Origin of the sequence: Paenibacillus sp. p3-SID867 (genome assembly GCF_025142895.1) — a bacterium.
Lineage (GTDB): Bacteria > Bacillota > Bacilli > Paenibacillales > Paenibacillaceae > Paenibacillus_AQ.
This window is the reverse complement of sequence record NZ_JAMBDM010000007.1, coordinates 115,344-173,014: the sequence shown is the minus strand read 5'-3', so window position 1 is coordinate 173,014 and position 57,671 is coordinate 115,344. Positions and strand designations below refer to the sequence as shown.

At 49.7% G+C, this 57,671-nt stretch carries 37 protein-coding genes and 1 pseudogene (2 of these 38 cut by a window edge); 31 read left to right on the top strand and 7 right to left on the bottom strand.

All coding sequences use genetic code 11. From position 1 onward, the window contains the following. The 21 genes from M4D81_RS16005 to M4D81_RS15905 all read left to right on the top strand — a co-directional run. Window positions 1-994, top strand: the 3' portion of a protein-coding gene (locus tag M4D81_RS16005; protein WP_260067260.1) for a glycoside hydrolase family 130 protein. 23 nt of this gene lie to the left of the window's left edge; 994 of the gene's 1,017 nt are visible here — the last part of the coding sequence; its start codon lies off the left edge, out of view; the stop codon is at window positions 992-994. Between the two features lie 296 nt (window positions 995-1,290). Then, window positions 1,291-2,586 (top strand): extracellular solute-binding protein, encoded by a 1,296-nt coding sequence (locus M4D81_RS16000; protein ID WP_260067259.1) that lies wholly within the window; start codon window positions 1,291-1,293, stop codon window positions 2,584-2,586. Window positions 2,587-2,680: 94 nt separating this feature from the next. Further along, entirely contained in the window at window positions 2,681-3,553 is an 873-nt protein-coding gene (locus M4D81_RS15995) for a carbohydrate ABC transporter permease (protein WP_260067258.1), read from the top strand. A gap of 16 nt (window positions 3,554-3,569) precedes the next feature. Beyond that, entirely contained in the window at window positions 3,570-4,400 is an 831-nt protein-coding gene (locus M4D81_RS15990; RefSeq protein ID WP_009592052.1) for a carbohydrate ABC transporter permease, read from the top strand. 47 nt (window positions 4,401-4,447) lie between these two features. Next, a complete protein-coding gene (locus M4D81_RS15985) occupies window positions 4,448-6,247 on the top strand; it encodes a cache domain-containing sensor histidine kinase (RefSeq protein WP_260067257.1) in 1,800 nt (599 codons plus the stop codon). Continuing rightward, on the top strand, window positions 6,231-7,811 hold the full coding sequence (locus tag M4D81_RS15980) for a response regulator transcription factor (protein WP_260067256.1): 1,581 nt from the start codon (window positions 6,231-6,233) through the stop codon (window positions 7,809-7,811). The genes M4D81_RS15985 and M4D81_RS15980 overlap by 17 nt, the downstream gene beginning before the upstream one ends. 33 nt (window positions 7,812-7,844) lie before the next feature. Continuing rightward, entirely contained in the window at window positions 7,845-10,169 is a 2,325-nt protein-coding gene (locus M4D81_RS15975) for a glycoside hydrolase family 3 N-terminal domain-containing protein (RefSeq protein ID WP_260067255.1), read from the top strand. A gap of 194 nt (window positions 10,170-10,363) precedes the next feature. Continuing rightward, on the top strand, window positions 10,364-10,924 hold the full coding sequence (locus tag M4D81_RS15970) for a TetR/AcrR family transcriptional regulator (protein ID WP_260067254.1): 561 nt from the start codon (window positions 10,364-10,366) through the stop codon (window positions 10,922-10,924). A 38-nt stretch (window positions 10,925-10,962) separates the two neighbouring features. Further along, window positions 10,963-11,358, top strand: coding sequence for a YvaD family protein (locus M4D81_RS15965; RefSeq protein WP_113061732.1), 396 nt, complete (start codon window positions 10,963-10,965; stop codon window positions 11,356-11,358). Between the two features lie 349 nt (window positions 11,359-11,707). Further along, window positions 11,708-12,700 carry a phage baseplate protein gene (locus M4D81_RS15960; RefSeq protein WP_071220955.1) on the top strand — a complete coding sequence of 331 codons (993 nt, stop codon included), beginning with the start codon at window positions 11,708-11,710 and terminating at the stop codon, window positions 12,698-12,700. Window positions 12,701-12,783: 83 nt separating this feature from the next. Beyond that, window positions 12,784-13,602, top strand: coding sequence for an endonuclease/exonuclease/phosphatase family protein (locus M4D81_RS15955; protein WP_260067253.1), 819 nt, complete (start codon window positions 12,784-12,786; stop codon window positions 13,600-13,602). 209 nt (window positions 13,603-13,811) lie between these two features. Further along, window positions 13,812-15,224, top strand: coding sequence for an ABC transporter substrate-binding protein (locus M4D81_RS15950; RefSeq protein WP_260067252.1), 1,413 nt, complete (start codon window positions 13,812-13,814; stop codon window positions 15,222-15,224). Window positions 15,225-15,283: 59 nt separating this feature from the next. Continuing rightward, window positions 15,284-17,047 (top strand): sensor histidine kinase, encoded by a 1,764-nt coding sequence (locus tag M4D81_RS15945; RefSeq protein ID WP_260067251.1) that lies wholly within the window; start codon window positions 15,284-15,286, stop codon window positions 17,045-17,047. Between the two features lie 9 nt (window positions 17,048-17,056). Then, complete coding sequence (locus tag M4D81_RS15940) at window positions 17,057-18,685, top strand: response regulator (protein WP_260067250.1); 1,629 nt, start codon at window positions 17,057-17,059, stop codon at window positions 18,683-18,685. A gap of 13 nt (window positions 18,686-18,698) precedes the next feature. Next, a complete protein-coding gene (locus M4D81_RS15935; RefSeq protein ID WP_260067249.1) occupies window positions 18,699-20,951 on the top strand; it encodes a glycosyl hydrolase family 95 catalytic domain-containing protein in 2,253 nt (750 codons plus the stop codon). 405 nt (window positions 20,952-21,356) lie between these two features. Then, window positions 21,357-23,687 carry a helix-turn-helix domain-containing protein gene (locus M4D81_RS15930; protein WP_260067248.1) on the top strand — a complete coding sequence of 777 codons (2,331 nt, stop codon included), beginning with the start codon at window positions 21,357-21,359 and terminating at the stop codon, window positions 23,685-23,687. A 152-nt stretch (window positions 23,688-23,839) separates the two neighbouring features. Then, window positions 23,840-25,507 carry an extracellular solute-binding protein gene (locus M4D81_RS15925; RefSeq protein ID WP_260067247.1) on the top strand — a complete coding sequence of 556 codons (1,668 nt, stop codon included), beginning with the start codon at window positions 23,840-23,842 and terminating at the stop codon, window positions 25,505-25,507. An 85-nt stretch (window positions 25,508-25,592) separates the two neighbouring features. Beyond that, window positions 25,593-26,561: an ABC transporter permease gene (locus M4D81_RS15920; protein ID WP_260067246.1), complete on the top strand. Its 969-nt coding sequence runs from the start codon at window positions 25,593-25,595 to the stop codon at window positions 26,559-26,561. 12 nt (window positions 26,562-26,573) lie between these two features. After that, window positions 26,574-27,464, top strand: coding sequence for a carbohydrate ABC transporter permease (locus M4D81_RS15915; RefSeq protein ID WP_260067245.1), 891 nt, complete (start codon window positions 26,574-26,576; stop codon window positions 27,462-27,464). Between the two features lie 12 nt (window positions 27,465-27,476). Beyond that, the gene (locus tag M4D81_RS15910) at window positions 27,477-28,604 is read left to right on the top strand and encodes a glycoside hydrolase family 88 protein (protein WP_311200663.1); all 1,128 of its coding nucleotides are present in this window, start codon (window positions 27,477-27,479) and stop codon (window positions 28,602-28,604) included. A 187-nt stretch (window positions 28,605-28,791) separates the two neighbouring features. Next, complete coding sequence (locus tag M4D81_RS15905) at window positions 28,792-31,026, top strand: chondroitinase-B domain-containing protein (protein ID WP_260067244.1); 2,235 nt, start codon at window positions 28,792-28,794, stop codon at window positions 31,024-31,026. A 30-nt stretch (window positions 31,027-31,056) separates the two neighbouring features. On the opposite strand, the gene M4D81_RS15900 is transcribed toward M4D81_RS15905, so the two are convergent. From M4D81_RS15900 to M4D81_RS15885, 4 genes are read right to left on the bottom strand one after another with little or no spacing between them, the layout of a single operon-like run. Further along, window positions 31,057-32,295 carry a Ger(x)C family spore germination protein gene (locus M4D81_RS15900; protein ID WP_260067243.1) on the bottom strand — a complete coding sequence of 413 codons (1,239 nt, stop codon included), beginning with the start codon at window positions 32,293-32,295 and terminating at the stop codon, window positions 31,057-31,059. A gap of 33 nt (window positions 32,296-32,328) precedes the next feature. Then, complete coding sequence (locus M4D81_RS15895) at window positions 32,329-32,538, bottom strand: CLC_0170 family protein (RefSeq protein ID WP_260067242.1); 210 nt, start codon at window positions 32,536-32,538, stop codon at window positions 32,329-32,331. Beyond that, on the bottom strand, window positions 32,535-33,629 hold the full coding sequence (locus M4D81_RS15890; RefSeq protein WP_260067241.1) for a GerAB/ArcD/ProY family transporter: 1,095 nt from the start codon (window positions 33,627-33,629) through the stop codon (window positions 32,535-32,537). The genes M4D81_RS15895 and M4D81_RS15890 overlap by 4 nt, the downstream gene beginning before the upstream one ends. Before the next feature lie 2 nt (window positions 33,630-33,631). Beyond that, window positions 33,632-35,266, bottom strand: a complete 1,635-nt coding sequence (locus M4D81_RS15885; RefSeq protein ID WP_260067240.1) for a spore germination protein — start codon at window positions 35,264-35,266, stop codon at window positions 33,632-33,634. 227 nt (window positions 35,267-35,493) lie between these two features. Here M4D81_RS15885 and M4D81_RS15880 point away from each other — a divergent pair, with 227 nt between their 5' ends. The 6 genes and pseudogenes from M4D81_RS15880 to M4D81_RS15855 all read left to right on the top strand — a co-directional run bounded on the left by M4D81_RS15880 (window position 35,494) and on the right by M4D81_RS15855 (window position 44,550). Next, on the top strand, window positions 35,494-36,159 hold the full coding sequence (locus tag M4D81_RS15880) for a GntR family transcriptional regulator (protein WP_260067239.1): 666 nt from the start codon (window positions 35,494-35,496) through the stop codon (window positions 36,157-36,159). Window positions 36,160-36,178: 19 nt separating this feature from the next. After that, window positions 36,179-37,870: pseudogene (ilvD, locus tag M4D81_RS15875) on the top strand (dihydroxy-acid dehydratase). 335 nt (window positions 37,871-38,205) lie between these two features. Next, window positions 38,206-40,524, top strand: coding sequence for an AraC family transcriptional regulator (locus M4D81_RS15870; RefSeq protein ID WP_260067238.1), 2,319 nt, complete (start codon window positions 38,206-38,208; stop codon window positions 40,522-40,524). A 573-nt stretch (window positions 40,525-41,097) separates the two neighbouring features. Next, window positions 41,098-42,069 (top strand): ABC transporter permease, encoded by a 972-nt coding sequence (locus tag M4D81_RS15865; protein ID WP_194542445.1) that lies wholly within the window; start codon window positions 41,098-41,100, stop codon window positions 42,067-42,069. Window positions 42,070-42,115: 46 nt separating this feature from the next. Continuing rightward, window positions 42,116-42,988, top strand: coding sequence for a carbohydrate ABC transporter permease (locus M4D81_RS15860; RefSeq protein ID WP_260067237.1), 873 nt, complete (start codon window positions 42,116-42,118; stop codon window positions 42,986-42,988). A 68-nt stretch (window positions 42,989-43,056) separates the two neighbouring features. Then, complete coding sequence (locus M4D81_RS15855; RefSeq protein WP_260067236.1) at window positions 43,057-44,550, top strand: extracellular solute-binding protein; 1,494 nt, start codon at window positions 43,057-43,059, stop codon at window positions 44,548-44,550. Between the two features lie 191 nt (window positions 44,551-44,741). On the opposite strand, the gene M4D81_RS15850 is transcribed toward M4D81_RS15855, so the two are convergent. Both M4D81_RS15850 and M4D81_RS15845 read right to left on the bottom strand, forming a co-directional pair. Continuing rightward, window positions 44,742-46,175, bottom strand: coding sequence for a serine hydrolase domain-containing protein (locus M4D81_RS15850; RefSeq protein ID WP_260067235.1), 1,434 nt, complete (start codon window positions 46,173-46,175; stop codon window positions 44,742-44,744). Next, on the bottom strand, window positions 46,175-47,101 hold the full coding sequence (locus M4D81_RS15845) for a pectinesterase family protein (protein ID WP_260067234.1): 927 nt from the start codon (window positions 47,099-47,101) through the stop codon (window positions 46,175-46,177). The genes M4D81_RS15850 and M4D81_RS15845 overlap by 1 nt, the downstream gene beginning before the upstream one ends. Window positions 47,102-47,387: 286 nt before the next feature. Between M4D81_RS15845 and M4D81_RS15840 the strand changes: the two genes are divergently transcribed. Then, a complete protein-coding gene (locus M4D81_RS15840) occupies window positions 47,388-48,500 on the top strand; it encodes a glycoside hydrolase family 88/105 protein (RefSeq protein WP_260067233.1) in 1,113 nt (370 codons plus the stop codon). Between the two features lie 16 nt (window positions 48,501-48,516). After that, the gene (locus tag M4D81_RS15835; protein ID WP_260067232.1) at window positions 48,517-50,103 is read left to right on the top strand and encodes a glycoside hydrolase family 43 protein; all 1,587 of its coding nucleotides are present in this window, start codon (window positions 48,517-48,519) and stop codon (window positions 50,101-50,103) included. Between the two features lie 57 nt (window positions 50,104-50,160). On the opposite strand, the gene M4D81_RS15830 is transcribed toward M4D81_RS15835, so the two are convergent. Beyond that, the gene (locus M4D81_RS15830) at window positions 50,161-51,003 is read right to left on the bottom strand and encodes a helix-turn-helix transcriptional regulator (protein WP_260067231.1); all 843 of its coding nucleotides are present in this window, start codon (window positions 51,001-51,003) and stop codon (window positions 50,161-50,163) included. A 238-nt stretch (window positions 51,004-51,241) separates the two neighbouring features. Here M4D81_RS15830 and M4D81_RS15825 point away from each other — a divergent pair, with 238 nt between their 5' ends. Together M4D81_RS15825 and M4D81_RS15820 are read left to right on the top strand one after the other, a co-directional pair. Continuing rightward, complete coding sequence (locus M4D81_RS15825) at window positions 51,242-52,813, top strand: glycoside hydrolase family 28 protein (protein WP_260067230.1); 1,572 nt, start codon at window positions 51,242-51,244, stop codon at window positions 52,811-52,813. A gap of 88 nt (window positions 52,814-52,901) precedes the next feature. Beyond that, window positions 52,902-57,671, top strand: partial view of a pectinesterase family protein gene (locus M4D81_RS15820; protein WP_260067229.1) — the 5' portion only. It continues 861 nt past the right edge of the window; 4,770 of the gene's 5,631 nt are visible here — the first part of the coding sequence; the start codon lies at window positions 52,902-52,904; its stop codon lies beyond the right edge, outside the window.

Below are 57,671 nucleotides of genomic sequence, written 5' to 3'. Positions count from 1 at the left end.
GAATCCGATCGTAGTGCCTGGACTTTACGATTGGAGAAAGGTGACGGTATTCAATCCGGCCGTCATTATCGATAACGGAAAATTCTATATGATAGAACGGACGGCAGGCTCCCTGACTCCCTGCAAAAACTACCTGGGTCTCCTGGAGAGTGCGGACGGCGTGCATTTCACTCATGTGCTGGACGAGCCCGTCGTAACGCCGGATCAGCTGGGATTCCCCTACGGCAGTATCCAGGACCCGCGGATCGTCAAGATCGACGATACCTTTTATTTGAACTATGCCTTACGGCCATGTGCCATGAACTATTACCCGACGGGAGCCGGCATCCCTGAACGTTCGATTCCCGAGTATCCGGACGGTTGGGGCGAAGAGGAAGGCCACTGGCTGACGCGTTCCGGGATATTGACTTCCAAGGATCTCATTCAATGGGAGTACCTGTGCGATACAACGCCGCTGGATATCAATGATCGCGACAACATTCTGTTTCCAGAGAAAATCAACGGCAAGTATGTGCTGCTTCGCAGACCGGAAGAATACGTCGGGGAGGAATACGGAACCGAAAAAGCAGCCATGTGGATCAGCTACTCCGAAGACTTGGTGCATTGGGAAGAGCCCAAGCTGCTGGCAAAGGCCGAGAACAACGATTGGGAGTTTAAAAAAATCGGCGGCTCCACGCCTCCGGTGCGGACAGACAAAGGATGGCTGGTGCTCTATCATGGCGTGGACCAAGATACGGTGTATCGTGTAGGGGCCTTGCTGCTGGATTTGGAAAATCCGGAAAAAATCATCGCCAGAACCCGCCGCTTCATTATGGAGCCGGAGACGTATTATGAGAAGTTCGGCTATCAGATTCCGAATGTCGTATTCCCGACAGGCAATGTGGTCAAGGACGGGCTCCTCTATATCTATTATGGTGTGACGGATACGGCGATTGCGCTCGCTACGGTTCCTCTGGATGAGTTGGTAGATTATATTTTGGACGAACCGCAATAACGAGAGGAGTGAGGGCGTGGCAGAGTAGTTGGTTTCTCTGTCGCGCTTCCTCTAGAACCTAATTTGTAAGCGATACCATTCATTTGAAAATTTGTGAAGTTTATGTTACTAAAATTAACGTTAAAAATGAAAATATGCTTTTTATAAGTTATCGCTATTTAAAATGACTTAAAAAAATTAGATGAAATCGTTTTTTTTATGGATATTGGGATCGAGAACCCGATTGTATAATTAATATATCTTATATTGTTAAATATAAGAACATGATATGTAATATATAGAGAGGGGTATATCACATGAAAACGCCTAAGAAGCTTAGAACGCTGCTGCTCACCGGAACAGCCGCGCTGCTGCTCATGTCAACCGTAGCCTGCGGGTCTGGAGAGAAAGACGCTGCCGAGCCGGAAAAGGTTACCTTGAACATCATGCATCCATGGACCTCGCCGAACGTGGATAACGAGGTGTATAAGGAACGGATCGCCGAGTTTGAAAAACAGCATCCCAACATCATCATCAAGCAGGACGGGGTAGCGGCAACCGAGTATAAAACGAAGCTGCGCACGCTGGCTGCCGCCAACAACCTGTCGGATATCAATGTCGTATGGCCTGGTGCCGATCTGGCTCCTTTGGTAGCCGGGGATCTGCTGATGCCGCTGGATGGCCTGATGGACAACTGGAAGGATATATTGCCGGAGGACGCATTGGCCGGGTTCAACCAGAACGACAGTCAATTTGCCGTGCCGACCAAACAAACCTTCGTGGATATTATTTACTACAACAAGGAAATGTTCGCCGGAGTCGGTTATGACCAATTTCCGGCTACCTACGACGAATTCATTGATGCGGTGAAAAAGCTGAAGGAAGCCGGCATTACGCCGATCTCCCTGGGCAACAAAGAGAAATGGCCTCTTCAATCGTCCTTCTTGTCGATTATCGGTGACCGCTATGTAGGCAGTGATTTCTTGCAGAAAATTCTGAATAAGGAAGCCAAATTTACCGATCCCGAATATGTGAAAGCGATTGCCGTCATTGACGAACTCGCCAAGCTGGGGGCATTCAATACCGATGCGAACAACATGGATTCCGTGCAAGGCCAGGACTACTTCATACAAGGTAAAGCAGCGATGCATATCTCTTCTTCCACCGTTGACGGAAGAATCCGGATCAACAACGAGGAAGGGGATAAATTTGGCATTGCGCTATTCCCAAGCGTTCCGGGCGGCTCCGGCGATCCGGTGAAAAGCGCGGGCGTCGTTCAGTACGGCATTTCCATCAAAAAAGGATTGAGCGATGAAAAGAAGGCGGCTGCCGAGGAATTCATTAAATTTTTTGTCAATGAGGACCTGTACAAAGATCTGATCAGTAAAGGCGTTGTCGTACCGGCCAACGTTGAAATTCCTGAAGATGCGAGCCCGTATCTCAAGGAAATGCTGGAGTTGACCAACAAGGGAACGGCGCCGGTATTCGACAGCGTGATTCCGACCCAAGTTACTGATGTCATGCAGAACGGATTGCAGGCTCTGACGATTGGCAGAGGAACGCCGGAGGAGCTCGCTCAAGAGGTTCAGGAAGCGTTCGACAACATGAAGTAAGGGCGCACTTCCCTAAGTCAAGATCATGATGGTACAAAGAAAAACCCGGTAGCGGGTTTTTCTTATTAAAGACAGAAAGAAAGGAGTTACGCCAATGCATACGCTTAAGCATACAAAATGGGCTATTTTCTTGGGCTTGGCGCCAGCACTCATTATATATATATGCATTGCCATCTTTCCCATTGGTTTATCGGTTTATTATTCCTTGATGAACTGGGATGGGATCACACCTATGCGGTTTATCGGGCTGGACAATTTTGTTGATATTTTCAAGGACGATATTTTTTGGCTGTCCGTTAAAAACAACGTCATCATTATGTTTACAGGGATCGCGGGACAGATCCCGCTTGGTCTCCTGCTGGCCTTGCTGCTGAATCGAGGGCTTAATGGCTCCAGTTTCTTCCGGACGATCGGCTTCCTGCCCGTGGTCATCTCATCGGTCATGGTGTCCCTGATCTGGGGCATGGTGTACAACACGGAATACGGGATGCTGAACAATCTGCTTGGTGTATTGGGACTCGAGAGCTGGCAGCAGAATTGGCTAGGCGATCCGTTTTGGTCCATGATCTCGATCAGCATCGCTTATATATGGCAAAACTGCGGACTGTATATGATTATTCTATTGGCAGCTTTGCAGAACATCCCCGATGAAGTCAATGAGGCGGCAGCCCTTGACGGGGCGACCGGATTAAGCCGGATCATGCGCATTACCATTCCGATGATCCGGGGGACATTGCTCGTCTCCGTTGTCTACAGCATCAGCAATTCGTTCCGTGTGTTTGATCTGATCCAGATCATGACCGGCGGAGGACCGGCCCATGCGACAGAGGTTATGACCGTCTATATGTATAACAACTCATTTATGAATATGAGGTTCGGCTACGGCAGCGCGGTATCCGTATTGATTCTTCTGTTTAGCCTTATCGTTATTACAATTGTGAATCGAATTGCTAGAGAAAAAGAATAGAAGGGAGAGGGAGGAGATGTACAGACAAACGAAATGGTTCCATTTATCGGCATACACATTTTTGGGGATATTCGCTATTATTAATATAATCCCTTTCTTTTGGATGATCGTAGATTCTTTCAAAACCGAACAGGAATATGCGGCGAACCCGTTCTCCATACCAACCGAACTGCAATTCTCCAATTACGCAAAAGCGTGGGAAGTTGCGAATATGGATACCTACTTTCTCAACAGTATCATCGTAACCGTGGTATCGTTGGTCGTGACGGTCCTTCTCGGATCGCTTGCGGCGTACTTCTTGGCAAGGTTCAATTTTAAGCTGCGCGGAGCGACTTACGCGATATTTTTGCTGGGCATGGTCGTTCCGATCCACGCGACCTTGATTCCGATCTTTCTGATCATGCGGAACCTGCATTTGCTGGATACGCATTTATCGTTGATTCTACCTTACACGGCCTTCCATTTGTCATTGACGATCTTTATTCTGGAAGGCTTCATGAGAGGATTTCCGAAGGATCTCGAAGAATCAGGCGTCATGGACGGCGCGGGCGTATTCAAAATTTTCTGGTCGATCATTTTACCGATCACGCGTCCTGCCATTTCAACTGTCGTGATTCTGAACTTTATCTATAATTGGAACGAGTATTTGTTTGCGCTCGTCTTGATCAGTTCATCGTCGCTGAAAACATTGCCGCTCGGACTCGCCAACTTTGTCGGCATCGAGACGGCTAGTCTGACGCTGCAAATGGCGGCACTGACGATCGCGCTTATACCGATCATCATTTTCTACCTGCTGCTGCAAAAACAACTGGTTAACGGCATGACGGCAGGAGCAGTTAAAGGTTAAACAGGTTTCAATTCTACATCATGAGGACATCGAAAGAGGGAATGGACATGCGCAGCAGTTTTGGCTGGATCGGGAATTATGGTCTGAAACAGAAAGCACTGGTCATTTTCCTCTTTTTTGTCATTTTGCCTACGCTTGGGGTCGGCGTCCTTGCCCAAGACAAGCTGAACGAAGTGCTGCGGGGCCAATTTATCCAATCAAGCCAGCGCAGTCTGGAGATTGTAACGAGTCAACTGGAAGAGCAAACGACCATGATTGAGGATATTGCCGATTATTTGATACTGAGCAATGACATGCGTCAATATTTGCGGCTGGATCCACCGCCGGAGAGTGAGAGAGCGGAGCGGTTGAAGCAAAATCTCGAAGGTTTCCTGACGTTTCAGTTAATGTCCAAAAATTATATCAAATCGATATCCATCACCGGCTTTAATGGAAACTCCATCCAGATGGGCGAGCCGATTCACGGCAACGAAGAATCATGGAACCGGCTCGCGGACGAGCACAAAGGCGGGATCGTGTGGAGCAGTGCCTATCCTTCAACCAGCGGTTGGTATGGAGAAGTAAGCCTCGTGTCCTTGTTCCGTGTACTGAACTCCTACGACGAGATCACGCTGCCGCTTGCCCGGCTCGTGATACGTATGGATGAAGCCAGTATATTCAAACAGCTTCAACGGGGGTTAACGCGGGACGAAGGGATGGTATTCATCGTGGATTCCGATGGACGGCCTGTTCTGCCCTCCAAAGACAGGTTTCCCTTGAATATCGGCGATGAGGCAGCGTTTAAGGATATTGTAACCGCAGGGTCGATGGGCACTTCTACTTACCGTCACGACGGTGATGAATATTTGACCTTTCATCAACGGATGGAAAATACCGACTGGAATATCGTTTCCATGGTGCCCAAGGCTGCGCTGGATCAGGATCTACGCGGCGTAACCATATTGATGCAGGTCATTCTCGGTGGGATTCTCCTGTTGGGTTTATCGGCCTTGATCGGCTTCCACTATACGATTATCAGACCGATCCTGCGCTTGAAGATTGAGACCAATCGGGTAAAACTCGGCGATTTCTCCGCCAGGGTTCCTATTCGTTCCAAGGACGAGATTTCCGAATTGAACCGCAGGTTTAACGATATGGTATCCACGATTCAAGAATTGATCGAGCATAAATACAAGCTGGAACTGCGTGAGCGCGAATCGGAGCTGCGTCTGCTTCAGGAGCAGATGGATCCGCATTTTCTCTATAACACGCTCGATATGATCCGTTGGACCGCCAGGCTGGAGAAGGCGAGCGAATCCAGTCAGCTCATCGAAATCCTGTCTCGGTTCCTGCGTTCCAGCCTGAACAATGGCCAGTACGAGACCAGCCTGGCAAAGGAAATGGAATTTGTGCGCTCTTATCTGTATTTGCAGCAGAGGCGGCTGGGTCCAAAACTGAAATACGCGCTTTACATGGAATATGATCTGGCAAATACGCTAACATTGAAGGCTACCATACAGCCATTGGTTGAGAATTTCCTCAAGCATGGCATCGATCGAGGGGAGCCAGTAGCGAAAATAACGGTCAAAGCATACAAGCGTGAGGATGAAATGTGGATCGACGTGCAGGATAACGGCCGCGGAATGGACGATGTTACCTTAGAGGAGGTCCGGGAGTCTCTCCGTACCGAGGTTCAGACCGGTCACAATCGAGGCGCGCTCTGCAACATTCATGAACGTCTGTACCTATTTTTCGGAGAACGCTACGGTCTGGATGTAATCGAGGCTTCAACGCAAGGTACCTTGATTCGCCTCAAGCTCCCACATTCTGAAACCTACGGTGGTGAATCGCATGATGCAACACGATAAGACAGTAAAAATGCTCATCGTTGATGATGAACCCGTGATCTGTCAAGGCCTGCGCTATACGATTGATTGGGCGGATCATGGCGTTGAAGTCGTTGCGGAAGCCTATGACGGCAGTGGAGCGCTGCAGGTGGTCCAAGAACAAGAGATTGATTTGGTTCTGACGGACATCCGGATGGAGGGAATGGACGGTCTTCAGCTTACTAAGGAGCTGAAGCGCTGCCACCCCCAGATTCGGGTCATCATGATCAGCGGTTATGAGGAATTCGAGTATGCACGCCAAGCCATCAAGCTTGATGTAACCGATTACTTATTGAAACCCGTCGATATTGAAGAATTGGTGGCGGTCGTGGCGGGAATCGTGGAAGACGTTCGCCGGAAGGATACCCGTCTTGATGGTTCAGTCAGGGACGCCGAGCTTTGGCTCGCCGAAATGGCCGCGCCGTACGAAACCTCAATAGCTAGACCTGTGCCTCCATATCTACTAACCAGTGCCGAGTATAAGCTCATAGCCACGCAGCTGGAGAAGTTCTCGAACATCGCGGCTTCCGTGACCGAACAGGATTTTGCGATACTTCAGCAATTGTGGCTGCATACGATACGTGATAACCTGGAATCACGCGGAGTCCGTCACGTATCCGTATTCGTGCATAAAAATTTGCTGATGACCCTGCTGATGACGGATCAACCGCTATTGAAAGGGCAGTGGGATGAAGTCCTGCAAAATATGCTGGATTCTTGGCCGAAAGAGCATCGCCGCATGTATTGCGCGGTATCGGATGCCTACACGTCTTTGGGCGAAACCGCAGCCATGTGTTCGGAAGTTCGAAACCTGCTGCCTTATCATGCTTTGGATAACTGCCCTTTACTGGATTCCGCCTATAAGACGAAAGTGGATAACGGCCGGGTGCTGCGCGATTTTGACAGTTCGGACATGGTCTCGAAGCTGTCCGTGGCGTTATTCAAGCAGGATGCTGAAATGCTGGAAGAGCTGGTGGGCGGCATGTTCCAATTTTTCCGCGATCAGCGCTATCTATTGACGGATATGGTGAAGGTCTGTGATGAACTGTCCATCATGCTGCGGCAGCGCCTTCGGCAAAGCGGGCTGACCCAGCTTGAGCATGGCCTGGAAAGGACGTTCGATCTGGATGTATACAATCATGCCAATGCGATCCGGCAGGCGATATCCACGGAAGTGTTTGACCTTCTGCAGCTCATCGACAAGGTTGGGATCGACCGATCGTTCTGGATCATTGAGAAGGCCAAGAAGTATATGGCGGAACATTATCTTAGTGATCTGAAAGCATCGGAAGTGGCCGCATATTTGAAAATCACGCCGAGCTATTTCAGCAATATTTTCAAACAAAGCACGGGAAAAAGCTTCAGCGAATACATGAACGAACTGCGCATTAACGAGGCGAGAAATCTGCTGTTGACAACGCAGGACAAGGTGTTTGAGATTGCAGATCGCGTCGGGTATAAAGAATACAAGTATTTTGTATCCGTCTTCAAACTGTACACGGGGATGACACCCAAGAAATATCGGGTCTTGAATATCAAAGAATAAACATACTGACCAGATTGGAAGGAGAAGGGGAAAATGGATAAGTATCGGAATGCAGCGCTTCCCGTTGACGAGCGCGTAGAGGATTTGCTGTCGAGAATGACGCTGCGCGAGAAGGTCGGGCAGCTGAACCAGCACTTGTACGGCTGGATGGCATATCGGCAATGCGAAGGGACTGAAACGGAGTTTGAACTAACCGAATTATTCAAAGAGCATGTCGAATGGGGAGCAGGCATGGGGGCGTTGTACGGACTGTTCCGGGCGGACCCTTGGTCCGGAGTGAACTATGAGAACGGGATTCCTACGCAAGACAATGCCAAGGTAGCGAATGCCATACAGCGCTATGTTATCGAACACAGCCGGCTTGGCATTCCTGTCCTTCTCGCGGAGGAATGTCCCCATGGTCATCAGGCGCTAGACGGAACGCTTCTGCCCGTTAATACGGCTATCGGATCGACGTGGAATCCTGAATTAATTGAACGCGCCTATAGCCAAGTGGCCTCCGAGATCCGCAGCCGCGGGGCTCACATCGGCTTGGTATCGGTACTGGACATTCTGCAGGATCCGCGGTGGGGACGCTCCGAGGAGTGTTACGGGGAAGACCCGTACCTGGCTGCACGGATGACGGAGGCGGTTGTGCACGGCATGCAGGGAAGAGAGCAAGAAGAGCGGAAGCGCCCGGACAAGGCGGCAGCCGTGCTTAAGCATCTGTGCGCTCAGGGAGCAGGGCAGGGCGGTCGCAATGCAGGACCGGTTCCCGTTGGCGAGCGGGAGCTTCGCGAAATTCATCTGCCAGCTGCGCAGGCCGGGATCAAGGCAGGAGCGGCAGGGGTCATGGCGGCCTATAATGAGCTTGACGGCATCCCATGTCATGCCAATGATAAGCTGTTAACCGGCATTCTGAGAGATGAATGGGGATTCGATGGGATTGTCATGGCGGATGGAACGGCCATCGACCGTTTGGTGTCCATAACGGGAGATTATGAATCGGCGGCAGGACTTGCCCTGTCATCCGGGGTTGATCTTAGCCTGTGGGACAAGTCGTTCACCACGCTTGAACAAGCGGTGAAACAAGGGAAGGCCGATATGGAGTACATCGATCGGGCGGTGGCTCGAGTGCTTCGGCTTAAATTCAGACTGGGACTGTTCGAGCACCCATACATAGACGAAGGCTTGGCAGCTGCAACCGTCAATAATGCTGCCGCTAAAGACTTAAATGCATCCGTCGCAAGAGAAGCGGTTGTGCTGCTCAAGAACGACGCAAACGTACTGCCGCTGAATAGCGGCCGGATCAAACGACTGGCGGTCATCGGCCCTAACGCGGACAGGCTTTACAACCAGCTTGGAGACTACACCAGCGTTCAGCGCGAGAGCAGCGGAGTCACGGCGCTTCAAGGCATTCGGATGGCTGCACCCGCAGGCACGGACATCGTCTTTGCTCCCGGATGCAGTGTACGAGGCATGTCGACGGAAGGCCTGCCCGAGGCGGTTGAAGCAGCCCGTTCCGCGGATGCGGTCGTGCTCGTACTTGGCGGCAGCAGTGCCCGTCAATTCGGAGATACGTTTGACAGTAATGGTGCAGCCATTGTAGCTGAAGGGGATCCGACGGAAATGGATTGCGGTGAAGGCGTCGATCTAGCCGATCTCCGATTAGGCGGCATACAGGAGCAATTGGTCCGGGAAATTCACGCGCTCGGCAAACCAGTAATTACGGTGCTCATTCAAGGACGTCCGCTGGCCATCGGCGAGGTAGCTGAGCTCAGCGATGCGCTGCTGTGTGCCTGGTATCCTGGAAGCGAAGGAGGCCGTGCCATTGGCGAGATCCTGTTTGGACAGGTGAATCCCAGCGGCAAGCTTTCCGTATCCATACCACGCTCCGTGGGTCAATTGCCGGTTTATTATAATCAGAAGAACGCTGGACAGCCTCGTCCCTATGTCGATATGCCGTCCAAGCCGTTATATCCGTTCGGATTCGGTCTTGGTTACAGCATGTTTGAATACGGAACTCCAACGATTTCGCAGAAGGAAATGACGCTGGAAGAGCTTCGATCCGGAGGCCGTGTCGAGGTCAGCGTGGAAGTGAGAAACAGCGGAGACATGAAAGGACTTGAAACTGTACAGCTCTATATTCAAGGCGATCAATCAGGGATTACCCGTCGTTTGCGGGAATTAAAGGGATTTAAGAAGATAGCGCTGGAGCCAGGTGATGTAAGCAACGTCACCTTCGAGCTTGGCTTCGAGGAATTGGCTATATGGAATCGAAACATGGAATTCGAAGTAGTCCCTTGTCGAGTCAACATCGTAGTGGGGGCCCATTCGGATTGGGAAAGCGGAGTTGTTCAGTTAAGGTTAAAGTCCTAAAACGAAGCTGAAACAAAAAAAAGGGTTCTTAAACATTAGCACGATGCATCGATACTTGGAGGCAGCATTTAACGCTGTCTCTTTTTGTCGTGAATGTGCACTTTCGTTGACTAGAAGAAGAAATTGGGATATTATTTTAGAAATCACGGAAAACATTATCGTTTTATTATTTTCCGAACGAGGAGGTGTACCTATTGAAAGAGCGAATTGTTGCGGCGGCAAGCCATGAAATCAAGAGAAGAGGATTACGCTTTACGATGGGGGACCTTGCCAAACGACTGGGTATGAGCACGAAGACGCTGTACGGATGGTTCCCTTCCAAGGATGTGCTGATTGCAACGATTCTTCGTGAGGCCATTATCGAACTTCAAGAAAAAGAAAAGGACATCATGACTAATCCTGAACTGACTACGCTCGATAAACTTAAGCGATGTCTTATCCTCATTCCGACTGATTTTCAGTTTATCGGATTAAACCTCATAACCGAGCTTCAGCGTTATTATCCTGATCAATGGAAGACGCTGGATGAATTTCTGAATAAACAGTGGGACAGCATCACTGAACTATTTGAAGAAGGAATCAATCAAGGTTTGTTACGCCCGTTTAATACCAAAATTTTTATTGATTTGTATGTTGGAGGCCTTTATCGCTTAATTGAGGACTCGTCTGAAAATAAAAGCAGCATTACGCTTCAGGAGAGTCTGCGGGATATGGGAGAGATCCTGTTAACCGGTATTATTCAGAAGGAAGTTTGAACGATCATTTATTCATTAAGGAGAAGAGAGGGTATCACTTGAGTAAATCATTAAAAGGTCTGTTTTTATTTACGGATATCGGATTTATTTTGTACTGGGTCATCACTGCACTAGCGTTAATTCCCAAGGAATATTTATATCAGGATTACACGAATGAGCTGTTAGTGGCCTGGAATTGGTCGTTCTTCCCGCTCGATATATTCATTTCCATCACCGGAATGTACAGCATTTACCTACATAAACAGATGAATATAAAGTGGAGAAGCGTTGCCTTAATCTCGCTCATCCTGACATTTTGTTCCGGACTGCAGGCGATCGCTTTTTGGATCATAAAGTCCGATTTTGACATCATGTGGTGGGCGCCTAATCTGTACCTCATGTTATATCCATTGTTCTTCATCCCAAAACTGCTTGAGACCAAAGAGCCGTGTTAAATCACGGCTTTTTGATTTTCGTTTTACAAAGATCGGATGAACATTCGATAAAAGTTACTGCGGACCTCTTCTGAGCGCAAGCGAAAAAAAAGGGCTAAAGGACCATGCGATTCGTCTAACTTTAAGTATTTTATACACGGGAAATTCTTGAGGTACATGGTAAACTCAATAGTGGATCCCCCATTTTTTGTAATGAAGCAGAAACTTGATTGGAATGAAGCGATGTTTCTGTATAAAAGAGAGGAGGAAGATATCCTATATCATGGCAAAAATGCCCGCATGAACCTTGTCTTTCGTGCGTTTTCGGGGGCAGTCCAATTTCTTTCCTACTATTAATGGAGGTGTATTGATGGTTGACGTTCAAGGGTTGAGGCATATGAATAGGCATTTAAAAATGCTAACGTCCGCAATACTTGCAGCTCTCGTGTTTTGTTTGTCCGGATTGCCCGCATTCGCGGCGACTCCTGAGAAAACGATCAACGCTTCAGCAACGCTCGCCTACAACTTAAAGGGACTTAATCATAATGTGGCCGTTCAGAAGGCATATATCGCGGATAAATATCTCTATGTCACGCAGCGGTCGAAGGGAAATTGCTATCTTTCAAGATTGCTCATTAACGGGAAAGACGCTACTTATGTAGATGAAATGACTGTTACGAATACCGGTCACTGCCAAACGCTGGATATGTATACGTACAATGGCATCAATTACTTTTACTTTAGTTCCAAAGCAGATCCTTCAACGGATTATTACTGGTCGCTGCAGGTAGCTAGGCTGCAATATTCGGCTGGCAAGACCGTGGATTATACGGATTTGCATCGCTTCACCTACATGAATTACGCCAATAAAACGGGGGCAAGGCTTGGTGAGACCTACCGTGTGGATGGCGGCGGCAACAGTACGCATACGGTGTTCCGGGTACAAACCAAAGAGGGAACCGTAACATGGTCGATTTATGACACGGTCGCACTCAATAAACTTCTGGACAGTAATGAACAGGTGCGAATGGACAGCGCAGCTGCGGTTAACGCCGCCGTTGGCAGCTTTACGCAGTCGGGCAGTGCGATCGTAAGGCCGAACGGATCCTTCCAGGGGGCCGATATGCTGGGTCAGACGAAAATATATACGTCAGGCGGTGCCGAAGGCGATATCCCGCAGATTGCCATGATGACCAACGCAGGAACATTCAAAACCCTCGTGAAAATAACGAATGTGGGGAACCATGAAATCGAGGGAGTACAGACAAAGAACGGCAATGTTTATTTTACGATCGTTACGGACCCGGTAAACAAAAAAGATACGCAAAAAGTGTATTACGTTCCGGACAGCATATTTAATTAACTTCCACCAAGTTAGTCTCTGATAACTGTAACATCAGTAAATTTAGCATAGTTGGCATTCGACTATGGAAGGGAGATTTGTCCATGAAAAAAGGCTTCGTCTCGTTTATCGCCTGCCTGTTGTTTGTTCCGATGTTTACAACGGGGGTTCTGGCGGCTGGAAAAGGACAAGGCAAAGAAGTAAGCACGACGGTGATGTCTTACAATATCCATCACGGGGTTGGATTGGATGAGCAGCTAAGCCTGCAAAGAATCGCCGATGTTATCCGTGATTCCGGCGCAGAGATTGTCGGCCTTCAAGAAGTGGACCGGTTTTACGGGGAACGAAGCGACTTTCAAGACCAAGCGAAGGAATTGGCAGGTTTGCTCGGATATCATTATGCTTACGGTGCGAATCTAGATTTGGAGCCTGCGGAAGGTCAGACGAATAACCGCCAGTATGGAACAGCCATCGTGAGCAAGTATCCGATCCTTCGTTCCGAGAATGTGCTGCTGAGCAGCTTCGGGAAGGAGCAGCGCGGTGTTCTACACGCTGTTGTCAATCTGAGGGGGATCCACGTGGATGTGTACAACACGCATCTTGGATTGGACGTCACCAGCAGAACGGCACAGGCGCAGGAAATCATTGAGCTTGCATCAGCTTCTGAGGGACCGGCGCTGCTAATGGGCGACTTCAACGCAGAACCAAACAGTTCAGAGTTTAAATTGTTGCTGGACAGCGGTTTATTCGTAAACAGCTTTCAGGGAATCGAAGATGCCTATACGTTTCCTGTAATCAACCCGTCGGCAACGATCGATTACATTCTGACCTCACCAGCTGTTCAGCATTCGAATCAGCGCGTGATTCATACGGAAGCTACGGATCATCTGCCTATCGCAGCCGAAGTATCATTCAAGCGTTAGGCCGTTTGGGTAAGCTTAAAGTTTAGGTTCGTGCAACATATATACAGGACATAACAATGGTCAAGGGGCTACCACCGGGCATTTGCTTGGGGTAGCCTTTTTCGTATGAGGAGATGAATCGATATTCTTCCCTTTACAGTTTTTTTACCGTTCTGTCTATATCCACAAAATAGGTTATGCTACGATACAAGCACAAGGAGGGAGCGTGCATGATCACTTGGAGATTACCGCTGGTTGCATTGATGTGCCTGAGCATAACCGTAACGGGGTGCATGCAAGGTGGCAAAGGGCAGGGCTCTGGCCGTATACTTTCGCACTCAACGGCATCAGATATGGCTGGTGCCCCAGAAAAGACAAAGCTGAGATTCTGGTCAACGGGGCGTCATGACGCGAATTATATCAAAGAGGTCATTCATCGTTATAACGAAGAGAATAGCGATTTAATTGAGGTTGAGATGACGGTTATGGCAGATGATTTTGCCCAATCGCTAGATTTGTCATTTGCCAGCGAGCAATCACCCGATATCTTTACCCCGATCGATCTCGCTGAAATGACCCGAAAAGGCTATGTGGAGCCGCTCAACCCATATTTAACGCCCGAGATCAGAAACAGGTTCGGGAAGCAAGCCTTCATCGAGGGATACAACGTCTTTGATCCATACATATACAGCCTGCCTAACAGCGGATCAACCTTGCGGCTTATTTATAATGTGGAGCTGTTTAAGCGGGCAGGCATAACCTCCCCTCCGAAATCGCTTGACGAGTTGGTGGAGGCGGCAAGTCGAATCACCGAAATTGGAAAAGCGGACGGCATTTACGGTTTTGCTCTCCCCTATAAAAATCCTGCCAGCGCTCTCGGCCGGTCAGCCGTTCCGATCGCGGAAATAAGCGGAATCAGCGGCGATGGATATGACTTTTCGACAGGCAATTATGATTTCTCAGGCTTTATACCGATTATAAGCGCATTTCGGACCATGATGGAGAATGGCAGTACGCTGCCGGGATCGGAATCTCTGGACATCGATCCGCTTCGGGCACAATTTGCCGACGGGAAGATCGGGATGTATCTGTCCTATTCTTCGGAACCCAGCATTTATAAGTATCAGTTTCCTGCGAAGATGCAATGGGGAGCTGCTCTGCCCCCATCAATTGACGGAACCTATAAAGGAGTGATCAATCAGGGAGTTGGAGCGACGAGGTGGTTATCGATTAGCAGCCAGTCGAAGCATAAGGAGGAAGCTTGGAAGTTTCTCCGTTATATGTATAGCGATGAAGTGCTGATTGGGTATCAGGAAGCCGGACTTGGCATTATATCCGTGGAGGCGATAGCCGCTAAAGCCAGGAAACCCGATATCGACGGCATCACCAGCTTCTTCCCAGGTGAGTATGACGGAATATGGCCTGCATCGCCTCAAGGATTCAAGCCAAAGGGTAAGGAGTGGGAGGACGAAATCGTAAAGTACATCATGATCGGCGGGGATCTTGATTCATTGGTTGAGGATCTGAACGCGCGTTACAACGCAGCATTAGATCAGGAACAGGCCGCCGGCAGAGTGGATATGAAAGCCATTCCTTCATTTGATCCGCTGCATCCTCAGGAAGTCTCATGGCTAAGTGATTGATCTACATTAGCGGACAACTGCTGCCACAGCCGAAACATAGAGACGGAGGATGTTGATTAATGCTCTACCGACTATCGTTCAGACGCCGAATCTGGATCGCGTTTATGCTCATTGTCATTTTTGCGGTTACTACCGCAGGCGCGTTAAGCTACATGATCGCGGAGGAAGTTGTGAAGGACAATGCCTATCAGCTTAGTCAGGAAACGATTCATAAAACATCGAAGGTGTTGGATGAGAAGCTGAATCATGTCACGCAAGCAGTTTACTCAATGATGGTCAATACGGCTTACCGAAGAGCGTTAGGGATGGACAGCAGCTACTCGGAGGCGGAGAACTACTATACACATTTGTCCGGGCTGCAATCGACTTTTGTGCAGACCAAGCTGTATGAACCTATGATCGATTCTATTCTTATCGCCACGCGTGAGGGTGACTATTACCAGACGAGTCAGCAGCGTAACTTCTCCTATTCGTTCTATGATTCGGAGCTGTATACGCATATCAAAAGCGAGAAGCGCAAATTATGGGTGGCCGGTCATGAGGACCGTTTCTTTTCCAGCGGGGAGAACGTCATTTCCTTTGTGATGGAGGGCATACCTTCCCATTACATCGAGGATATTTTCGTTGTAGCGAATGTCAAAATCGACTCGATTCGATCCTTAATTGCCTCGGAGGATAAAAATCGCAAGCAGTTCCATCTCTTGGCCTCCTCCGATGGGAGCGATGTGCTGCTAAACGATTCCATCATCGCGGATACGCTGAAACATGAGCCTAAATACAGGGAGGCCTTGTCTGCTGAGCAGGGTAGCTTTGAGTATTCGGATCAAGGTTATGAGTACCTCGTTAACTTTACTAAGCTGGGGGGAGTGAAGGAGTGGACGCTATTCAGCTTCCTGCCTAAATCAGAATTGATGAAGCAGATGGACAGCATTAAGCTGACTATTCTTGGGGTTATCACGGGGTGCTTGCTCGTGTCGTTTGCTTTTGCGAATATGCTGACCCGTTTGCTCATAAGACCGTTAAGCCACTTGCAATCACTAATGAAACGGGTGGAGATGAACGATCTTAACGTACGTTATGAAAGCGAATACAATGATGAAATTACGCAGGTCGGTTATCGCTTTAACCGGATGCTGGAAGAGCTTAATGAAATGTTTGATGTTGTGAAGCAGGCAGAGAAGGAAAAACGCCAGTCCGAGATGAAAGCCCTGCAAGCTCAAATTGATCCTCACTTTCTATATAACACGCTGAACACGGTTTATTGGAAGTGCCAGCTGAATCAATTGGAGGATGTTCAGGAAATGGTGCTGTCCTTATCACAGCTGTTTCAGCTCGGCCTTAATCGCGGCAAGGAGATGACAACGCTTGCACATGAGCTTCAGCACGTGGAGCAGTATTTAAACATTCAGCAGAAATGCTACGAAACGCTCTTTACCTACATGATCGAGGTTGATCCTTTAGTGGATATGCAGCACCCGATCTTAAAAATTATACTGCAGCCGCTGGTTGAAAATTCAATCCTGCACGGCTTTAACGATCGCAATGAGGGTGGCTTCATACGGATTCAGGTGAAACAGGATAGCTCTTATCTGTACTTCATCGTTGAAGATAACGGTATGGGGCTGAACGAAAAGAATACAGCTGATCCACTCCTTCGACAACCGGCATCCTCAGCTGGATCGGGTTATGCGTTATATAATGTCCGGTTGCGATTGCAGCTACAGTACGGTAGCTCGGCTGATTTGCACTTGGAGAGCGAACCTAATGCATGTACCCGAGTTTCGATTATCATCCCCCGTTACCCACAACTCGAAGGGAGTTGACTCAAGCCGATGAGCGCAAGAACGACAACGATATGCTTTATTGATGACATTCAGAGTGTCGTTGATGGCATATCCAAGCAAATCAACTGGGAACATCATGGGATATCCGTAAGCGGGACGGCAATCAATGGAGAAGACGGACTCCTGTTGATCACCTCGTGCAAACCGGATATCATCGTGACCGATATTCGAATGCCGAAGCTCGATGGTCTGGAAATGACCCGACGTGTCAAAGAACTGCTGCCGCGCAGCAAGGTCATATTGATGACGGGATTCAATGATTTCGAATATGCGAAGCAAGCGGTTCAGCTTGGGGCGTTTGACTTCATAACGAAGCCCTTTTCACTGGCTCATATCGAGGAAATTGTCGTAAAGGCAAAAAAAGAAATTGAAGCGATACGAAACCAAGAGGATCATATCGCTGAATTAGAGCAGCGGGTTCAGGAGAGCATGCCGTTCCTGCGTCAGGAATTGTTCACGTTGCTGTTGCATCATAAGGTGAACGAACAGGAGGCGGAGCAGCGGTGGGAATATGTGAAGCCGGATTTGGAGTCCAGGCATTTGCTTGTCATGATTCTTGAAATCGACGGATTTGCTGACAAGCATCGAGATTCGACGATGAATGAACTGGAGCTCGCCCGGTTTGCATTGAAGAATATTACGGAGGAGACCATCGCTTTGTATACAAAGGGGATGGTATTCCGGGATTCGGCTAACCGCCTAGTGGCGGTGTTGAATACACCGTTATCAGCTTCAGCGGCGGCCATAGCGGAGGCGTGCTGTCAGCATGTCAGATTATATACTTCCTTAACGATTTCAATAGGAATTGGCAGCCCCGTAACGTCTATCCATGAATTGAACTCATCGTACGATCAGGCTTTGCATGCCCTGTCATACCATTTCTATACCGGCGGCAACGCGGTGATTTCATACGAAGATATAGCTAATACGGAAATCTCCCTGCCGCGCAGCATACGGGCCGCAGAGCAGGAAATGGTATATGCCATACAATCCGGAAACGTCCGTCAAGCTTTACTGACGCTTGATCATATCCTGACTGAGTTTACGGACAGGTCGCCGCTTCCGAAGCCGGAATACTTCATCAGCTTGTACTATGAGCTGGCGTACATGATGCTAAGGGCGATTCAAGACAAGGTACCCATGAACGAACTATCCGATTTGAACATGATCGTTCGGGAAGGGCGGGTCAGCTCGGAGAGATCCTTAACGGACATGAAGAAGATTCTGCATAGCATCGTGACGCTAGGCTGTGAACGCATTGAGAATCAGAACCGCTCCGCCGCCGCAAAAATCATCCAGGAAGCCATTCTTTATGTGAAATCCAATTTGGATCAGGACCTCAGCATAAGTACTTGCGCGAAGGCAGTTCATTTAAGCCCAAGTTATTTTGCCGGCTTGTTCAATAAAGTGACGGGAATGGCATTTAGTCAATTTGTTACTCAAGAACGGATGGAGGTGGCCAAGCGGCTGCTCTTGGAGGATCGGCAAATCCAGGAGATTGCGGAGTCGCTTGGTTATGTAGAGCGGCGGTATTTTACCGACGTATTTAAAAAATATACGCAGATGACACCATCGGAATTTAAGCAGGCGCACATAAGATACAACATTTCATTGTAATGGGAGGGATATCGTGACTACCCGAATTGAGAATGCCATTGACTGGCCCGTGTTTATGTCCAGACACGATATGGTGTGGACAACGCGTCCGATCAGCTGGGATGAAGGGGCTTTTCTTGGAAACGGCATGCTCGGAGCGATGATCTACAGTGAAGAACATCGGGATAAACGGAATGTGCTGCGTTTTGTGCTTGGACGTTCCGATATAACCGCATCGCGTCCGGGTGCAGAGGCTTTTCCGGTACGCGTGCCTATTGGCGAGCTCGCGTTGGAGCTGGAGGGTTGGATTTATCAGCCCTATGAAATGCGGCTGGAATTATGGAACGCGGAGCTCCGGGCGGTTATACCGACTACGAAGGGAGAAGTCAGAATTCGTGCGCTTGTGCATGCATTAGCACCCGTACTTGTCTTGGAGCTCGATGCAGATGAAGGTGAACGCCATGCGAAGCTGAAGTGGTACGCCTATCCGGAAGTTGACCCTATTTTGAAGAATGCGGACGGGATCAATCTCAACCAATATATACCTGATACCACCGTTCAGCATATAGAATCCGGTGAGGTATCGATCGGCATACAGGAATATGGAAACGGGGATGGCTGCACTACGGCTTGGATAACTCACCGTCCTGACCAGACTGAGCAGGGGGTGGGAAGCTCGCATCGCCAGATCTGCATTCTAACCGTAATGAATGGCACGGACGATTCCGTTCGTGATCAGGCGATACGAGAACTTCGGGCTGTATCGAACTCAATCTCAGGCTGGGAAGCCTGGATTCATGGCCATCGCAGGTGGTGGCATCATTACTATCCGGAAAGCTTCATTTCCATACCGGATCAGCAGCTGGAAAGCTTCTACTGGATACAGATGTATAAGCTTGCGTCAGCGACCCGGGCGGACTCATTCCCTATCGATAATCAGGGGCCGTGGCTCACATCGACGCCTTGGCCTGGACTATGGTTCAATATGAACGTTCAGATGAGTTACTCTCCGATCTATACGGCCAATCGACTCCATCTGGGCATGTCGCTGATTCGTTCTTTGGAGGGGCATCAGGATCAATTGATCCGTAATGTTCCCGAAGCATACCGTGCAGACTCGGCAGGACTTGGTCGAAGCTCAAGCTATGATCTGAACAGTCCGGTCACGGATGAGGTGGGGAATTTAACTTGGGTGATGCATAACTGTTGGCGTCATTACCGTTATGCCATGGATGATCAAATGCTGCGAAGGCTGGTATATCCTCTTCTGCGGCGCAGTGTGGGTTTATATTTGCATCTTCTTGAGGAAGGGCAGGACGGCCGTCTACACTTACCTCCCACAGTCTCACCGGAATACGGGTCCTTTAAGCAGGTGAAGACAGCTGATACTCATTATGATTTAGCGCTGCTGCGCTGGGGATGTGAAACGTTGATCCGCATTTCGGATCAGCTTGGTGTTCATGACCCGCTGCATGACAGGTGGCGGGAAGTGCTGGAGCGCTTGGTACCTTTCCCTGTCGATTCATCCGGTTATATGATCGGCGAGGGTCAGCGTATGGAATTCGGACACCGTCATTTCAGCCATATGCTGGCGGCCTTTCCACTGCATATCGTCGGCGATACCGAAGAGGAGAAGGAGCTGATTCTTTCCTCGCTTCGGCATTGGATCGGCCTTGAAGGAGATTTGCGCGGTTTCAGCTTTACCGGAGCCGCCTCCATCGCGGCCAAGTTAGGTTTAGGAGATGAAGCTCTCGCATATTTACGAAGTTTAATGCATCTCATTAAGCCGAACACCATGTATAAAGAAGCGGGACCGGTCATCGAAACACCGCTGGCCGGGGCGGAGTCGATCCAAGATATGCTGCTTCAGAGCAGAGGGGAGCGGATCTATGTATTCCCTGCAGTCCCTAAAGAGTGGCCGGAGTCGGTATTCCATCAGCTGCGGGCAGAAGGAGGCTTTCTTGTTAGCGCAGCTCGGGAGGAAGGGCGCACAGCTTGGATACATATTTGCAGTCTTGCCGGAGAGCCCTGCCGGATCGTAACGGATATGGCCTCTTCTGCGGACAACGAGCTGGTTATTGACATCGGGGGAATCACGAGAAAGTGTCCGATCCAGGCAGACGGGACGATCGATCTGGCTATGAAGCCTGGTGAGGAAGCTTATATTTACAGAGCCCATGGGAGCGGATCCACTCGATTCCGCATCTCGCCTGTCCCTGCTGAGAAGGGCAAATGCAATCTGTTTGGCAGTCGTAAACCGTGGAGATTGTATGGGATTCCCCAATAATCGGTAGATCATCGTAAAAACCTGCAACCGTTCTCGTCTCAAGAGCAGCCTTATCCCTATGAAGGCTGCTCTTGTTATCACCAAAGGCTATAAGTGTGTGTTCAAAAAGGTCGATTTTCAGCACCGAGAAGGTTGGATGAAGCTAGGGACGTCAGGAGCGGAGCGTACGTTTTGGGTACGTGAGCACCGGAAGGCCCGGCTGAATTCAAGATTCGATGCTGAACTGCTTCCTGATTCGCTTCGTGTTAGATATAGAATTTATAAGTTATCTTGCTACGCTGATGAAATTCTGTATCGCAAGAAAACCTACCTTTAAATCGCGGTCGCTCGTCCTTGAATTGACCTCGATTGGTTTTCTTATCAAAAGCGGACTTTTTGAACAACCTCTATAAGGAGGAAAATCATATGTTCAGCATCCTTCGCAAATATAATCGCAGCGTCATTGTGGCGTGGCTGTTCTCTTATGTCACCGTATTAATGGTGCCGATTCTGATCAGCTTTGTGCTGTATTCATTCTCATATCATCAAGTGAAGAGCGAGACCAATCGGGCAAACGAATTGCTTCTTCAGCAGATGGAAATGTCCATTGACAGCAAGCTGAAAAGCCTGGAGCGTTTAAGTCTGGAAATCGCGCTAAACAAGGGGATATCGGCATTTTCCAGCGTGGAGTTACCACTTCGAGATCACCAGTATTACGATGTGTTCAGCATATCGGAAAGCCTGCGAACTTATAAAAATGCAAACGATTCGATTGAGGATATTTACGTAATGTATTTGAACAGTGATACGGTGATTTCAACCTATGGCCACACAAGCGGCATGGGCCTCTATCAAAAACTGCTGCGAAATGACGAACCCTCTTATGAGAAGTGGATGGGACAGTTTGAGCAAAGATATGTAAATGGTTACAAATCTATGGAGTTTCAAGATGGCCTTCAGAGCTTCCCGGTGGTTGTATTTGCTCATTCCCTTGTATTTAATTCCCCGGCACAGCCCCCTGCTGTTGTCCTGTTCTTGATCAAGGATTCGAAGCTCATCGAGAGCGTTCCCCGGCAAAAGGATGCCAGTATGTTCATTATCGATACGGATAGTCAGTATATCGCTGCATCACGACAGGATCCGACCGTACCTGCTGGCCTGAATTATGAGCAGCTTCAAGGAGATAGCGGAATGATCTACATGGACTCGGGCGAGGGGAGGTTCGCCGTTTCCTATATCACGTCGCAAGTAACCGGATGGAAATATGTATCCGTACTGCCAGCAGCATTATTTAATGAGAAGATGAAAGATTTACGTCATCTGACATGGATCAGCATCGCCCTGAGCTTGTTTATCGGAGGGATCGTTACAGTATTGTTCTTACGCAGAAACTATATGCCGGTTCAGTTGATGCTGCAAAGTTTATCCAAGCAATTCGGTCTGAGGTTTGACGCGGGAGCCAACGAGTACTCGTTCCTGCAGGGGACGATTCAGCAGCATTTTCATGAAAAGGCGGATATGCAAACGGCGCTTCACAAACATCGCAATACAATACGAGCGCATTTATTGCGGCGTCTGTTAAAGGGGTACTCCGACCATGATCAGTCTCTTCATACTACGCTGCCTGCGCACGATATCCAGTTTCATTCCGACCGATCTGTCGTCCTGCTGATATCGATTGATCATTATGGCAAGTTTGAGCAGTTTGGCATTCACGGGCTCCCGGATCAGAAGCAGCAAATGCTTTATTTCATACTGACTAACGTGCTTGAGGATACGGCTTCCGGTGAAGCGCTCGTTTTTACAACAGAAATGAACGATGCGCTTGCTTGTGTCGTTAACTTGAAAGCGAGCTTGTCAGAGGAGCAGGAGCAAAGTGTGTTGAATCGAATACTGGCTCAGGTTCGCGAATTCATGCGAAAGCATATTGAAGCAGAGCTTACGGTGGCTGTGGGACAGGTACATTCGAGTTTGCATGGCATAGCCCTTTCTTATCAAGAAGCACAGGCCGCACTTGAATACCGGATTGTGATGGGGAGCGGACAGTTCATCCTATATACGGACACGCTTTCTGACAAGAGTATGCAAACCCGTCAATTTTATTATCCTTTGAGTGTCGAGCAGCAGTTTATAGGCTTGGTGAAGAGCGGGAGCTACGACAAAGCAGAAGCCATTTTGGATGATATATTCCAAGCCAATTTTTCAAAGCATCCGGTTTCGGTACCAATCGCCAAATGTCTGATGTACAACCTGGCAAGCACGATGCTGAATACGTTTGAGGAAGTGAAAGCGGGCAGCAAGCGAACATCTGAAGAGCAATTCATCGATGCGGATCTATTGCTCGAATGCGATCATGTTCCGGAGATGAAGGAGCGGATGAAACAGATGCTTGCGCAAGTCTGTGAATGGATCCTGGCCGAGAAACGGAATCATCACCGTTATCTAATCGAAGATGTCTCGCAGTATGTCCAAGAGCATCTGTATGACCCGAATTTGAATATTTCAACGATTGGCGATGCTTTTCAGATGACCCCCTCTTATGTATCAAGACTGTACAAGGAATTTACAGGAGAAGCCTTGCTGGATACCATTAACCGCCTCCGCCTGTCTAAAGCAAAAGAACTGCTTGTTTTGCAAAAGCTCACCGTCAATGAAATCGCTTACCAGGTCGGTTATTCGGATGTCAGCACGTTTCTGCGAATCTTTAAAAAATTCGAAGGCGTGACCCCCGGGAAATATCAAAAAGCCGCGCTGTAAACCTGATTTTTGATGAAATTCCATCGATTTTTAAGGAATTGCCTGCGATTTTAGATTTTGTCTATGGTCAGGGACGCGGGTTTTATTGAACAATGACATCGGATAGGGCAACATGCTGGCCTATCCGCTACCTTAATCTTACAATCGGGGGAATGATGATGGTTCAACATTTGCGGGTCAAAGACAGCTTGTTGCGAAATGTAAAGTCAGGACTGACCGCCATATTGTTAACAAGTCTGGTGCTTGCGGGATGTTCGTCTGGAAGTAAGAATGACACGCCGGATGCTAAGCCGAACGAGGCCGGGAAGGGTACAGCCACTGCAATCGGTTCATCGTATCCGCTAAATACAACCGAATCGATCACGTCATGGGAAATCTTGAACATGAATGCGGTAACCTTCTATTCCAACCTGGCCGATACGCCGTTTGGGAAAGCGCTTGCCGAAAAAACAGGAGTTCAGGTGGAGTATATTCATCCTAATGATCAGCAGACGGTGGAGCAGTTCAATCTAATGATCGCGTCCGATGAGCTTCCTGATGTCATTGAATACGATTGGACCGGACGAAGTGCGGGATCTTATCCGGGCGGACCGGAGAAAGCCATTCAGGACGGTGTTATCCTGGAGCTTAATGATCTGATTGATCAATATGCCCCGAACTTGAAGAAAAAACTTGAAGCGGATCCGGTGCTTGATCAAATGGTCAAGACAGATAGCGGCAAATATTATGTATTTCCCATGATTCGCAATCCATCCGGTCTCGTCTTCCGCGGTCCCATGATCCGTCAGGATTGGCTGGATGAGCTTGGTCTTCCAGTTCCAACGACCATAGAGGAGTGGGAGAAGACGTTAATTGCCTTTCGTGACGAGAAGGGTGCCAAAGCACCGCTAAGTGTCACTTACACCGGAGGGAACTTTGAGATTCGCGATGCTTTCATCGGAGCTTACCGCACCTCAAACTCCTTCTATGTCGACGATGAAGGAAAGGTGAGGTATGGTCCCATAGATCCGCAGTATAAAGATTTTCTGGCCTTATTCCGCAAATGGTTTGCGGAAGGATTGTTTGACAAGGACTTTGCGCTCACCGATACCAAAGCGTTGGACAACAAGATTTTGACCGGGCAGACCGGCGCAACGGTGCATCTTCTTAGCGGCGGCATGGGTAAATGGATGGATGCTATGAAGGCGCAGGATCCGAAATTCAAGCTGGTAGGAGCTCCGTATCCAACTCTCAATAAAGACGAAATTCCCTTTATCGGACAACGGGATTTCAAGTACAATCCGGGACCAAGCAAAGCCATCACAACCGCCGCCAAAAATCCGGAATTGATCGTACGCTGGCTGGATTATGCCTACAGCGATGAGGGCGCGATGCTCTACAACTTCGGCATTGAAGGGGAGAGCTACACGATGGAGAACGGGACTCCCGTGTATACCGATTTGATTAAAAACAATGAGAAATATAGTCTGCAGCAGATGGTATCGCAATATTCCAAGCCCAATGGACCTTACGAAGCGGATGAACGTCGGAACTGGAATACGTTCCCTGAGCAGGATGAGGCCGTGAAAGTGTGGGCGAAGACGGATGCCGAGAAGCATATACTGCCTGGCTTCCTGACGCCAACCGCCGAAGAAAGCAAGGAGCTTGGCAAGATTCTAACCGAAGTAAGCAACTATAAAGAGGAAATGTTTGTTAAGTTCATTGTCGGCAAGGAGCCGATGGAGAGTTACGACAAGTACGTGGAGCAAATCAAGAAGCTGGGGATAGAACGTGCGGTTGAGATCTATCAAAGCGCTCTGGATCGATACAACAGCAGATAATGAAATGCGAGGGGAATGGAGCGGGCTCTCATCCCCCTCACTAACTTAAATCTTCAATAGACAGAACATAAGGAGTGAGCACGGCATGGCGAAACTTCCGCCTCCGACACGCACGTCAATTCCTTCTAACTCGGCAGGCCTGAATCCTCGAAATTGGGGCTTGTTAAAGGACATTAGTAAAAATCGTTTCCTGTACATCATGTTAATCCCGGTACTCCTATACTTTGCGGTTTTTCATTATTTCCCCATGTACGGGGCGTCCATCGCCTTTAAGGAGTTCTCTCCACGTCTTGGCATTATGGGTAGTCCATGGGCCGGCTGGGAGCATTTCGAATCGTTTTTTAACGGCATCTATTTCTGGCGGGTCGTCAAAAATACGCTGTTAATCAGCTTTTATGAACTGCTATTTGGCTTTCCGGCGCCCATTATATTGGCGCTTCTGCTGAACGAGGTGAGGAAAACCGCATTCAAACGCACGGTTCAAACCATAACGTATATGCCGCATTTTATTTCGCTGGTCGTTGTGTGCGGCATTATTAAGGAATTCACGATGAGTGACGGGTTAATCAACGATATTTTGGCTTTTTTCGGATGGGAACGGGTCTCTCTTCTGCTGGAGTCTGAGTATTTCCGGACCCTCTTCGTAACCTCCGGAATTTGGCAGAACATCGGTTGGGGGACCATCATCTACCTTGCAGCCCTGGCCGGTATCGACCAGGAACAATATGAGGCCGCGAAGATTGATGGAGCCAATCGGTGGAGGCAGATGTTGAATGTGACTTTGCCAGGGATCATGCCTACGATTATCATCCTGTTCATTCTTGAAATCGGCAGGCTGATGAACGTCGGCAGCGAGAAAATCATCCTGCTCTATAACCCGTCAACCTACGATACGGCAGACGTGATCAGCTCCTATGTGTACCGGGTGGGGCTGCAGGAATTCAATTACAGCTTCAGTTCGGCGGTAGGGTTGTTCAATTCGGCCATCAATTTCACGCTTGTTATCGGCTCAAACTGGCTGAGCCGCAGAATGAATAAAACCAGCTTGTGGTAGGAGGTGAGGGGAATGGAATGGAGAGCTGGGAATCGATCGGTTGGTGAAAAGCTGTTTGATGTTTTGAATTACGTCTTGTTGACCGTAATCACCTTATGTACGTTATATCCATTGATATACGTGCTGTTTGCTTCCTTGAGCGATCCAACCCGTTATATGCAGCATTCGGGGATTCTATGGAAGCCGCTGAATATAACATTTAACGCGTACCGGCTCGTGTTTGACAATCCGATGATTATACAAGGATACCTGAATACGTTTTTAATCGTTTCGGGCGGTTTGGTGCTCAATATCACGTTGACCGCGTTCGGAGCGTATGCGCTGTCCCGTAAGGGTTTGCGTTATCGCAAGCAGCTGATGCTGTTTATCGTATTCACCATGTTCTTCAGCGGAGGTTTAATTCCGCTGTATTTTACAGTGAAAGGCCTGGAGCTCACCAATACGCTGTGGTCCTTGATTATCCCCCAGGCTATATCTGCTTTTAATCTGATTATCATGAGAACGGCTTTTGAGGCGGTGCCTGATAGTCTGGAGGAATCGGCAAAGATTGATGGAGCCAATGAGTTTGTTATCTTATTCCGAATCATGATGCCGCTCTGCATGCCGGTTATCGCCGTGATGCTGCTGTATTACGGTGTCAGTCACTGGAATTCATGGTTTCAGGCCATGATCTATTTGCAGGATCGCTCCTTGTACCCGCTGCAGCTCGTCCTGCGAGAGCTGCTGCTTCTGAATGATGCAAGCTCTATGGCAAGCGGAGCGAGCGGAGGAGAGGTTGCCGTTATCGGTGAAACGCTCAAGCATGCAACCATAATCGTAGCAACGGTACCGATTCTGCTGGTCTATCCGTTTCTGCAGAAGTACTTTGTGAAAGGCGCTCTAATTGGTGCCATTAAAGGATAACGACAGGAGGATATGATGAATAAATTAAAGATTCAACATGAACTCGACTTGGATATGTGGTGGAACGCTGCTCGGATGAAGGTGGATCGGATGCTGGCTAGGGAGCCTGAACTTGCACCCCATGCAGCCAAGGACGGGGAATACGACGGCTTGACCTTGGACAACTGGATATCGGGGTTTTGGCCGGGAATGCTGTGGATTTTTTACGATATGACCGGGGATGCGAAGTATAAGGAAGCGGCGTGGGAGTGGGATATACGGATGGAACGATTGACCTTGGAAGAGAGTCGCTTCCATCATGATGTCGGGTTTCAGTATTTGCCGACAGCCGTATTGAAATATAAGTTAACCGGAGATGCCGATGGCAGAAGACGAGGACTTGCGGCGGCTAACTTTCTGGCTGGTCGATTTAACTTGTCTGGCCAGTACATCAGGGCATGGAACAAGGATCTCCCGGGTTGGGCTATTATCGATTGCCTCATGAACCTGTCCCTCTTGTACTGGGCTTCCGAAGAAGGTGAAGACCCGAGATTCCGCCACGTGGCGAATGCTCATGCGAATATGGCGTTGGAGCATATGATCCGTGCCGATGGATCCACCTGTCATGTGGCCGTGTTTGATCCGGAAAGCGGGGAACTGCTGGAGTATAAGGGATGGCAGGGCTATGCCCCGGATTCCTGCTGGTCGAGAGGGAATGCGTGGGCGCTGTACGGGATGGCTAACGCTTACCGTTTTACGAACAACAAGGATTTTCTGTATGCCGCCGAGCGGGTAGCTCATCATTTTATAGCTTCCTTACAGGGGCACGGAGTGCCACCATGGGACTTCCGGGTACCGAATCCCGATACTGAGCCTCGTGACACCTCCGCAGCGGCCATTGCCGCTTCCGGATTGTTGGAGCTCGCTGCCTTAACCACTCCGGAGGTTGGGGCTGTATACCGGACTGCCGCTGAGCGAATCGTCCTGGCATTGTCGAAGGAGTATGCAGCATTTCAGGTCCATGAGCATGAGGGAATCCTGTTTGGCGGAACCGGCCATAAGCCAGCGGACACCAATATCAATGTGTCGCTAATTTATGGGGATTATTATTACATTGAGGCTCTGGCGAAGCTTCGGGGCTGGGTTCATCGCGTATTCTGATTGGTTATGGTTAGGGGCGTTAATATTCGAAGAGAGGTGAACGGATATGAAAACGTTAATAAACGCATTAAACCAACGGTATCACAGATTGATATGTATGGGGCTGGTCTTGATCCTATTGGTCGGAACACTGATGATGTCGCCTTCAGAAGCCCAAGGGGCATCAAGTGATGCAGGAGGGAGCAGCATGAACCGAATCGAGAGCATGGTAACGGCAAGCAGCCACCAACCGGGCACGAACTATGTACCTGGTAATGTATTGGATGGGGTATGGGGCGAGGACGCGGAGAGCCAACAAAGCCGCTGGTCCGCATCGGGACAAGGTCAATGGCTGCAGTTTGATCTAGGTACGGAACAAACCGTTACTTATTTGAACATTGCGTTTCTGAATGCTAGAGAGCGTCAGTCCAGCTTTGAGATATTAGCTTCGAATACTGAAGATTTCCAATCCAGCACCGTTGTTTTTGAACGACAGTTCAGCCGGCAGCTGAAACCGGAAGATAGCGTCATGCAAACCTATGTATTACAGCCTACGGTGAAGGCAAGGTATTTGCGGTTGATCGGATATGGCAATAATGCCAGCGGCAGCTCGGGAAACTGGAACAGTATCATGGAAGTAGAGCTTTACGCAGGAAAAGTGCCGGGTGAATCACCGGAAGAGCCGCAACCACCGCTTCCACCAAACGCTGGCGAAGTGAAGGAGGAAGATGTAAAGCCTCCGGAGATGAAGCGCGTCTCGGTCAGCACGGCGGAACAATTGCAGCAGGCGCTGGATCAGGCTGTGGCTGGTACGCTGATTGAACTGAAGGATGGGACATACGAACAGAACGGTCCGTTTGTTGTGAAGGATAAACATGGCTCTGCCGTCTATCCGATTGTGATTACAGGGAAGTCCGGGAAGGCAATTATTAGCGGGAATAGCTACTTGCACATCGAAAATTCAAGTTATGTTGAGGTCAGCGGACTTACGTTCCGGAACGGAATCGGCGATGAGAATGGAAAACAGACCTTGATGGAACGGGGTTTGGCGCATCGGGCGCTCACCGGAGTTCATCCTGGGATTCAGCTGGAAAGCTCCAGCCGAATCTCTATTTTGGGCAACACCTTTGCCTTGGATGAAACGGGTCAGCCCTACCGATTTAAAGCTCAAAACCGATATGTATGGTGCCTGCTCAATGTGGAGAACAGCTGCCGGTACAGTGAAGAGCGGTATAATCCGAACGGAGAAGTGTATAAGGGTTTAACGCCATTTGAAGATCCGAAACTCATGACCGATAATGGCACGCACAGACATTACATCCGTGTTGAAGGAACGAGCAGCCATAACCGGATCGCTTATAATGATATTGGACCGAAGAAAGGTTTTGGCGCAGTCCTGATCTATGATGGCGAAGGGCATAGCGGACAGCATATATCGCAATACGACGTCATCGAGTATAACTATTTTCACGACATTGGTCCCCGGGTAACCAACGGGTTGGAAGCCATCAGGCTCGGGCTTTCCAGTACCTCGCTCGCATCCGGTTATATTACGGTTCAGTACAATTTATTTGACGGCTTTAACGGTGAAGATGAAGTGATATCGGTGAAGAGCAGCGACAATATCATTCGGAACAACACGATTCGTCATTCATACGGCGGAATTGTGTCTCGGCATGGAAACCGTAACAGCTTCTACGGTAACCATCTGATGGGGGATGGGGTGACACCCGGCAGCAGCGGGTTCCGGATCTACGGCAATGATCACAAAATCTACAACAATTACATGGAAGGCCTTACGGACAAAGTGATTCGTCTTGATGGCGGAACACATGACGGCGGACCGGAAGGCAGTACGAATCCAATCGTTCGTTGGGGTGGAAACCAAGAGCAAACTGCAAGGCTTGGCGATCTGCCGGCTGAACAAAGAACGGAACTTCTGCGTGGACATTGGCGGCAGTATAACGTTCAAGTCTACAATAATACCATCGTGAATGTCGGCAATCAAACAACGACTTTCAATCTGGGCGGCAGAACCTATCAGCCTGTTGGTACAAAGATTTATAACAATCTAATATTTAGCCATGCAGGTAGCATGTTTCATGAAACCGATGCGGTGATCCAAGCACCCGACCAGGATCGGGCTGTGTACAAGGGAAATATGCTCTCGGGGAATGCACCGATCTCGAACAATCCCATCGTGGACAGAGAGATGACCAAACAAGATCTCCATTTGGTGCGCAGTATGGACGGCCTCATCCGATTATCCATCTTTAGCCCAGCCGTTGACACTGCCCTGGCTCCTTATGCTGCAGCGGAAGACATGGATGGACAGCTTCGGTATATCCCGGACGTGGGTGCAGATGAGTATGCTCCAGGCAAGCAGCGAGCCAATCCCCCGCTTTCCGTCCATGATGTAGGCCCGGATGCTTGGATGAAATGAAGGTGAGTATTTTTACGACAAACGTCAGCATCATTCTGCCTTCATCCCGATTCTTCGAACTTTGGACGTCACACGGTAATCAAAGGTTACGTTTTTATAGATTTCGCCCCATTGCTCCGCAGATTTTACATGGCTTTTCCAATACGATGGTTTTTTTGCTCTTACCAATTCGCCGAATCCGAATATATCGGATTCTTTTTTTTGCGTCTTTTGGATTAACCCGATTAATAATTGTTTAACGGAATGCTCATTCTCGCGTGCTATTTCCTCCAGAATTTTCGTGCTGTTGATCGAGATGGTATCTGTGTTTTTTTCTTCGACATTAACCTCTGTCATCGCCGTAATCGTAAAATGGGGAGCTCCGTTCTTGATATCGACTTTAATTTCCGACTCCCGGTTCGTCGCATGGATCGTTACGACTTGTGAATCGTTCCCAATATGAATAATTCCGCGGTATCCTGCGGGACTAATTCCCTTGATGACCAGGTACCCCGCAATTTCAAACGGTTTTGTCACGCCTACCATTTTGGCCCCTTTAAAAAAAGCCATTCCGCTGATTTCCACGTTATCTCCCTTCATGATTTTGATATAAGGCAGAAATCCTTCCTGGCCTTTCTTTGAAGAATTGCTCCAGAACGTCCCAACGTAGTTACTTGGAAATTTGCCTTGTTTTACGGCATCGTCCAATGTGGATGCTAGATACAGCGCCGGGACACGCTCCAATTTGGGTGCTGCCTGCATATGATTTTTGGCCTTCCCTTTTGACACCATCAACCAGGCCATTCGGCGAACTTCTGCGTTGCGATGAAGATAGTCGTTCAAATTTTGTAATCCTTTTCTGGCAAACTCTTCTGATACGACAATGACGCGCAGATGGCCAAAAAACAATTTGCCTGATATTTGCTGCTGTAAATTCATCATGGCGTCGTCGACGGTGTGTCCAACAACATCAAGTACCCAGACCGTTTCCTGCTCGCCTTCTCCCGAACCGCCGCCTTCACCCGGCCCGAGTGGTATTCTGCCGGGAAGAGCAATTTGAACGGATAGTTGGATTAATTCCTGTTTTGGTGCCGGGTATTTCCCGCGTAGATGAGATATTTCATCCTCTCGAGCCTCAGCGTCCTTATCAGCCGTATCAATTGATATTCCTAGAACGACTGCGCGTTCTTCAATTTCCATCCGATCCCAGCAGCCTGTCAGGAGTGAGCAGGATAGAAGAAGGACAATCATGAATTTTACGTTTAGGTTAACGCTTATTCTTTTTCTCATTGAAATCCTCCTAAACTTGGTGAACATGCTCACTCACATCAGAGCTTTAACAAGTATGACACTTAGAAACAACGCAGTTCCGATCACGATATGAATCCAGCCCAGTATACGAGATACCTTCATTTCCTTGGTCATGTTCGATTGTTCATACTTATTTTTATCGATGAGCAGATTGAACATGCCGGACAACACCCAGATCAAGATGGCAACATCCAAATAACCGCTGTAAAGATTTCCGATCATTTGGACGCACCTCTTTTTTTACGCAGCATGGCGATGATAAGCAGCACTCCAGGATACACGATGGTTATCAGCAGACCGAAGTTGGATATCAAGCCGTTCACTTCATTCAATTGAACCAAGCTTTGGGGCAGCATGGCCAGAACGAACAGAATGGGCAGGATGAAGAAGGACATCATCCCGTGATCAGCTAATCGGAATAACTTGCTTATCGAGTAAATCGTAAAGTAGTAGCAAGAGAACAAGGATGTAAAGACAGCGGTTACCCAGACGGCAAGAAAGAGCGCATCCAAACGTTCCAGTACATTGGCAGGTAATGAAGTTGCTTTTGCCAGTTCCAGCGTCGGCCATAACAGCTTCTTTGTCTCTTCCGCCCCAAACACGCTAACCGTTGCCGTGACGATTAATATATACAGCACACCGGTAATCAGCATGGCCCATACGCTGGACCGCATCGCTCTTTCCGGTTTGCACATGGCAGGGATGACCATCATCATAATGAAGTATCCCTGGAACATGGTGGACAATGTAATAATGCCTGCCGGTATTCCTCGAATTTCGTTTCCTATCACTGGGAGAACATTAATCATGTCCGCGTTTTTTAACGACAGGGCAACGATCAACAGCGCAGGAATTAGGATAAAGGGGCTGTAGAATAAGTGAATGTAAGCAAAGGTCATGATATTTCGGCGTGAAGAAAAAGCAGCCAGGAGCAGCATGACCAATACAGTGACCTCGAGTGGCGTGTTTTTCAATACGGCTGTGACAACGACCTCTCCGAATTCTCTTGCAACAAGAGAGCATAAGACAGCAAAGAAAGCAATCGATATGAGGCTTCCGATTCTCCCGAGCCATTTGCCGATGATAACCTCGCTATACTCGATGTAAGAGTCATTCGGAAACCGCATGCCAAGCCGGGTCATGAAAAAAAGTCCGACAAACGCTAGCAGCATTCCCAAAAAAGTGACTAGCGGAGCTCCTGCATCCGCTGCCTTCACCGCAGCTAACGGAAGTGCAAGAACGCCTACTCCAACGATGGTGCTGATCGTAACGGCAGAAGCCTGCAAGACAGTGATTTGGCGCTGTTCTCTCATCGTTAACGCCCTTTCTCGTCGTTAGGATGGACGGGATCCATGATATGGGATGTAGAATGATCCACCTGTTCCTTCATTTGATCACCCAATCTTGTTTTGTTCATCGGATGGAGGAAAGAAGGCCGGTTCTTCATTTTCCACAACGGCCCACGGGTCAGGAGATCCCGCATGCCTTGAAAGTTGCCAGGCACAAATGGGCTTAAGTAGGGGACCCCGAACGATTTAAGTGACAATAAATGATTGGTAATCAAAATGATGCCAACCATGACACCATATAGACCGAAGATACCGGCTAAAATGATCAACGGAAAACGAAGCAGTCGAAGAGCCAGAGCCGCATTGTAGGCCGGGGTTGCAAAAGAGCCAATGGTCGTTAAAGCGATAATAACAACGGTTATCGGGCTCGCGAACCCGGCCGCTACCGCAGCCTGCCCGATGACGAGCACGCCGACAATGGATAAAGCTCCGCCGACCTGTTGCGGCAAGCGTATGGTTGCTTCCCTTAGAACCTCCATCGAGATTTCAATGACAAGCACTTCAATCACGGCTGGGAAGGGAACGCCGGCACGTCCGCCGGCAACGGCGACCGCGAATTCTGTGGGGATCAGCTCCGGATTAAACGATATAATCGCCACATACAGTGAGGGAAAAACCAATGAAAATACTAGAGCAACCAGCCGGGACATTCGAATCGCACTCATCAGGACAAAGCGTTCGGTATAATCTTCAACGGTCTGATAGAACTGGCTGAACACCGTAGGCGCGATTAAGGCAAGAGGGGAGCCGTCAACCAGAATGGCGACTCTCCCTTCCAGCAGATTCGCCACGACTTTGTCGGGCCGCTCGGTATACTGGATTTGCGGAAACGGAGACCAATGGTTATCTTCGATGAATTGTTCCAAATAACCGGAATCCAGAACGGCGTCGATTTCAATGGCATCCAGCCGTTTTTGAACTTCTTTTATGATGCCGGGATTGGTTATGCCGTCCATGTAACAAATGGCAACTTTGGATTTGGTCTTCGTTCCGATCTCCATGGATTTCACTCGAAAATCCGGTGTTTGCAGCCGATAGCGGAGTAGAGAAATATTCGTTCCCAGGGACTCTATAAATCCCTCTCTGGCCCCGCGAATGACCTGCTCCGTCGCCGGCTGCTCAATAGCGCGCTGCGTGATCTGCCGTGTGTCAATGATAATCGCCTCGTCCAGCCCTTCAATGGCTACGACGGATTGCCCCCTTAGCAGGTTGTCGGTAATAACGGAAATTTTTCTTTCCGAAAAACCCTCGCTATGATAAAGCGTATCTTTCATGATGGTTTCCATTAACGCATCGTGCGGGAGGTTATGAACGTCGATATGGCGCGGCCCATATTTAAGGGGCTTTAAAATCGTGTTATTGATGACGGCATGATCCGTCATATCGGAGAAATATAACAATACAGCCGGATGCTGCCCGAACACTTGGAATCCATATACCATAAAATCGTCACTATCACCCAGCACTTGCTTGATTTCGGATAAGGTTTCTTCCAGATTCACCGATATGTCCATATCCTCTGAGTTCTTCCCATTCGGATTGGCAGATATATTATTGCTATTGTTGGGCTGGTTCGAACCCGCCCATGTGGAAAATGACATTATACAAACACCTCTCCTGATTCAACGGGTCACAGCATTTGGATATTTTGCTTAAGTATTTCCTCTGGTTGTTATTTTTATCAATGAAAGCAATTGAATCGCATGTTAGGAGTCCGGTGCAGAGAAAATAATCTTGAAGGAAGTGAATAAACCGTGAAAATGTATTGTATTTAATATACGCATGCGATATATTGCATATAACAACATTAGTAAGGATGATTAAAACTATGCCTGTACCAAAGAATTTTGTCTCTCCCGTGCGGATGACCGCAAAGGAAAGAGCGTTCTCCCAAATTCAACGGTGGATTATCGATGGCACGTTGCAGCCCGGAGAAAAATTGCTCGACGCTGAATTGGCGGAGTCTCTTGGCGTAAGCCGAACGCCCATCCGGGAAGCTTTTCAACTGCTCGAAGTACAAGGACTCGTGTCCACGCATCCTGGAAAAGAAACAAAAGTTACAGCCATCGAGAGGGAAGATATCTTTAAGATGTATTCGACCATGGCTGCTCTTCAAGCATTAGCTGCCGAAGTGGCCGCTACCATTATTGTTCCGGAGCAGATCCAGCAATTGCGAGCGATTAATCTGGATTTTGAGAATGTCATGAAAAGCGGGCAAGTCTATCAAGCTATGGAGTTGGATGAGCAGTTTCATAACTTCATTGTGGAACTCTCCGATAATCCTTATGTCGCTGCATATAGCGCTTCTCTTCAAATGCATATCCGACGGTTTAAATACGTGTTCCTAAAACAACCGATCGCTGCTACACAAGCTTCGGTCGATGAGCATGCATCGATTATCAGTGCTTTCGAGCAGAAGGACAGTAATCGGGCACAGGCGATGATGAAACAAAATTTCATGCGTCCCATGCAGGAACTGCATGGATTACTCTAAAAAGACAGGAGAGGGAAGGATGACAAACAAAAAAGACTTGCGTATTCGCAGTAAAGTAATCAGTGAGGGTGTCAATCGGGTACCGAACAGAGCGATGCTGAGGGCTGTTGGTTTTACAGATGAGGATTTCAAGAAACCGATGATTGGCGTAGCCAGCACTTGGAGTGAAGTCACTCCGTGCAATATGCATATAGACAAGTTAGCCTTAGAGGCCAAGCAAGGGGTACGCAACCATGGCGGCGCCCCGCTTATTTTTAACACGATCACGGTTTCGGATGGCATTTCGATGGGACATGGCGGTATGCTGTTCTCCCTGCCCAGCCGCGAAGCGATCGCGGATTCGATTGAGATCGTGACAGGAGCCGAACGATTCGATGGTATCGTGGCGATCGGCGGTTGTGACAAGAATACGCCCGCATGCCTGATGGCGATCGGACGGATGAATATTCCTGCGGTTTACGTTTATGGCGGTACCATCCAACCCGGGAAACTCGAAGGCAAGAACGTGGATATCGTCACGGCTTTCGAAGCGGTGGGGCAATATCATGACGGAAAAATGACGGAGGAGCAGTTACATAAGGTGGAATGCAGCGTCTGCCCGGGACCGGGCTCTTGCGGGGGCATGTATACAGCCAATACGATGGCTGCTGCGGCAGAAGCCATGGGGATGAGCCTGCCCGGTTCCTCCTCCACACCGGCTATTTCACCTGACAAAGCAGCCGAATGCGCTGCGGCTGGAAGGCAGGTCATTTCGCTGTTGGAGCATGAAATCTATCCCAGGGACATCATGACCAAAAAGGCATTTGAGAATGCGATAACGGTCGTCATGGCATTGGGCGGTTCAACTAACGCGTTCCTGCATTTGCTTGCCATTGCTCATTCGGTTGGCGTAGATTTGACGTTAGACGATTTCGAGCGAATCCGTATGCGAGTTCCTCATCTCGCAGACCTGAAGCCAAGCGGACGACATGCCATGCAGGACTTAAACGAAGTGGGCGGCATACCGGGCGTCATGAAATTGTTGCTCGCCGAGGGACTTCTGCATGGGGATTGCCTGACGGTTACAGGCAAAACCTTGGCAGAGAATCTGGCGGAGGTTGCACCGTTAATGGACAGCCAGGAAATCATTCACCCTATCGATAAGCCGTTGAAGCCAAATGGGCCATTGGTTGTGCTAAGAGGTAACCTCGCACCTGAAGGTGCGGTTGCCAAAATGTCGGGTATGAAGAAGCTGCGTTTTGTCGGACCGGCCAAGGTGTATGACAGCGAGGAAGATGCAACCGAAGCGATCTTGAGAGATGAAATACGCAAGGGCGATGTGTTAGTTATTCGTTATTGCGGTCCAAAAGGCGGACCGGGTATGCCGGAGATGCTGTCGGTAACGGCTCTCATTGTAGGCTAAGGTCTCGGTGGGGAGGTAGCTCTGATTACGGACGGTAGGTTCTCGGGAGGATCCCATGGGTTCGTAGTTGGCCACGTATCGCCAGAAGCACAGGTAGGAGGGCCGATCGCGCTGCTGAAGAATGGAGATATGATCACCATCGACAGTGAAACGCAAGAAATGAACTTCGACGTATCGGATGCAGATTTCGCTGCACGGGCACAAGCATGGCAGCAGCCTCCACTCAAGGTTTCCACAGGCGTATTATACAAATATGCACGATTAGTGTCCTCAGCATCTAAAGGTGCGGTCACCGATTCAGCAGAATAAGATCATGTTCCAGCCTTAATGATGGGCTATTGCAAACAAGCTCTTGTGATTTCGCAAGAGCTTGTTTGCATATGAATGGACCAGGGCTATATTCGCAATGATCAGCAATTACTTTTGGATTCTCTGTATCGAAAAAACACAGGGAAGTGCTTTTGACATAAATAGATCAAAATGCTGGCAAAAAAGCATGTGGAGACTAAAAATTATGGCCAGGGTATGGTATGATTTTTAAATCATTATTTTTGCAAGCGTTATCATTAGAAGCGTACATATCGATTTACAATGTCCTGTTGGTCCTGTTCTTTACATCCAATACCAAGAAGGAGCAGACGATATTGGGAACATTCAAATCCAAAATACTCATTTACAGTTTACTGCTGGGATCTTTCCCGACGATTCTCATCGGATTTTTCTCTTATTTCATTGCGGCCAAAGATGTGGAGGAGAAGGTAAACGAGGGAAATATGCATCTGTTGAACCAGACCCGGATGAGGGTCGAGCAGGTGCTCGATTCCATGCAAAGAACAGCCCTGCAGTTTGAGAACTCCTCGCTGCTGAAGTCTGTGATGGACAGCAAGTTAAGCGGACAGGACTTTATTAAGGTCCGGGAACTGATGAAGGAAATGTTTAACCTGCAGACGCAGACCATATTAAATCAGGTGTATGTCGTTAATCTGAAGCATGAATGGGTCGTGGATTTAAATTCCCTCAAACCTCTGGAGGGATTGAACAAAACCGAGTTCGAGCGGTATCTGGATACCAATGAAAGCATATTCTGGGCAGCGGGCTCGGGAGAAATCTCGCAAACCGCGAATCCGGTGGAGACGGATCATTGGAACAGCGCCGAACAAACGGCAACAACCCTTCGGCTGGTGCATAAAATACCGCTGCTGTCGAAGAACGCGTCGCCGACGGGTATTCTGATTCTGCAAATCACCGCCAAAGATATCCGGAGCATGCTGGAGCCCGTCAATTTGCGGGCCGCCCAGTATATCCTGAACGAGCAGGGAGATGCATTCCTGTCGCCAGTTCAGGATCGTGAGGCTTACCGTTCGATCAACGGAGAGATTTCGGCAAGGATTCAGCAGTCCGATCAGCTCCAAGGTGCATTCCATGCGGAGAGCGAAGGTAAAAAGGTGAGCGTGCTGTATGCCAAATCGGAATATAACGGGTGGACCTATGTATCCGTCGTATCCCTGGATAAAGTAACGGACCAGACAGGAAACATTGCGCTGATTACCGCCGCCGCCTGTTTCGGGATTATTGTGACCGTGCTGATTGCTTCCTGGTTTGGCAGCCGGAGGATGTATTCTCCAATCCGCAGACTCCATGAGTTCGCGACGAACGTTCAGCCGCAGCAGGCCGATGACAACCGCAAAGATGAGTTTGAGTTCATTCGGGAGAGCCTGACCTCCCTTGCCGTTTCCAGAAACGAGCTGGACAAACAGATGAAATCCCAAACGGTCCATTTGCGAGAGTTCTATGTCCTGAAGCTGTTTACTGAGCAAATGTCCGGAGCCGATGACAAGTACGCTTCCGAACGCTACGGGTTTCCAACGGGCTGGGGAAGCCTCGGGGTGCTGCAGCTTGAGCTGGATAACCTTCAGCAGTCGCGGTTCCAGGAACAGGACCGGGAGCTTCTTCTGTTTGCGGTAAGCAATATCGTCTCGGAAACCCTGCCGGAAGAGGCCCGCTTCAGTCCGATCGTGCTGAATCATTCCCAGGTGACGCTGCTGACCTGTAAAGAAGAGGATGCCGAAGCCGGGCAAGCTTTGTTCTATGAGACCGCTCAGCACATCAAAACCAAGGTTCAGGAATACCTCGGGCTCGAATGCAGCATCGGCATCAGCCTTCCGTTCAAGCGGTTGTCCAATGCGAAGCGCGCCTATAAAGAAAGCAGCCAGGCACTCAAATTACGATTTATTCTCGGATCGAACATCATCGTACGCTATGCCGATATTGTGGATCAAGGAAGTGCAGAGAAGACAGTATACACGAAATTAAGACTGATTGAAGAACAGATGATGCTTGCCCTTGAAGAACGGCAGCTTGAGAAGGTGGAGCAGCAGTTTCAGCGTTATTTGGATGAATTGCTGTGCAAGGACGGGCTTTATCAAGAGCATCATTTATTGCTGCTGCAGCTCGCGTCGAGGACCGTAAGCATAGCCCAGGAGCAGGGACTGTCGATGCAGCAATTATGGAATGGCGAAGAGGAGTTGAAGCTTCTGTTCAGGCTGCAGACACGAAGCGAAATTGCGAGCTGGTTCCACTCCAAATTGTTTAAACCTGTGATCGGGATTCTGGAGGACATGGCAGATAAGCAATTCGTAAGCATTACCCGCCGAATCGTGGAGATCGTGCAAGAGCAGTATGATAAAGACATTTCACTCGAATACTGCGCGGCGGTCATGAATTTTAATCCGGCTTATATCAGCCGGGTATTTAAGAAAGAGATGGGTGTATCCTTCAGTGAATACTTAAGCGAGTACCGAATGAATATAGCCAAAAATCTGCTGGCCACGACGGAGATGAAGGTCTCGGAAATCGGCCAGAAAGTGAGCTACACGAATATCAGCGCCTTCATTCGTACGTTCCGTCGGACATTTGGGGTAACTCCCGGCCAGTACCGGGAGCAGCATAGTGAAGAAGGTTAGCTTGAGAATGAGCAGCTCGATCCGAAGATGAAGACATACCCGGCTGCATGATGGCTCAATTTTGAGTAAGCCACCATAACAAGAACTTAATGGAGCTGTTCCATCCGTAGAATGTTCTGCGGTGGAGCAGCTTTTTTTCACGAAAAAGAACGCCCTTACGGTGCCATTATAAATATAGATTCGGGACCATTTATTTCATGGCTAATGTAGACGGCAAAGATCCTGTTCTTATCTGCATGTCATATGCGGCATATAGAAGGTGGAATACGGCATATGCCGGGGAAATGGTGAAATCCTGTAATCCTTGCTGGAAAGGCATTTACCGAGGGCTGGTGCGTGAAGTCATGAACGGAGTATAGCCGGACACGAGGATGGTGACGGATAATTAATCCATGAAAACGCATACAACAAAAACGATGTTCAAACAGGCAATGCCCATGCTTCCGAAGCGAGTTTTGTTCGAAGCTGATAAAGGAAGTAACGCTCACAAAACTAAGGGCATGCTTCCGATGTGAGTTTTGTTCGAATCTCATTCAAAGAAGTAACGCTTACAAAACTTTGAGGAGAGGTGCTATGAAAACAAATCAAGCTCCGGCGACAGTCGGCCCGCAAGTAAAGAGGGAACTGCGCCTGGAGAAACGAAAGCTCTTACTAAGGGATCTGGTCAGGGACAGGTGGATGTATCTGATGCTGCTGCCAGGCGTGCTGTATTTTATCGTATTTAAATACGTGCCGATGTACGGGGTGACGATGGCTTTTCAGGATTACAAGCCGCATACCGGGTTCTTCGGCAGCCCGTGGGTCGGGTTCAAGCATTTCGAGCGCTTTTTCAGCGAACCGCAGTTTTGGATGCTTTTTCGAAACACCATCATTTTAGCTTTATATAATCTGATCTTTTTCTTTCCGCTGCCGATTATATTGGCGCTCATGCTGAATGAGCTAAGGCGGGAGCGCTTCAAAAGGTTTGTACAAACCTTGATCTACATTCCGCATTTTGTATCCTGGGTTGTCGTTGTCGGTATTTTCTATATCTTGTTTACGACCGAGAACGGCATTCTGAATGAAATCATTTATCAGATAACGGGAGAGAAAATCGCATTCCTGCTGGAGAAGGACTGGTTCCGGACGATGATTGTGTCCCAGTCGATCTGGAAGGAAGTAGGCTGGGGCACCGTGATCTTTCTTGCCGCCCTTGCTGGCGTAGACCTGCAGCAGTATGAAGCCGCACGGATCGACGGAGCCGGACGCTGGCGTCAGCTGTGGCATATCACGCTGCCGGCCATCCGCAGCACGATCATCATTTTGCTTATTCTTCGTTTAGGCAACTTCCTGGACTCGGGCTTCGAGCAAATCTTCCTGATGATCACGCCGACAAACCGGGAAGTGAGTGAAGTATTCGATACGTATGTATACACCAAAGGGATGACGCAGGCACAGTACAGTTACAGCGCAGCCGTCGGTTTGTTTAAATCCTTTGTCGGATTGATTCTGGTTCTCGGTTCAAACTGGATGGCCAAGCGATTCGGGGAAGAAGGGGTGTACTAGGAGGATGCCGCGGATGCATTTTTTGAAATGACAGGAGGGAATAAACGTGCGTCAAGATCAAACCTGGGGCAATCGCCTGTTTGATATCATTAACCATTCGATTTTATTCATCGTTGCGATCGTGTGTGTTCTTCCATTCGTGTATGTGCTGGCGGTTTCGTTTGCCAGTCCGGCTGAAGTCGCCAAGGGTGGGTTGATTCTATGGCCCAAAGAATGGTCGCTCGTATCGTACCAATATATTTTCTCGTCCGACACACTGCCGCGAAGCTTGCTCGTTTCGATCTATATTACGATAGTAGGAACACTGATCAACCTGGCGTTTACATCGCTGATGGCTTATCCGTTGTCCAAGCCTCATCTCCGGGGCAGAAATCCCATCCTGCTCGGCGTATTGATCACGATGCTGTTTAGCGGGGGGATGATCCCAACATACTTCGTCGTGAACGGGTTGAATCTGACCAATACGCTGTGGTCCTTGATGATACCAAGTGCCATCAGTGCGTTTAACCTGATCGTGCTGAAGAATTTCTTCCAGCAAATTCCTGACGGGCTGGAGGATTCGGCTAAAATCGATGGCTGCAATGACTTGGGAGTTCTGATTCGAATTGTGCTTCCATTGTCGCTGCCAGCGATGGCCACGTTCGGTTTGTTTTACGCGGTTGCTCATTGGAACACGTTTTTTAATGCCATTCTATACATCAATGATAACGAGAAATGGCCGATTCAGGTTCTGCTTAGGGAAATCGTGATTTTGGCACAGAGCCGGGTAGGGGATTCCAGCTTCGACGAAATGGACGTGCAGCCGTTAACGATTCGTATGGCGGTCATCGTTTTTGCCACCGTGCCCATTCTGCTCGTGTATCCTTTTCTGCAGAAGCATTTTGCGAAAGGCGTCATGCTGGGCTCCGTGAAAGGATAACCGGTTGGATGCGCTTTCTTCCCAGTAAGAGGGGTTCCAATAGAAATGAATATGATGGAGGGCTAAAGATGAAGAAAAGATGGATGACAACCGTTATGGCAATGCTGGCGGGGATGATGGTTGTAACGGCTTGCGGAGACAAAAGCGGCGGGAGCGGGGTCAATGGCGACGGACCTTATCCGCTCACCCTGGTGGTTAATCAGGTTGGGGAAATACCCGACCCGAAAAATCAGATGGAGGAAAAAATACGCGAATATACAAATACGGATTTGCGGATTCAGTGGATCCCCTACTCTGCATACGACGAGAAGGTTAACGTCATGGTCGCTTCCAATGAGCTTCCGAAGCTGATCAAGCTGAACTATACGCCAACGACGATCAGCTCACTCGAAGCCGATCTGTTCTGGGACATCACATCCCATTTGAAAAATTACCCGAATTTGGCCGCGCAGCCGCAGGCCTATTACGACAACATCAGCGTGAACGGAAAAGTGTACGGCATCCCCCTGTTCCGGGACATGGGCCGGGCGATCGTCAGCTACCGCAAGGACTGGCTCGATGCAGCAGGCTTGAAGGAGCCTGTCACTCTGGATGATTGGTATGAAATTATCCGTTACAGCACGGAGGAGGATCCTGATGGCAACGGAAAAAGGGACACCTACGGAATGATGCTCGACAAAGGCTATAACCAGGGTACAGCATCGACCTTGACCCGGCTTGCCGTTTCGCAAGGTGCACCTAATAAATGGGGCATCGACGAGCAAGGCAATTTCTATCCGGAGTTCGTATCCGAGCAGTTCTTCGATGTCATGAAGCTGTTTAGAAGATTATATGAAGAGAAGCTGATTAATCAGGATTTCGCCGTGGTTGATTCCTCCGAGCTCAATAAGGTGTATGAATCGGGCCGCGCGAATATCCGGATCTCCGGCGGTAACGGTCAATCGCTGCAAACCAAGCTGGAGAAGGTTGTTCCGGAAGCGGTTGTCGACGTATCTCCACTGCAAGGTCCAGAAGGCATTCGCGTTCCGGGGGAAAGCGGAAATACCGGCTTCCTGGCAATCCCGAGATCGACGGTCAAGTCTGAAGAAGAGCTGGCAAAAGTGCTGACCTTCGTTGACAAGCTGCTGGATCCCGAGATGGTCAATGTTATTAACAAAGGCATCGAAGGCGTGCATTACAAAGTCGAAGGAGATTATACCGTAACGATCGATGCGGATAAGGACGCTCAAGAAGTCAAGCCTTATCGCGATACGTTTCCACAACGGGGCGATTTGTACAACATGGAGAAGAAACCGAAAGGAACGGAGCTGTTCAACAAGAACAAACAAATCGTGTATGAGAACGAGAATTACATTGTACCGAATCCGGCGCTTACCCTGAAATCGACGACTTACAATGAACGCGGCGGAGAGCTGGAGCAGATCATCACCGATGCGCAAACCAAGTTCATTATGGGGCAGATTGACGAGGCCGGCTGGAAGGCGGAAGTGGAGAGATGGCGTAAGAGCGGCGGAGATCAAATGGCTGCAGAATATAAAGAATCTAACACGACTCAAAAATAGCAGTCATTGAGGAGCATGTAAACGAGAGACAAAGCTGGCAAGTAAAAGGAAGTGCCTTTGGTGTGTTTGGCTGCTTTGTCTCTCACTACTTATATATCTGTATTAATGATCGAAAGAACATTTCACACGGCTGCCTTATAGGCGAATCACTCAATCAACTTATATAGTTAGGCAAATTAGGAGCACTCGGTTCATGGATTGTCCATTTTCGTTCCAATTAGCACGAGATCAAGATGATTCGTTCTAAGCGCGCCAGCCGGCTTGATTTGCAGCACAAGACCATCGCGGTCAAAACGGCAGGTAAGGATAAACATCTGCTGTTGTTCCAGCAGCTGAATGTGGATCAGGCAAGTCGACGGGTCTGCCCATACGGCACCACAGGCGGAGGGAAGGCCGAAAAAAGGATCAGGACCGATACGCCAATCATTCATGAAGCATACAACACGGGGACGACCGGTTTCATGAACGAGGATGAGCTCACAGGATTGCTCACTGAACGTAAAATAGCATCCTGTCCATCCCGATTCGTTAGCAGCTAGGCGATATTGCTGCCTCGAGTCCTGCACGGCTGTACTGGGGATAGCGCTTCCCTCCGGCAGATGGAGCTTCAAGGCGCTCAGACGCTGCTGCATCCGGTCATAACCAGCATCATCGAAAGGGCAGGGCTCCTGCATGGAAGAAACCAGATGGGTCCAAACGCAATCGAGGATTCCTTGGTGCTCATCCCGGTTCAGCATGGTGTTGGCCGTCGAGACAAAAACGGCGTTATGGTCTGGGATGACAAGGACGAATTGCCCGCCTGCGCCGAAAGCGCAGTAGGCTTGACGCCTGGCCCGCCAGAACTGGTATCCGTACCCGCTTCGTCCTTCCAGCAGAATTCCGGCGCTGGAGTTATCAACGACCTTGGACGTGCTTAACTCTACCCAGCCCTCCGGCAGGATCCGGATTCCGTTCCACAGCCCGTCCTGCAGATAGAGCTGACCGAATTTGGCCAGATCCTCCGTGGTGCAATAGGCTCCGCTTCCGCCCTGGTTAATTCCGAGCGGGCAGGTCTCCCACTCGATATCCTGCATCCCGAGGGGCTGGAACAAGCGGTCATCGAGATAGTCATGCACGGTTGTCCCCGTAACCCGTTGGAGTATGGCGCAGAGCGTATGCGTACCTGTCGTATCGTAGGCAAAGACGGTCCCCGGGGGATGACTCGGTGGCGTATGAAGATACTCGAACACGATATCCCGGGCCTCTTTATTGGTTGATTTTCGGTGGACGGTTTGCATACTCAGCAGATGCCGGATGGTCATATCGGCTGTGTACGGGTGTACGGTCTCCGGCTGCTTATCCGGAAAAAAATGAATGACCTTGTCCTCCAGGGAGATCCTTCCTTCTCCGATGGCAATGCCGACGGCCGCCGATGTCATACTTTTGCTGACGGAGAAGATCGGATGCCTTAAATCCTTGTGAAAAGGGGAGTAATAACCTTCGGCAGCCACTTTGCCATGCCGAAGCAGCATAAAGCTGTGCAGGTTCATATTCTTTTCCGTCATATCCTCCATAAAGCGGAGAATGGCGGAAGGAGGAATACCGACCTCCTCCGGACGGACTCGAGCCAGTGCAGTCATCATCATCAACCTCTCGTCTGATTGGATGTACCGGGAGTGTAGGGCGGATACCAACGGTCTTGGCCACTGAGCACATGTTCGAGGGTAAACCGTTTAGCCTCGGTCTCAGTGAGCTGCCTGGACCACGCAACCCGCAAGGAGGGGGATGCTCCGGGGCCGCGGCTGCCGAATTCGGCATAACGCGATGTTTCTTCACGGTCCGGTTGCTTCCAGTTATGCCAGCCCTGCGGATGAACGGAGCCGTCCATCTCGGATGAGATGAACACCACATTGGCATAAGCACGCCAAGGCCGGCCAAGGTATACGTTCTCAACACCGGGTGCTCCCGAGATTTTGCAATCGATAAAGACATAGCCAAACTCCGCTTCCTCCGGCGTATTGGCTGCGGTCAGGTAACCACCGGACCGCTTGCAGTGGATGGTGCACCGGTCGAATAGGGCCGTTGCAGGCCCAAATATAAAATCGACATCGCCCTCGATATAACATTCGGCAAAGTAATGACGTCCGCCGGACACATAGAGCGTATCTTGATCACCTTCAAGTTTTACATACCGAAAGGACACCCGGTCGGCATCGATAAAGGCAGCGACTGCCTGACCCGTCCCAGGACCGGAATCATTGCGGATGGTCAATTGTTCGGCGCTGAAATCATTTGCGCAGATATAGAAGCTTCCGCTGCGAAAGGTCCCGAGGGGTTGTCCATCTTCATCTAAGGTGTGAGCGTTATCCGAATAAGTAAGAATCGTTTCTTCAGGTCCTTCACCGATCATACGGATGGCTGGTTTCGATGAAGGAATGTTGATTTTCTCACGGTAAACACCTTTTTTAATTTCGATGATGACAAGACAATCGGACTGTTCGGGAATCGAGTCGATTGCAGATTGCACCGTCACGAAGTCGCCTTGCCCGTTGTGATCAACTGTGATTTTCATCGATGAACACGCTCCTCTATGGATTTTATATCTATGTTATCGAATTGGAGATTCCAATAAAAACATCTCCGATGTTTAAATCGTGTCATTCTTTGCCTTTTTTGCCGGATTTGAAAAAAAACAGCTTCTTAGACTTGTTTTCTAGAGGGAAAGTAAACAGAGAAACAGAGCATAAAATGCAAAAAACGCGATTGATTCAGCATCAAATCCGGAATTTTTATCGTTTATGTTTCTTTATAATGAGGCTTGAGATTAAATCTTCCAAGGATATTGAGGTGAGGCGGTATTGAAGCAAGAGAACAATTGGTCCGTCCGGACGGCGGAAACCATTCTCTGTCAAGCGGACAGCGAGGGACTTCACCCGGAAATTGCCCGCCGGTGGGCGTATGTTCCCGGGATGATGCTCATGGCGGTCGCCCGCACAGGGGACTTTTATAACAAGGACGATTATTTTGATTTCATGAAGCGGCATATGGATCTGTTTGTTCAGGCTGATGGGGACATTCGGGGGTACAGAATCGAAGAATATAATCTGGACCAGATCAACCAGGGGAAAAATTTGTTTGCGCTAAGTGCCAGATTTCATGACTCCCGTTATGAAAAGGCTTCCCATACGCTAGCCGCCCAGCTGATCAGCCAGCCCAGAACGACGGACGGCGGTTTTTGGCACAAAAAAGTATACCCGTTTCAGATGTGGCTGGATGGGCTCTATATGTCATCGCCGTTTCTGGCCCAGTATGCCAAAACTTATAACCAGCCTGAACTGTTCGACGAGGTAGCTCACCAGCTTCTGCTGGTGGAGCGTAGAACCCGGGATTCCAAGACGGGCCTGCTCTATCACGGATGGGATGAAGCGAAGGAACAGGTATGGGCCGATCCGGAAAGCGGGCGGTCCCCGCATTTTTGGAGCCGGGCCTTGGGCTGGTATGCGATGGCGCTAGTGGACAGTCTTGAATTTTTTCCGGTAGATCATCCGAAGCGAGGTACGATGATTGGCATATTCGAACGCCTAAGCCGAGCGCTGGCACGTTATCAGGAGAAAGAGAGCGGGCTGTGGTTCCAGGTGCTCGATCAGGGCTTCCGGGAAGGCAATTATCTTGAAACCTCCGGCTCCTCCATGTTTATTTACGCTTTGGCCAAGGGCGTTCGGCTCCAGTATCTGGAACAGCCTTCAAGACCTGTTGCGGAGCGGGCTTACGAAGGTTTGATTCAGCGGTTTGTTGAGGCTGGCAAAACCGGCGTGCATCTTCATTCCATATGTCATGGAGCGGGGCTCAGCGATGACCGCAACGGCTCGTATGAATATTACATCAGTGAACAAGTGGTGTCCGACGCCCATATTGGCGTAGCGCCTTTCATCCTTGCCAGTCTGGAAATGGAGCGGTTAGCAGATTCGTGATAGGAGGAGGAACTAAATGATGCACTCATCGTCATCGCTGCAAGCATTACAGAACAAATCATGGTTGTCGGATCAGGGAGACGGGACGTTCGTGAACCCGGTGCTTCATGCGGATTATTCGGATCCGGATGTGATCCGGGTCGGGGAAGATTTCTATATGACGGCCTCCAGCTTCGGTCATCTGCCGGGACTGCCGATTCTGCACTCGAAGGATTTGATTAACTGGAGGATTATTAATCATGTGCTGCCCCGGATGGAGCTGCCGGGCTATGACGTCCCTCAACATGGGAACGGCGTCTGGGCTCCGGCCCTTCGGTTCCATGACGGCAAGTACTGGGTGTTCTACGGGGATCCGGATGTCGGCATCATGATGAGCACAGCTGCGGACCCGGCAGGCAGCTGGACGCCTCTGCATCTGGTTCAAGAGGGGAAAGGCTTGATCGACCCGTGTCCGTTCTGGGACGATGACGGCCAGGCCTACCTGGTTCACGCGTTTGCCAAAAGTAGATGCGGCATCAAGCATCTGTTAAGAATGTGCCGGATGTCCCCGGACGGAAAGCACCTCTTGGATGAAGGTCAGATTGTCTTCGACGGGACCGAACGTCATCCGACGATGGAAGGGCCGAAGATGTATAAACGAAATGGTTATTACTATATTTTTGCGCCTGCCGGGGGAGTATCAACGGGGTGGCAGACCGTGCTTCGGTCAACCTCGGTCTTTGGCCCTTATGAAGACAAAATCGTACTGCATCAAGGCGATAGCCCGATTAACGGCCCGCATCAGGGCGGCTGGGTAGAGTTGGATTCGGGAGAATCCTGGTTTATGCATTTTCAAGACAAAGGGGCATACGGAAGAATTGTTCATCTGCAGCCGATACGCTGGGTGGATGATTGGCCGGAAATGGGTGCCGATACGAATGGAGACGGGATCGGCGAACCGGTTCTGCGTTATCCGAAGCCAAACGTCGGCGGGGAACACAGGATTGAGGCACCGGACGATTCAGATGAGTTCGAAGACGCTCAGCTTGGCCTTCAGTGGCAGTGGCAGGCTAATCCGAATCCGGCCTGGTATGCATTCGAGGAGGAAAGCCATTTGCGATTATTCGCCTTCCCGGTGCCGGAGAACCGGCCTTCGCGCACGATCTACGATGCTCCTCACTTGCTGATGCAGAAATTCCCGGCGGAAGTATTTCATGCGGAAGCCAAACTGGATGGAACGGCGCTAAAGCCTGGCGAACGGGCGGGCTTGATCGTATTCGGACGTACATTCGCTTATGCGGCCATTCAGATGAAGGCGGACGGCTCCGGCATGGAAATCATCCAGGCCCAAGGGAACGGCTCGGAGGAGAATGTGATGTGGTCCGACGGATTGGATGAAGGGAAGGTAACGATTCGGGTGACCGTTCATCCCGGTGCTCAATGCCGCTTCTATTTTGCTTCTGCCGATGGTCCTTTCTTGCCGTTCGGAGATAGGGAGTTCGAAGCCGAAAAGGGTCACTGGGTCGGTGCCAAAGTCGGATTGTTCGCGGCAAGTACGGAAGAACAAGCGGATAGAGGGTATGTGGATATCGACTGGTTTAGGGTTGGAAGAGGAGAGATATAGAAAGAGAAAGATTACGGGGCTCTCCAAGACGGTAACAACTTTGGAACAGCCCCGATTCTATCCATGACGCTTGCGGTACTGAAGAGGCGTGGTCCCCGCGATTTTTTTGAAGGTTTTATTAAAGTGGGCAATATGCTCAAATCCGGCTTGCTCGGAGATGAATTGTACGGATTCTCTGCTGTTCACGAGCATTTTCTGTGCTTCGCGAATTCGTACCACCTGCAGGTATTCGCGAAAGTGAAAGCCTGTCAGCTTGGTGAACACTCTGCTGAGATAGGAAGGGCTGATGTAAAACTGCTTGGCGACCAGCTCCAGCGTAAGCCTTTCATGATAATTGGATTTGATGTATTGGGCAATTTCTGAAATTTTCTGGTGCATCGGATGCTCATATTCATGGGTTTGGAATTGAAGCGTGGTCTCGATCCGATGAAGGCGGATGAGCAGCTCGTTCATCCACGCGCGAACCAATGAGCTGTAGTGAGTCTGCTCCGTTTGGCATTCTGCGAGCATCGAGAGGAGCAGCCGTTCGATTTCGGGCTGATGCTTCAGGGGAATGCGAACGAGCCTGGACGTCCCGTGATCGAGCAGCTTGGCGACGCCGGCATCGCCCTGTTCGATGAAGCTTCTGCAGAAGCTGATCAGCACCCGCTCGAAGGTCAGCTTATCGGAGCTTGCCGTTGAGTGGAGATCATGCGGGTTCACGATCATCATGTCCCCTTTTTTGACGGTAAACACGTTATCGTCCATAAAGTAGACCCGCTCACCGTTAAGCAAGTAATACAGCTCAAAGTAGGGATGTTCATGCGGACGGGGCATGCTGCTGGAACCGTTTCGCGACATGTATTGGATGGAGAAATCATGATCTCCGATATGGTACTTGGGCTGCAGCCGGTCATTCATTCCTCATTAACTCCTTTGTTCACACAGATCTCGATCCCTTTGCCATTCGTGCAGCTTGTTATGTCTAAACAGGTCGGAGAAGCGGATAACGGCCAGAATGGCTCGTAGAAAATTATATATCATGCCTGCTGACGATCTTCAAGGGCTTTGGCAGGAATCGGCAGCAATTTCTTATAAGCGCTTACATCGTCCTGCCGGTATAAATCGAATAAGCAATCTTAAAAATACGGAGGTACACATGATCAAACAAACAGAAGAAGCGATATGTCCTGACTTGCCTGTGATCCCGGACTATACCGTAACGATTACGGACTATGGCGCCGTTGGAGACGGCGTATATGACAACACCCAGGCATTTCATCAAGCGATTGAAGCCTGCGCAAAGGCCGGTGGGGGGAAGGTGGTCATCCCTCCCGGGATCTGGCACACCGGTCCATTGACCCTGCAGAGCCGGATTGAGCTTCACGCCTCTGCCGGTGCGCTTGTTGTGTTCGGCAAGCAATTCGAAGCTTATCCAATCCGGATGTCCACCTATGAGGGCAGGCAGATGTTCCGCTGTCAGTCTCCGCTCGATGGAGAAGGTTTGGAGGATATCGCGATCACGGGCAGTGGTATTTTTGACGGGAGCGGCGAAGCCTGGAGGCCCGTTAAGCAAGGGAAGCTGACGGAAAGCCAGTGGGATCGCTTCGTTCACTCGGGCGGCGTTGTGGATGATAAGGGACTGTGGTGGCCTACGCCGGTAGCTCGGGACGGTGAGGAGAACTTGGCCCGGATCGAACAGACAGGCAGCGAGGATCCACATGACTATGCGCCTGTGAGAGACTACCTGAGGCCCAATCTGCTCAGCTTTAGAAAATGCAAGCGGATCCTGCTCAGCGGCCCGACCTTTCAAAACTCCGCAGCCTGGTGCCTGCATCCTTGGGCATCAGAGCAGATTACCATTCAGAACATCACCGTCCGCAATCCATGGTATGCCCAGAACGGGGACGGTCTGGACATCGATTCATGCAAATGCGTAATCGTGGAAAACAGCTCGTTTGATGTAGGAGATGATGCGATTTGTCTGAAGTCCGGTAAAAATGAAGCCGGGCGCCTGCTGGGAAAGCCGAGTGAGCGGATCAGCATCCGGAACTGCACCGTTTATCACGGCCACGGCGGCATCGTGGTCGGCAGTGAAATGTCCGGAGGCATCAAGGATGTATACGTATCCGATTGCACCTTCATCGGCACTGATATCGGCATTCGTTTTAAAAGCTGCCGCGGTCGCGGCGGCGTGGTCGAGAACATCTTCATTGAAAGGATCCGGATGCGGGATATCGACGGGGATGCGATCTCCTTCAATTTATATTACGAAGGGAAAGCCGGCTCCGGCGAGTATCAAACGGAAGTGATGCTGCCGGTTACCGAGGAAACCCCCGTATTCCGGAATATTGTCATTCAGGATATTGTGTGCAGCGGCGCGCATACTGCGCTGCTCATCAACGGCTTGCCGGAGATGCCGGTGGAGAACTTGACGGTGAAGCGGTCGGCAATCACAAGTCATGAAGGCATTGTATGCCGAAATGGAAAGAACCTCAGCATTCAGGACATCGTCCTTCGCAATCAGGAAAATCAGCTGCTTCTTTTTCACCAAAGCCGAAATGTTCAGGTGGCGAATGTCAGCGGAGAAGGGAGCTCACAGGATGACCGCCTGCTGGTGGTGACCGGGGAACGGTCCAGGCAAATCGAATGCTCGGGGCTGAAGGCCGATAAGGCTAGGCAGATTATGATTTCTTCTGAAGTGGAACCGGAGGAGGTCGTGATCAAGTAGCTTTGCTGTTGGATTCATAAAGGCTTAGAGAGGAGGTGATCGAATTATAACCGTTGCAAGCATTTCAAAATGATAAGGAGGTACGCAATTGATAGCAGCAAAATGGTTAAAGCAAATGCTTGTCCTCACCATGCTGTTTACAAGTTTTTCCGGCGGAGCCGCTTATGCTGAGGAGGGCGCAGAAATCATAACCCCGTCCAATTCCTCGCGAACGCCGGCATTTCCGGGGGCCGAAGGCGGTGGAAAGTATACGACCGGCGGCCGGGGCGGCGATGTGTACGAGGTAACGACGCTGGCCGACTCGGGCCCAGGCTCGCTTCGTGATGCGGTCAGTGCTGGAAACCGGACCGTTGTATTTAAAGTCGGCGGCGTTATCGAGCTGAAATCTCCCCTTAAGATTCTCGGAGACAATCTGACGATTGCCGGTCAAACGGCGCCGGGCGACGGGATTACGGTCATCGGGTATCCAACGTCCTTTGATGGAAACAATCTGATCATCCGTTACATGCGATTCCGGCTGGGCGATATGAATGAAACGGAAGCAGACTCTTTTGGCGGACGGTATAAGAAAAACATTATCATCGACCACTCCTCGTTCAGCTGGTCCGTCGACGAAGTGCTCAGCCCTTACGGTAACGAAAATGTCACGGTGCAGTGGTCGATCATAGCAGACGCCATGCACATTAGCAAACATGTCAAAGGCAGACACGGCTACGGCGGGATATGGGGCGGTAAGAACACCAGCTTTCATCATAATTTGATCGCCCACAACTCCAGCCGTAACCCGGCGTTTGACAGCACGGCAGGCAATTCCCATGATTTTCGCAATAATGTTGTTTACAACTGGGGATTCTTTGCTTCGTACGGAGGCAAAGGCGCGGTTACCAATATGGTCAACAATTATTACAAGCCCGGACCTGAAACGGAAGCGGTTCGGTTTATGAATGCGGAGAGCACCGGGAGTTACTATATTGACGGCAACGTTATGGACGGCTATCCGGAATATACTCAGGATAACTGGTCCGGCGTTCATAAGTATCCGGATTACGTGAAGCTGGAAACTCCCGCTTCCTTTGCCAATCCACTGCCGACCGAATCCGCCGAAGAGGCTTATGAAGCGGTTACGCAAAGCGCCGGAGCCACCCTGCCGAAACGGGATGCCGTCGATGCCAGAATCATCCATGACGTTATTCACCGAACCGGCATGCATATCAATTCCCAGAATGAGGTGGGCGGATATCCGCTAGTAGAGACGGTTAGATCCACGTTAGAAGATGACGATCATGATGGTATGCCGAATGATTGGGAGATCGCTCGCGGGCTGGACCCGAGAGATCCGAGTGACCGCAATCTGGCCAATGAGGAAGGATACACGAATCTGGAGCTGTATTTGAATTCCATAACGGGAAACGGATCAGCTAATCCCTCTGTAGTCATTACCGCTCCGGCGAACAACACGGTGGTCAAAGCCGGATCGAACGTGACGATTGAAGCGTCCGTGTCCGATGAAGACGGAAGCGTATCGAAGGTCGAGTTTTACCGGAACGGAGAGAAGGTTGGAGAGGATGACAGCATGCCGTTCCGCTATGAGTGGACAGACGCTGTGGACGGCACCCATTATTGGGCCGCGAAAGCGATCGACGATACGGGAACGATGGCGTTCTCGACGAGCTTGGTCGTTCATGCGAACACCGAAGGAAGCGTCAAGCCTTGGAAGTCGGCCGATATAGGCAGTCCGGGAATACCGGGACACACCCAGCTTGGTGATGCCCTCGGCGAGATGACCGTCAAGGCAGCAGGAGATATCGGCGGCACGAAGGACGTCTTTCATTTTGCCTATCAGGAGATCGAGGGGGACGCTGAAATTGTGGCCCGGGTTGAGAGCATTACCCCCACGAATGAGGAAGCGGAAGCGGGCATCATGTTCCGCGAGATTCTGAAGGAGGATGCTCCATTCGTTTCCCTGGTCGTCCCTTATATTCGTACAGGGAAAAGAGGTGTTACCCTTAGTCGAGCCGAGGAGGGCGGAGAGGTTGCGAGAATTCAGCCGGAGCAGGAATTTCAGCTGCCTTATTGGATCAAGCTTGTCCGTAAGGATAACCAATTCACATCAATGATCTCTCAAGATGGAACCAGCTGGACCACGGTCGGAAACGTCCAAGTCGATTTGCCTAAGCAAGCCTATGTCGGCCTCGTGGCGGATGCGGGTAAAGTGAACAATGAGACATGGAAATACAATACCTCGACATTTACCAACATCAATATATCGGCAGATACAGGCAGCGGCCCGAAAACCGTATATTATGTGAACGATGATTTTGAAAACCTTGAAGCCGGCTCGGTGCCTGACAGATATGGCGTGATCCCGGAGCCTCAGGATGCGGATCATACGGTCACCGTGGAGGAAGTTCCCGTCAATTCTACGGGTAACGATTCAGAAAAGGCGCTAAAGGTATACGATAATGCAGTAGGCAGCACAGGGTTTACAATCAGCTTCCCGCAGCAGTTGGGTACGGTTGTCGTCGAGACGGATTTCATGTCCCCAGCCATGCCCGGCACATCGGTTCTGCTTCAGATTAAGGATGCAGGGGGCACCAAGACGCCGATTGCCCTTGAGGTGCGCAAGCCTCAGTTACCGATTCAGGAGAATGCGTACGCCCTGGTTTACAAGAACAAGAATGGGCAAGACGTAAAGCTAACCGACCTTCCGGCCGCTAACCGCTGGTACAATCTGAAGGTCATTGCCAATGCGGCGGCTAACACCATGGATATTTACGTAGACAACGCACTGGCAGCCAAGCAGGTTGAGCTTAGAGAGGATATGCGGACGTTAGGACTGGGAAGCGCCTTGTTCGGCAGAACGCCCGGAACCGGCAAGGGAACCTATTACTTTGACAACATCAAGGTATACGTAGAACCGGCAGCCGCACCTAAAGGACTACGGGCGATCCCTGGGAACGGGAAGGTTCAGCTGGATTGGGATAACGCCCAAGGCGCTTTATCGTATACCGTCAACAGAAGCACCGCAAACGGGGGTCCGTACGAGACCGTGGCATCCGATCTGAGTGCTTCCAATCCATCGTATACGGATACAAGCGTAATCAACGAAACCACTTATTATTATGTGGTTACCGCCGTGAGTCATTTAGGGGAAAGCGATCCCTCGAACCAAGTGCGTGTCACGCCATCGGTGAATGCCGTGAAGCCGCAAGCCCCGGCGGAGCTCGCGGGACTTAGCCGTCACACCCAGGCTGATCTCACCTGGCAGCAGGTGGAGCATGCGGTCACCTATACGGTGAAGCGAAGCGAAAGTCAGGAAGGGCCTTATATTGAGGCAGGAAGCGTAGAAGAGCCTTTCTTTAGAGATACGGGGCTTGTAAACGGTAGAGTCTACTATTATACGGTGACGGCGACAAGCGTTGCCGGCGAGAGCGAGGCGTCGGGCCCGGCCGAGGTCCGCCCGCTGGCGCCGCTAGAGTCGCCAGCGGATGTTAAAGCGAGTGCCGGAGATGCATCGGCGGTGATCTCGTGGAATGCCTCACACGATGCTTCGAGTTATCAGATCAAGCGAAGCACCGTTCACGGCGGTCCATACAAGGTCATTGCCGATCAAGTAAAGGATATCCGCTATGAGGACAGCGGCTTGGAGAACGGGACGGCCTACTATTATGTTGTTTCCGCACATAACGGCATCGCTTCCAGCATGAATACTGAAGCGGTTCGGGTCATGCCATTCCCTGCGAATACTACGCCGCCTCCGGGTGATCTTCGACTAAACCCGGCCAAAGACCACGTTAAGCTCTCCTGGTCAGGCGTAGAAGGTGCAGCTTCTTACCAAATCAGAAGATCGGAATCAAGAAGCGAAGCAGGAAGCGTCATCGCCTCTGATTGGCGGCAGCCCGGATTTATCGATACGGATGTCGTTACCGGCAAAACCTATTATTATTCGGTCCAGTCGGTGAACGAGAACGGACCGGGAGCCGGAAGCGACCCTCAAGGAGCAACGCCTGCTTTCGTCATCGTCGTGGCGAAAGACGGCACAGGCATGTTTACCAGCGTTCAAGCCGCGGTGGACTCCATCCCGGAGGGCAATACGGCCCGAACGATAATCTATATCCGGAATGGAATCTATGAGGAGCAGGTTACCGTTCCCAAGACGAAGCATGCCGTGAGTTTTATTGGCGAGAGCAAGGAAGATACGGTCATTACCTATACCGGGATAACGGGCACCGGATTCAATGAACGTGCCACCGCCGTCGAATCCGATGATTTTACCGCCGAGAACATCACGTTTGCGAATGGAGCGGGTCCTCAAGGCCCGGCGCCCGCGCTGGACCTTCGGGGAGATCGGGCCTTTTTCAACCATGTCCGCATGATCGGTTATCAGGATACGTTCTTTGTGAACAATGCCGGGAAACGGGTGTATGTGAAGAACAGTTATATTGAAGGAGCGGTGGATTTTATCTATGGACCTGGAATCGCCGTGTTTGACCAGAGCGTCATTCACAATGTCCGTTCAGGCGGATATATTACCGCTGCCAGCACGCCAGAAAATCAGCCCTACGGATATTTGTTCCTCAACAGCAAGATTACAGGAACGGACGGAATCGAAGATGTCTACCTTGGACGACCATGGAGACCCTTTGCTCATGTGCTGTTCATGAACACGGAAATGGAAGGAATCGTGCACGATAAAGGCTGGCATAACTGGGGACGACCGGATAACGAGAAAACCGCCAAATACTATGAATATAACAATACCGGACCTGGTGCGGCAGCCGAAGCCCGCGCGAATTGGTCGAAGCAGCTCACGCCGGAGGAAGCGAATCTGTACACGATTCCAATGATGATGAAGGGA

Bases quoted from the DNA above. Each gene is read 5' to 3' on its own strand.
- M4D81_RS15845 (WP_260067234.1), bottom strand. From the start codon at position 47,101: ATGAAAATCACAGTTGATCACAACGGGCAAGGCGACTTCGTGACGGTG.
- M4D81_RS15990 (WP_009592052.1), top strand. From the start codon at position 3,570: ATGTACAGACAAACGAAATGGTTCCATTTATCGGCATACACATTTTTG.
- M4D81_RS15905 (WP_260067244.1), top strand. From the start codon at position 28,792: ATGAACCGAATCGAGAGCATGGTAACGGCAAGCAGCCACCAACCGGGC.
- M4D81_RS15930 (WP_260067248.1), top strand. From the start codon at position 21,357: ATGTTCAGCATCCTTCGCAAATATAATCGCAGCGTCATTGTGGCGTGG.
- M4D81_RS15950 (WP_260067252.1), top strand. From the start codon at position 13,812: ATGATCACTTGGAGATTACCGCTGGTTGCATTGATGTGCCTGAGCATA.
- M4D81_RS15910 (WP_311200663.1), top strand. From the start codon at position 27,477: ATGATGAATAAATTAAAGATTCAACATGAACTCGACTTGGATATGTGG.
- M4D81_RS15995 (WP_260067258.1), top strand. From the start codon at position 2,681: ATGCATACGCTTAAGCATACAAAATGGGCTATTTTCTTGGGCTTGGCG.
- M4D81_RS15895 (WP_260067242.1), bottom strand. From the start codon at position 32,538: ATGATCGGAAATCTTTACAGCGGTTATTTGGATGTTGCCATCTTGATC.
- M4D81_RS15890 (WP_260067241.1), bottom strand. From the start codon at position 33,629: ATGAGAGAACAGCGCCAAATCACTGTCTTGCAGGCTTCTGCCGTTACG.
- M4D81_RS15945 (WP_260067251.1), top strand. From the start codon at position 15,284: ATGCTCTACCGACTATCGTTCAGACGCCGAATCTGGATCGCGTTTATG.
- M4D81_RS15865 (WP_194542445.1), top strand. From the start codon at position 41,098: ATGAAAACAAATCAAGCTCCGGCGACAGTCGGCCCGCAAGTAAAGAGG.
- M4D81_RS15830 (WP_260067231.1), bottom strand. From the start codon at position 51,003: ATGAATGACCGGCTGCAGCCCAAGTACCATATCGGAGATCATGATTTC.
- M4D81_RS15920 (WP_260067246.1), top strand. From the start codon at position 25,593: ATGGCGAAACTTCCGCCTCCGACACGCACGTCAATTCCTTCTAACTCG.
- M4D81_RS15885 (WP_260067240.1), bottom strand. From the start codon at position 35,266: ATGTCATTTTCCACATGGGCGGGTTCGAACCAGCCCAACAATAGCAAT.
- M4D81_RS15955 (WP_260067253.1), top strand. From the start codon at position 12,784: ATGAAAAAAGGCTTCGTCTCGTTTATCGCCTGCCTGTTGTTTGTTCCG.
- M4D81_RS15825 (WP_260067230.1), top strand. From the start codon at position 51,242: ATGATCAAACAAACAGAAGAAGCGATATGTCCTGACTTGCCTGTGATC.
- M4D81_RS15915 (WP_260067245.1), top strand. From the start codon at position 26,574: ATGGAATGGAGAGCTGGGAATCGATCGGTTGGTGAAAAGCTGTTTGAT.
- M4D81_RS15925 (WP_260067247.1), top strand. From the start codon at position 23,840: ATGATGATGGTTCAACATTTGCGGGTCAAAGACAGCTTGTTGCGAAAT.
- M4D81_RS15880 (WP_260067239.1), top strand. From the start codon at position 35,494: ATGCCTGTACCAAAGAATTTTGTCTCTCCCGTGCGGATGACCGCAAAG.
- M4D81_RS15900 (WP_260067243.1), bottom strand. From the start codon at position 32,295: ATGAGAAAAAGAATAAGCGTTAACCTAAACGTAAAATTCATGATTGTC.
- M4D81_RS15835 (WP_260067232.1), top strand. From the start codon at position 48,517: ATGATGCACTCATCGTCATCGCTGCAAGCATTACAGAACAAATCATGG.
- M4D81_RS15855 (WP_260067236.1), top strand. From the start codon at position 43,057: ATGAAGAAAAGATGGATGACAACCGTTATGGCAATGCTGGCGGGGATG.
- M4D81_RS16000 (WP_260067259.1), top strand. From the start codon at position 1,291: ATGAAAACGCCTAAGAAGCTTAGAACGCTGCTGCTCACCGGAACAGCC.
- M4D81_RS15960 (WP_071220955.1), top strand. From the start codon at position 11,708: ATGGTTGACGTTCAAGGGTTGAGGCATATGAATAGGCATTTAAAAATG.
- M4D81_RS15940 (WP_260067250.1), top strand. From the start codon at position 17,057: ATGAGCGCAAGAACGACAACGATATGCTTTATTGATGACATTCAGAGT.
- M4D81_RS15975 (WP_260067255.1), top strand. From the start codon at position 7,845: ATGGATAAGTATCGGAATGCAGCGCTTCCCGTTGACGAGCGCGTAGAG.
- M4D81_RS15980 (WP_260067256.1), top strand. From the start codon at position 6,231: ATGATGCAACACGATAAGACAGTAAAAATGCTCATCGTTGATGATGAA.
- M4D81_RS15850 (WP_260067235.1), bottom strand. From the start codon at position 46,175: ATGATGATGACTGCACTGGCTCGAGTCCGTCCGGAGGAGGTCGGTATT.
- M4D81_RS15985 (WP_260067257.1), top strand. From the start codon at position 4,448: ATGCGCAGCAGTTTTGGCTGGATCGGGAATTATGGTCTGAAACAGAAA.